Source organism: Streptomyces sp. NPDC004051, assembly GCF_053604275.1.
In genome coordinates this window covers 166,749-210,829 of record NZ_JBSGHG010000008.1, presented here as the reverse complement: position 1 = coordinate 210,829, position 44,081 = coordinate 166,749, and the positions used below count along the sequence as shown (strand labels likewise).

45 protein-coding genes, 1 rRNA gene, 5 pseudogenes and 1 riboswitch (1 of these 52 only partly in view) are annotated in these 44,081 nt (G+C 70.7%); of the genes and pseudogenes, 34 read left to right on the top strand and 17 right to left on the bottom strand.

The genetic code is table 11. The annotated features are described in order from the left end of the window. The 11 genes and pseudogenes from rrf to ACWEQO_RS12450 all read left to right on the top strand — a co-directional run. Positions 1-95 (top strand): 5S ribosomal RNA (rrf, locus tag ACWEQO_RS12500); the annotation flags it as partial. A gap of 109 nt (positions 96-204) precedes the next feature. Beyond that, positions 205-813: a CDP-alcohol phosphatidyltransferase family protein gene (locus ACWEQO_RS12495; RefSeq protein ID WP_452981939.1), complete on the top strand. Its 609-nt coding sequence runs from the start codon at positions 205-207 to the stop codon at positions 811-813. A gap of 115 nt (positions 814-928) precedes the next feature. After that, positions 929-3,424 (top strand): sugar phosphate nucleotidyltransferase, encoded by a 2,496-nt coding sequence (locus ACWEQO_RS12490; protein WP_452981936.1) that lies wholly within the window; start codon positions 929-931, stop codon positions 3,422-3,424. A 133-nt stretch (positions 3,425-3,557) separates the two neighbouring features. Continuing rightward, positions 3,558-4,472 (top strand): DUF881 domain-containing protein, encoded by a 915-nt coding sequence (locus ACWEQO_RS12485; RefSeq protein WP_452981933.1) that lies wholly within the window; start codon positions 3,558-3,560, stop codon positions 4,470-4,472. After that, positions 4,469-4,801 (top strand): small basic family protein, encoded by a 333-nt coding sequence (locus ACWEQO_RS12480; RefSeq protein WP_003988855.1) that lies wholly within the window; start codon positions 4,469-4,471, stop codon positions 4,799-4,801. The genes ACWEQO_RS12485 and ACWEQO_RS12480 overlap by 4 nt, the downstream gene beginning before the upstream one ends. Before the next feature lie 5 nt (positions 4,802-4,806). Then, positions 4,807-5,700: a DUF881 domain-containing protein gene (locus tag ACWEQO_RS12475; RefSeq protein WP_361460410.1), complete on the top strand. Its 894-nt coding sequence runs from the start codon at positions 4,807-4,809 to the stop codon at positions 5,698-5,700. 61 nt (positions 5,701-5,761) lie between these two features. Continuing rightward, entirely contained in the window at positions 5,762-6,685 is a 924-nt protein-coding gene (locus tag ACWEQO_RS12470; protein ID WP_361460412.1) for an FHA domain-containing protein, read from the top strand. Positions 6,686-6,731: 46 nt separating this feature from the next. Then, positions 6,732-7,475 carry a transcriptional regulator FtsR gene (gene ftsR / locus ACWEQO_RS12465; protein WP_361460414.1) on the top strand — a complete coding sequence of 248 codons (744 nt, stop codon included), beginning with the start codon at positions 6,732-6,734 and terminating at the stop codon, positions 7,473-7,475. Between the two features lie 83 nt (positions 7,476-7,558). Beyond that, the gene (locus tag ACWEQO_RS12460; RefSeq protein ID WP_003988851.1) at positions 7,559-8,032 is read left to right on the top strand and encodes a bifunctional nuclease family protein; all 474 of its coding nucleotides are present in this window, start codon (positions 7,559-7,561) and stop codon (positions 8,030-8,032) included. Positions 8,033-8,268: 236 nt separating this feature from the next. Next, positions 8,269-8,955, top strand: coding sequence for a MerR family transcriptional regulator (locus ACWEQO_RS12455; RefSeq protein WP_452981928.1), 687 nt, complete (start codon positions 8,269-8,271; stop codon positions 8,953-8,955). Positions 8,956-9,038: 83 nt separating this feature from the next. Next, positions 9,039-10,596: pseudogene (locus tag ACWEQO_RS12450) on the top strand (DNA polymerase IV). On the opposite strand, the gene ACWEQO_RS12445 reads toward ACWEQO_RS12450, so the two are convergent. Then, on the bottom strand, positions 10,512-10,889 hold the full coding sequence (locus ACWEQO_RS12445; RefSeq protein ID WP_452981925.1) for a PRC-barrel domain-containing protein: 378 nt from the start codon (positions 10,887-10,889) through the stop codon (positions 10,512-10,514). The pseudogene ACWEQO_RS12450 and the gene ACWEQO_RS12445 overlap by 85 nt on opposite strands. Positions 10,890-11,007: 118 nt before the next feature. Continuing rightward, a riboswitch (glycine riboswitch) is annotated at positions 11,008-11,104 on the top strand. 172 nt (positions 11,105-11,276) lie between these two features. On the opposite strand from ACWEQO_RS12445, the gene gcvP reads away from it, so the two are divergent. Continuing rightward, positions 11,277-14,171 carry an aminomethyl-transferring glycine dehydrogenase gene (gene gcvP / locus ACWEQO_RS12440; protein WP_361460418.1) on the top strand — a complete coding sequence of 965 codons (2,895 nt, stop codon included), beginning with the start codon at positions 11,277-11,279 and terminating at the stop codon, positions 14,169-14,171. Between the two features lie 90 nt (positions 14,172-14,261). Here gcvP and ACWEQO_RS12435 read toward each other — a convergent pair whose 3' ends face one another. The 3 genes from ACWEQO_RS12435 to ACWEQO_RS12425 form a co-directional block, all read right to left on the bottom strand. Beyond that, the gene (locus ACWEQO_RS12435) at positions 14,262-14,657 is read right to left on the bottom strand and encodes a TOBE domain-containing protein (protein WP_361460420.1); all 396 of its coding nucleotides are present in this window, start codon (positions 14,655-14,657) and stop codon (positions 14,262-14,264) included. A gap of 59 nt (positions 14,658-14,716) precedes the next feature. Further along, positions 14,717-14,920, bottom strand: a complete 204-nt coding sequence (locus ACWEQO_RS12430; RefSeq protein ID WP_279337146.1) for a DUF5999 family protein — start codon at positions 14,918-14,920, stop codon at positions 14,717-14,719. Between the two features lie 329 nt (positions 14,921-15,249). Continuing rightward, positions 15,250-15,834 (bottom strand): hypothetical protein, encoded by a 585-nt coding sequence (locus ACWEQO_RS12425; protein ID WP_452981920.1) that lies wholly within the window; start codon positions 15,832-15,834, stop codon positions 15,250-15,252. A gap of 554 nt (positions 15,835-16,388) precedes the next feature. Between ACWEQO_RS12425 and ACWEQO_RS12420 the strand changes: the two genes are divergently transcribed. Then, on the top strand, positions 16,389-17,906 hold the full coding sequence (locus ACWEQO_RS12420; RefSeq protein WP_361460425.1) for a glutamate-cysteine ligase family protein: 1,518 nt from the start codon (positions 16,389-16,391) through the stop codon (positions 17,904-17,906). An 89-nt stretch (positions 17,907-17,995) separates the two neighbouring features. After that, complete coding sequence (locus ACWEQO_RS12415; protein ID WP_361460484.1) at positions 17,996-18,796, top strand: CPBP family intramembrane glutamic endopeptidase; 801 nt, start codon at positions 17,996-17,998, stop codon at positions 18,794-18,796. A 68-nt stretch (positions 18,797-18,864) separates the two neighbouring features. Here the strand turns inward: ACWEQO_RS12415 and ACWEQO_RS12410 are convergent, their stop codons facing one another. Beyond that, positions 18,865-19,680, bottom strand: coding sequence for a PhzF family phenazine biosynthesis protein (locus tag ACWEQO_RS12410; protein WP_361460427.1), 816 nt, complete (start codon positions 19,678-19,680; stop codon positions 18,865-18,867). Positions 19,681-19,855: 175 nt separating this feature from the next. On the opposite strand from ACWEQO_RS12410, the gene ACWEQO_RS12405 reads away from it, so the two are divergent. The 3 genes from ACWEQO_RS12405 (at position 19,856) to ACWEQO_RS12395 (ending at position 23,052) form a co-directional block, all read left to right on the top strand. Next, positions 19,856-20,482 (top strand): PadR family transcriptional regulator, encoded by a 627-nt coding sequence (locus ACWEQO_RS12405; RefSeq protein WP_452981916.1) that lies wholly within the window; start codon positions 19,856-19,858, stop codon positions 20,480-20,482. A 357-nt stretch (positions 20,483-20,839) separates the two neighbouring features. After that, positions 20,840-21,853, top strand: coding sequence for an EamA family transporter (locus tag ACWEQO_RS12400; RefSeq protein ID WP_361460430.1), 1,014 nt, complete (start codon positions 20,840-20,842; stop codon positions 21,851-21,853). Between the two features lie 245 nt (positions 21,854-22,098). Beyond that, the gene (locus ACWEQO_RS12395; protein ID WP_452981912.1) at positions 22,099-23,052 is read left to right on the top strand and encodes a DMT family transporter; all 954 of its coding nucleotides are present in this window, start codon (positions 22,099-22,101) and stop codon (positions 23,050-23,052) included. A 49-nt stretch (positions 23,053-23,101) separates the two neighbouring features. On the opposite strand, the gene ACWEQO_RS12390 is transcribed toward ACWEQO_RS12395, so the two are convergent. Beyond that, positions 23,102-23,788, bottom strand: a complete 687-nt coding sequence (locus tag ACWEQO_RS12390) for a pyridoxamine 5'-phosphate oxidase family protein (RefSeq protein ID WP_452981962.1) — start codon at positions 23,786-23,788, stop codon at positions 23,102-23,104. Between the two features lie 35 nt (positions 23,789-23,823). On the opposite strand from ACWEQO_RS12390, the gene ACWEQO_RS12385 reads away from it, so the two are divergent. Then, a complete protein-coding gene (locus tag ACWEQO_RS12385) occupies positions 23,824-25,161 on the top strand; it encodes an aminotransferase class I/II-fold pyridoxal phosphate-dependent enzyme (RefSeq protein ID WP_361460433.1) in 1,338 nt (445 codons plus the stop codon). Between the two features lie 36 nt (positions 25,162-25,197). Here the strand turns inward: ACWEQO_RS12385 and ACWEQO_RS12380 are convergent, their stop codons facing one another. Both ACWEQO_RS12380 and ACWEQO_RS12375 read right to left on the bottom strand, forming a co-directional pair. Then, the gene (locus ACWEQO_RS12380; protein WP_361460435.1) at positions 25,198-25,665 is read right to left on the bottom strand and encodes a pyridoxamine 5'-phosphate oxidase family protein; all 468 of its coding nucleotides are present in this window, start codon (positions 25,663-25,665) and stop codon (positions 25,198-25,200) included. Positions 25,666-25,700: 35 nt separating this feature from the next. Further along, entirely contained in the window at positions 25,701-26,198 is a 498-nt protein-coding gene (locus tag ACWEQO_RS12375; RefSeq protein WP_452981908.1) for a Rieske (2Fe-2S) protein, read from the bottom strand. Positions 26,199-26,458: 260 nt separating this feature from the next. Here ACWEQO_RS12375 and ACWEQO_RS12370 point away from each other — a divergent pair. The 3 genes and pseudogenes from ACWEQO_RS12370 to ACWEQO_RS12360 form a co-directional block, all read left to right on the top strand. Then, positions 26,459-26,569 (top strand): annotated as a pseudogene (locus ACWEQO_RS12370) (HipA family kinase); the annotation flags it as partial. Between the two features lie 416 nt (positions 26,570-26,985). Beyond that, a complete protein-coding gene (locus ACWEQO_RS12365; protein ID WP_361460439.1) occupies positions 26,986-27,147 on the top strand; it encodes a hypothetical protein in 162 nt (53 codons plus the stop codon). Between the two features lie 562 nt (positions 27,148-27,709). Further along, complete coding sequence (locus ACWEQO_RS12360; RefSeq protein ID WP_452981959.1) at positions 27,710-28,480, top strand: hypothetical protein; 771 nt, start codon at positions 27,710-27,712, stop codon at positions 28,478-28,480. A 252-nt stretch (positions 28,481-28,732) separates the two neighbouring features. On the opposite strand, the gene ACWEQO_RS12355 is transcribed toward ACWEQO_RS12360, so the two are convergent. Continuing rightward, positions 28,733-28,975 (bottom strand): hypothetical protein, encoded by a 243-nt coding sequence (locus tag ACWEQO_RS12355; protein ID WP_452981905.1) that lies wholly within the window; start codon positions 28,973-28,975, stop codon positions 28,733-28,735. 146 nt (positions 28,976-29,121) lie between these two features. Here ACWEQO_RS12355 and ACWEQO_RS12350 point away from each other — a divergent pair, with 146 nt between their 5' ends. Together ACWEQO_RS12350 and ACWEQO_RS12345 are read left to right on the top strand one after the other, a co-directional pair. After that, complete coding sequence (locus ACWEQO_RS12350; protein ID WP_452981956.1) at positions 29,122-29,679, top strand: integrase core domain-containing protein; 558 nt, start codon at positions 29,122-29,124, stop codon at positions 29,677-29,679. After that, positions 29,676-30,125, top strand: coding sequence for a hypothetical protein (locus tag ACWEQO_RS12345; RefSeq protein WP_452981966.1), 450 nt, complete (start codon positions 29,676-29,678; stop codon positions 30,123-30,125). Before ACWEQO_RS12350 ends, ACWEQO_RS12345 begins: the two co-directional genes overlap by 4 nt. 10 nt (positions 30,126-30,135) lie before the next feature. Here ACWEQO_RS12345 and ACWEQO_RS12340 read toward each other — a convergent pair. The 3 genes and pseudogenes from ACWEQO_RS12340 to ACWEQO_RS12330 form a co-directional block, all read right to left on the bottom strand. Then, positions 30,136-30,210, bottom strand: a pseudogene (locus ACWEQO_RS12340) (hypothetical protein); the annotation flags it as partial. A gap of 33 nt (positions 30,211-30,243) precedes the next feature. Beyond that, the gene (locus tag ACWEQO_RS12335) at positions 30,244-30,366 is read right to left on the bottom strand and encodes a hypothetical protein (protein ID WP_452981902.1); all 123 of its coding nucleotides are present in this window, start codon (positions 30,364-30,366) and stop codon (positions 30,244-30,246) included. A gap of 273 nt (positions 30,367-30,639) precedes the next feature. Then, positions 30,640-30,975 carry a hypothetical protein gene (locus ACWEQO_RS12330; RefSeq protein ID WP_452981899.1) on the bottom strand — a complete coding sequence of 112 codons (336 nt, stop codon included), beginning with the start codon at positions 30,973-30,975 and terminating at the stop codon, positions 30,640-30,642. Positions 30,976-31,357: 382 nt separating this feature from the next. On the opposite strand from ACWEQO_RS12330, the pseudogene ACWEQO_RS12325 reads away from it, so the two are divergent. From ACWEQO_RS12325 to ACWEQO_RS12310, 4 genes and pseudogenes are all read left to right on the top strand, one after another. Continuing rightward, positions 31,358-31,997, top strand: a pseudogene (locus ACWEQO_RS12325) (transposase family protein); the annotation flags it as partial. A 5-nt stretch (positions 31,998-32,002) separates the two neighbouring features. After that, positions 32,003-32,275: an integrase gene (locus ACWEQO_RS12320; RefSeq protein ID WP_452981896.1), complete on the top strand. Its 273-nt coding sequence runs from the start codon at positions 32,003-32,005 to the stop codon at positions 32,273-32,275. A gap of 79 nt (positions 32,276-32,354) precedes the next feature. Next, positions 32,355-33,119 (top strand): HipA family kinase, encoded by a 765-nt coding sequence (locus tag ACWEQO_RS12315; protein WP_361460453.1) that lies wholly within the window; start codon positions 32,355-32,357, stop codon positions 33,117-33,119. Continuing rightward, positions 33,116-33,499 (top strand): DUF3037 domain-containing protein, encoded by a 384-nt coding sequence (locus ACWEQO_RS12310; protein ID WP_361460454.1) that lies wholly within the window; start codon positions 33,116-33,118, stop codon positions 33,497-33,499. Before ACWEQO_RS12315 ends, ACWEQO_RS12310 begins: the two co-directional genes overlap by 4 nt. Before the next feature lie 36 nt (positions 33,500-33,535). Here ACWEQO_RS12310 and ACWEQO_RS12305 read toward each other — a convergent pair whose 3' ends face one another. After that, complete coding sequence (locus ACWEQO_RS12305) at positions 33,536-34,018, bottom strand: excalibur calcium-binding protein (protein WP_452981891.1); 483 nt, start codon at positions 34,016-34,018, stop codon at positions 33,536-33,538. 528 nt (positions 34,019-34,546) lie between these two features. On the opposite strand from ACWEQO_RS12305, the gene fabG reads away from it, so the two are divergent. From fabG to ACWEQO_RS12280, 5 genes are all read left to right on the top strand, one after another. After that, a complete protein-coding gene (gene fabG / locus ACWEQO_RS12300; RefSeq protein WP_361460457.1) occupies positions 34,547-35,311 on the top strand; it encodes a 3-oxoacyl-ACP reductase FabG in 765 nt (254 codons plus the stop codon). A 12-nt stretch (positions 35,312-35,323) separates the two neighbouring features. Next, positions 35,324-36,082, top strand: coding sequence for an SDR family oxidoreductase (locus ACWEQO_RS12295; RefSeq protein ID WP_361460459.1), 759 nt, complete (start codon positions 35,324-35,326; stop codon positions 36,080-36,082). Positions 36,083-36,360: 278 nt separating this feature from the next. Beyond that, positions 36,361-37,953, top strand: coding sequence for an ABC transporter substrate-binding protein (locus tag ACWEQO_RS12290; RefSeq protein WP_361460461.1), 1,593 nt, complete (start codon positions 36,361-36,363; stop codon positions 37,951-37,953). A gap of 124 nt (positions 37,954-38,077) precedes the next feature. Further along, positions 38,078-38,761 (top strand): uracil-DNA glycosylase, encoded by a 684-nt coding sequence (gene ung, locus ACWEQO_RS12285; protein ID WP_361460462.1) that lies wholly within the window; start codon positions 38,078-38,080, stop codon positions 38,759-38,761. A gap of 107 nt (positions 38,762-38,868) precedes the next feature. Continuing rightward, positions 38,869-39,414, top strand: coding sequence for a hypothetical protein (locus tag ACWEQO_RS12280; RefSeq protein ID WP_452981887.1), 546 nt, complete (start codon positions 38,869-38,871; stop codon positions 39,412-39,414). Positions 39,415-39,465: 51 nt separating this feature from the next. Here ACWEQO_RS12280 and ACWEQO_RS12275 read toward each other — a convergent pair whose 3' ends face one another. The 3 genes from ACWEQO_RS12275 to ACWEQO_RS12265 form a co-directional block, all read right to left on the bottom strand. Next, entirely contained in the window at positions 39,466-39,972 is a 507-nt protein-coding gene (locus ACWEQO_RS12275) for a hypothetical protein (RefSeq protein WP_452981884.1), read from the bottom strand. A gap of 112 nt (positions 39,973-40,084) precedes the next feature. Beyond that, positions 40,085-40,594, bottom strand: a complete 510-nt coding sequence (locus tag ACWEQO_RS12270) for a DinB family protein (RefSeq protein ID WP_361460468.1) — start codon at positions 40,592-40,594, stop codon at positions 40,085-40,087. 44 nt (positions 40,595-40,638) lie between these two features. Next, positions 40,639-41,229, bottom strand: a complete 591-nt coding sequence (locus ACWEQO_RS12265) for a TetR/AcrR family transcriptional regulator (protein ID WP_361460469.1) — start codon at positions 41,227-41,229, stop codon at positions 40,639-40,641. Between the two features lie 129 nt (positions 41,230-41,358). Between ACWEQO_RS12265 and ACWEQO_RS12260 the strand changes: the two genes are divergently transcribed. Continuing rightward, positions 41,359-42,582, top strand: a complete 1,224-nt coding sequence (locus ACWEQO_RS12260) for an FAD-dependent monooxygenase (RefSeq protein WP_361460471.1) — start codon at positions 41,359-41,361, stop codon at positions 42,580-42,582. A 47-nt stretch (positions 42,583-42,629) separates the two neighbouring features. Continuing rightward, positions 42,630-43,538, top strand: a pseudogene (locus ACWEQO_RS12255) (Gfo/Idh/MocA family protein). Here the strand turns inward: ACWEQO_RS12255 and lnt are convergent. Then, positions 43,459-44,081: the 3' end of an apolipoprotein N-acyltransferase gene (gene lnt, locus ACWEQO_RS12250; RefSeq protein ID WP_452981879.1), read on the bottom strand. 955 nt of this gene lie beyond the right edge of the window; 623 of the gene's 1,578 nt are visible here — the last part of the coding sequence; the start codon falls outside the window, past its right edge — the gene reads right to left on this strand; the stop codon is at positions 43,459-43,461. The pseudogene ACWEQO_RS12255 and the gene lnt overlap by 80 nt on opposite strands.

Below are 44,081 nucleotides of genomic sequence, written 5' to 3'. Positions count from 1 at the left end.
AAACGCCCGGTTACATTCCGAACCCGGAAGCTAAGCCCCAGAGCGCCGATGGTACTGCAGGGGGGACCCTGTGGGAGAGTAGGACGCCGCCGAACTTCTTTTAGAGCTCTGGCTCTTGGGCACACAGCCCAAGAGCCAGAGCTTTTTTGCGTTGAGGTAGGGTCAGTGAGCATCATTGGTACGTTTCCCACAGGAGGCCCCCGGGTGGAGGTCCAGGAGACTCGCGTCCAGACGGACCGTGTCCTCACCATCCCGAACATCCTCAGCATGGCGAGGCTTCTCGGCGTCCCTCTCTTCCTATGGTTGATCCTCAGGCCCGAGTTCGGCGGTCCGAAGAGTGACGGCTGGGCGCTTCTGGTGCTCGCGCTGAGCGGTGTCAGTGACTACCTGGACGGCAAACTCGCACGACGGTGGAATCAGATCAGCAGCCTCGGCCGGCTTCTTGATCCCGCGGCCGACCGGCTCTATATCCTGTCGACTCTGCTCGGACTCACCTGGCGCGAGATTCTTCCGCTCTGGTTGACGGTCGTACTACTGGCACGTGAGCTGGTCCTGCTGGTGATGGTGGGTGTCCTCCGGAGGTATGGCTATCCGCCGCCGCAGGTGAACTTCCTCGGTAAGGCAGCCACCTTCAACCTGATGTATGCCTTCCCCTTGCTCCTGCTCAGCGACGGCACCGGTTGGATCTCGTCACTTGCCGCTGTTTTCGGATGGGCGTTCGCCGGATGGGGTACAACGCTGTACTGGTGGGCAGGAGTCCTCTATGTGGTCCAGGTCCGCCGCCTGGTGCGTGCGGACGCCATGGCCGGCTGAGCTCGCTGACTGGCACGCGCAGAGTGGCGCGGTGGCCCGCAGTCGAAACGTGCGGGACAATTTTGGCGGGTGAAGTCGGCTAGACCGTCGTCTCTTAGAGGAGGGCGCTTCCGACATGAAGGCCGTCGTGATGGCCGGGGGTGAAGGCACACGCCTTCGCCCCATGACCTCAAGCATGCCCAAGCCGCTCCTGCCGGTTGCCAATCAGCCGATCATGGAGCACGTTCTGCGGTTGCTCAAAAAGCATGGGCTCAACGAAACCGTTGTGACCGTCCAGTTCCTGGCTTCGCTGGTCAAGAACTATTTCGGTGACGGAGAAGAGCTCGGAATGGAGCTCACCTATGCCAATGAGGAGAAGCCACTCGGTACCGCGGGAAGCGTCAAGAACGCCGAGGAGGCGTTGAAGGACGACACCTTCCTTGTCATCTCCGGCGATGCTCTGACGGATTTCGACCTCACTGAGCTGATCAATTTCCACAGGGAAAAGGGCGCGCTGGTCACGGTCTGTCTGACCCGGGTGCCCAATCCGCTGGAATTCGGTATCACCATCGTGGACGAGCACGGCAAGGTCGAGCGTTTCCTGGAGAAGCCGACCTGGGGACAGGTCTTCTCCGACACGGTGAACACCGGAATCTACGTCATGGAGCCCGAGGTCTTCGACTACGTCGAGCCGGATGTTCCCGTCGACTGGTCCGGTGATGTCTTCCCGCAGCTGATGAAGGAAGGCAAACCGGTCTACGGTTTCATCGCCGAGGGCTACTGGGAAGATGTCGGCACCCATGAGAGCTACGTGAAGGCGCAGGCCGACGTTCTGGAGGGCAAGGTCGACGTCGACATCGACGGTTTCGAGATCTCGCCGGGCGTATGGGTGGCCGAGGGTGCCGAAGTGCATCCTGATGCCGTCTTGCGCGGTCCGCTCTATATCGGTGACTACGCCAAGGTCGAGGCAGGCGCCGAGATCCGTGAGCACACGGTCGTGGGCTCCAACGTCGTCGTGAAGAGCGGGGCTTTCCTGCACAAGACCGTCGTTCACGACAATGTGTACGTCGGCCCGCACAGCAACCTGCGGGGCTGTGTCCTCGGCAGGAACACCGACGTCATGCGTGCGGCGCGGATCGAGGACGGCGCCGTCATCGGCGACGAATGCCTGATCGGCGAGGAATCGATCGTCCAAGGGAATGTGCGGGTATACCCGTTCAAGACGATCGAGGCGGGCGCCTTCGTCAACACCTCGGTCATCTGGGAGTCCAGGGGGCAGGCGCATCTCTTCGGAGCCCGTGGGGTCTCGGGAATCCTGAACGTCGAGATCACTCCGGAACTCGCCGTGCGGCTGGCCGGCGCCTACGCGACGACGCTGAAGAAGGGGGCGACGGTCACCACGGCCCGGGACCACTCCCGTGGCGCCCGTGCCCTGAAGCGTGCGGTCATCTCCGCCTTGCAGGCCAGTGCCATCGACGTGCGGGACCTGGAGAACGTGCCGTTGCCCGTGGCCCGGCAGCAGACCGCGCGGGGCAGCGCGGGCGGCATCATGATCCGTACCACACCTGGCGTGCCCGACTCGGTCGACATCATGTTCTTCGACGGACAGGGTGCCGACCTCTCACAAGGCAGCCAACGTAAACTGGACCGGGTGTTCGCGCGACAGGAGTACCGGCGTGCGTTCCCGGGAGAGATCGGGGATCTGCACTTCCCGGCGAGCGTCTTCGACTCGTACACCGGATCGCTGCTGCGGAACGTCGACATCACAGGAATCGCGGAATCCGGGCTGAAGGTCGTCGTCGACGCGTCGAACGGCAGCGCGGGGCTCGTTCTGCCGAGTCTGCTCGGCAAACTCGGTGTCGACTCGCTGACCATCAACCCCGGCCTGAACGAGTCCAGGCCGACCGAGACGGCCGATATGCGGCGCTCGGGGCTGGTACGGCTCGGAGAGATGGTGGCGTCCTCCGGTGCCGCGTTCGGTGTGAGGTTCGACCCCGTCGGCGAGCGGCTGTCCCTGGTCGATGAGAAGGGGAGGATCATCGAGGACGACCGGGCGCTGCTGGTCCTGCTCGATCTCATCGCGGCCGAGCGGCGCAGCGGCAGGGTCGCGCTTCCCGTGACCACCACCAGGATCGCCGAGCAGGTGGCGGCCTATCACGGCACGCAGGTGGAGTGGACGACCACCTCGCCCGACGACCTGACGCGCGTGGGCGGGGAGGAGGGGACGATCTTCGGCGGTGACGGCAAGGGCGGTTTCATCGTCCCGGAGTTCAGCCGGGTCTATGACGGCACCGCGGCCTTCGTCCGGCTCATCGGTCTGGTGGCGAGGACACAGCTCACCCTCAGCCAGATCGACGCGCGGATCCCGCGCGCGCACGTGATCAAGCGCGATCTGGCGACCCCGTGGGCCGTCAAGGGACTGGTGATGCGGCGGGTCGTCGAGGAGGCCGGTGAACGCTCCGTGGACACCACGGACGGTGTACGCGTGGTGGAGCCCGACGGCCGATGGGTGATGGTGCTGCCCGACCCGGCCGAGGCGGTCACCCACCTGTGGGCGGAGGGACCCGACGACGCCTCGGCCCAGGCCCTGCTCGACGAATGGGCAGCCGTCGTGGACAGCGCGGGACGATAGGCGGAAGGCGGAAGGCGGAAGGCGGAACCAGCGGTACACGTGCGTGCCGGACAAGTCTCCCCAACGGGGCCTGTCCGGCACGCCGGTAGGGGCCGTTCGGAGGTAGTGGCCGCGGCGTGCGACGATGTGCGGCATGCCGCAGCAACCCCCCGTTCGGAGCACACCCCAGCGGCCTCCGCGCCCGGACGCGTCCATGTCGTTGCTCACCAACGTGATGGACCACAGCCTCGACGAGGGATACGCCGAGGCCGCCGCGCGAAAGCAGGCCGACGGCAGCGGCGGCATGCCGAAGACCCTCAGGGCGAAACTGGGGCTCGCCCTCGGTCTGGTGTTCGCCGCCCTGATCGTGACCGTCGGGGCTGCGCAAACCAGGGTGGCGGCCCCCGTCGTCGCCAAGGAGCGCGAAGAACTGATCGACAGGATCGACCGCGAGACCGAGGCGGCGGACAGACTCAAGGACGGCGTCGACGCACTCCGTGACGATGTGGGAGCGCGCCAGCGTGAGGCGCTCAAACACAGCGGGGAGGGCGACCGTACCGAGCTGGTGGGCGTCCTGGCGGGCGCCGTCGCGGTGCACGGCCCCGGAGTGAAGCTCGTGGTGGACGACGCCAAGGACACGAGCGTCGGCGGGGACGGCGACGCGCGGTCGACCTCCGGGTTCTCCGACACCGGGCGGGTCCGCGACCGTGACATGCAACGCGTGGTCAACGGGCTGTGGGAGTCCGGAGCCGAGGCCGTCTCGATCAATGGGCAGCGGCTGACCGCCCTGTCCGCGATCAGGGCTGCGGGAGACGCGATACTGGTCGACAACAGGCCGCTGGTACCGCCGTACACGGTGCTCGCGGTGGGGGACGGCCGACAGCTGAGCAGCCGGTTCCAGAACAGTGCGGACGGGCTGTATCTGCAGGCCCTGGAGGAGAGCTACGACATCCGTACCGAACTTTCGGTGGAGGACGCCCTGCGGCTGCCCGCCGCGCCGAGTGTGATCGTGCGAACCGCACAACCGATAACCGAGACGACATCTGTAACTGAGAAGGGCACATCGTGATCGCCGTACTGGGCCTCGTCGTGGGAGTCGTGGCCGGCCTGCTGGTCCGGCCCGAGGTTCCGGCGGTCGTCGAGCCTTACCTGCCGATCGCCGTCGTGGCGGCGCTCGACGCCGTCTTCGGCGGGCTGCGGGCCATGCTCGACGGCATCTTCGACGACAAGGTCTTCGTGGTGTCGTTCCTGTCGAACGTGGTGGTGGCCGCGCTGATCGTCTTCCTCGGCGACAAGTTGGGCGTGGGAGCCCAGCTGTCCACCGGGGTCGTGGTCGTCCTCGGCATCCGGATCTTCTCCAACGCCGCGGCGATCCGCCGGCACGTGTTCCGGGCGTGAGGCCGATGAGCGATCACGAGCACGACAGGACGGCGCCCGGGCCGACGGCCGGTCCGCACCCGGCGGCCGGTGGCAGCCTCCGCAAGGAGCTGCCCGACGAGGTGCCCGTACCCGCGCCGGCGCCCGCGTCGGCGGTCGAGGACCGGGAGACACCGCCGGAGCCGCCCGGATCCGGCCTGACAGGACGGCAGCGGCTGGTGAAGGGGCTGTGGCCGCCACGGATCACCCGGGCTCAACTCATCGTCGCCCTGTTGCTGTTCGGCCTGGGTTTCGGCCTGGCCGTCCAGGTCGCCTCGAACAGTGAGGGCGACAGTGCCCTGCGCGGCGCTCGCCAGGAAGATCTTGTCCGTATCCTCGATGAACTCGACGACCGCACGGAGCGTCTTGAGGATGAGAAGCAAGGGCTCGAGAAGCAGCGTGACGAGTTGGAGAACAGCTCCGACCAGGCCGAGGAGGCCCGCAGGCAGACAGCCGAGAAGGAACGGCAACTCGGCATCCTGGCGGGCACCGTGGCCGCGCAGGGGCCGGGCATCACGTTGGTCATCGAGGACACGAAGGGGATGGTGAAGGCGAACATGCTGCTCGATGCCGTCCAGGAGCTGCGCGCGGCCGGGGCCGAAGCCATTCAGTTGGACGGCGTGCGGGTCGTGGCGGGCACCTACCTGTCCGATTCCGGCAACGGAGTGAGCGTCGACGGGAACAAGATCACTGCCCCCTATCGTTTCAAGGTCATCGGCAAGCCGCAGGATCTCGAACCGGCGCTCAACATCCCGGGAGGCGTGGTGCAGACCCTCGAGAAGGAACAGGCCACCGCCTCCGTGGAGAGGTCGGCCAAGATCGTCGTGGATGCCTTGCGGCCGGCGAAGCAGCCTGACTACGCTCGGTCGTCCTCCCAGTGAACCGGGGGTGCATGGCGGGTGTCCGGCGAGGGCAAGAGGTTGCGGGGGGTCGGCGCACCGAATGGGTGGTGCGTGGTGGAAACTGTCTGGTGGATACGGACGTTGTGAGGATGTCCGGGTCGGCCAATGTGTTCAGTCAGGGTTCGTCCTGCCCCACGGGCGGGTCTGTTTCGGTCAAGGGGAATCGCCCGTGAAGTTGTTTGGGAAGTTGTTCGGCAAGAGCGCACGAGAAGGCCGCGACAGCGAGACTGCCCGGCATCGCGCACAGCCGGAGGCGGAAGGCTCACGTCCACTGTTCAGGGACCAGGTGGGCGGCCAGGGCGCGCCGTCGGTTGACCCTGCGCAGTCGAGCGGCATAGGTTTCGGGCAACCGTCAACCTCAGGTACGGGTGGAGAGTTCTCCGGCCCGTACGCGTCCCAAGCCCCCGGTGGGCAGGAGGATCCGTCCATGTCGGTCCTGGTATGTGCGAGGTGCGGTAACCGCAACGCGGAGAACAGCCGGTTCTGCTCCAACTGTGGAGCTCCGCTCCGGCCGGGAGTCGCCCCGGAGCGTCCCTCCGAGACGACCTCCACCATCTCCATCTCCGGTCTCGAGGCCTATGACGCGGAGGCCACCGGCCAGACGCAGATGCCGATGCTGTCGCCCGAGGCGCAGGCGGCCGTCGACGCGCTGCCGGTGGGTTCGGCACTCCTGGTCGTGCGCCGCGGGCCGAACTCGGGCAGCCGCTTCCTGCTGGACGGAGACCTGACGACGGCCGGCCGGCACCCGCAGAGCGACATCTTCCTGGACGACGTGACGGTCTCGCGCCGGCACGTGGAGTTCCGCCGCGGCCAGGACGGTTCCTTCACGGTGGCCGACGTGGGCAGTCTGAACGGCACGTACGTCAACCGCGAGCGCATCGACCAGGTCGGGCTGTCGAACGGTGACGAGGTGCAGATCGGCAAGTACCGGCTGGTGTTCTACGCGAGCCAGCGGGGCTACTGACCCTCCCCGGGTTCCGTCCGGGGCACCCTGACCCCAGGGAAGGTCCATGCTTCACACACCGAGCGGCGGTGCCGGGCACGGCACCGCCGCAGCGGAAACCGGACTGATGAGCATCGGCACGGTGCTGAACGCACTGCGTGAGGAATTCCCCGAAGTCACCATCTCCAAGATCCGCTTTCTGGAGTCGGAGGGGCTCATCGAGCCGCAGCGGACCCCCTCGGGGTATCGCAAGTTCAGCGCGGCGGACGTCGAGCGACTCGGTCATGTCCTGAGGATGCAGCGGGACCACTATCTGCCGCTCAAGGTGATCCGTGAGCACTTGGAGGCGATGGAGCGCGGAGAGGCCCTCCCGCTGCCGGTGCTGTCCCGGCAGCGGGAGGGGGAAGCCGCCCCCGAGCCGTCCGCCGATCCCGCCTCCACGGCGGCCCGGATCGGGCGGGCGCAGCTGCTGGCGGCCGCCGGCATCGACCAGGAGCAGCTCGCGGAGTGGGAGTCCTACGGGCTGCTCGCTCCCGTCGAGGACGAGGTGTACGACGCCGAGGCGGTCACCGTCGCCGGTCTCATCATCGAGCTGGGGCGGTTCGGGATCGAGCCGAGACACCTGAGGGCGATGAAGGCCGCCGCGGAGCGGGAGGCCGGGCTGGTGGACCAAGTCGTCGCCCCGCTCAAACGCCACCGAAACCCGCAGACCAGGGCCCATGCGCAGGCGCGTGCGAAGGAGCTCGCCGGTCTCACGGTGAAGCTGCACGCCGCGCTGGTGAGCTCGGCGCTCGGAGTGCGGCTGCCCTGAGGGGCACGGGACGAGCGGCCGGATCGGCCACCTGATCCCGGCCCGACTACCCAAACGTCCCGGGCACGGCCTAGGGTTGCTGTGTGAACGAGCTCGATGTCGTAGGTGTCCGGGTCGAAATGCCCTCGAACCAACCGATCGTGCTGCTGCGTGAAGTGGGAGGCGACCGGTACCTCCCCATCTGGATCGGGCCGGGGGAGGCGACGGCCATCGCCTTCGCCCAGCAGGGCATGGCTCCGGCGCGCCCGCTGACCCACGACCTCTTCAAGGACGTGCTGGAAGCCGTCGGCCAAGAGCTCACGGAAGTGCGCATCACGGATCTGCGCGAGGGGGTCTTCTACGCGGAGCTGGTCTTCGCCAGCGGCGTGGAGGTCAGTGCCCGGCCGTCCGACGCGATAGCTCTGGCACTGCGCACGGGGACGCCGATCTACGGCAGCGACACGGTCCTCGACGACGCGGGGATCGCCATCCCGGACGAGCAGGAGGACGAGGTGGAGAAGTTCCGCGAGTTCCTCGACCAGATCTCGCCGGAGGACTTCGGCTCCAGCAGCCAGTGAGCGGCGGCAGTCGGTGAGCAGCGGTGACCGTCCCGCCGGATTCCCGCTCGGGCCGGTGGTGTGCGAGGGCGTCGCACGACCCGCACAGAAGTGCATTCGGCTAGCCTTTCCCCGCGGTGGGGCACGGGAAACCACTCTTAGGGTGATTATCACTCGGCGTGCCGAGTGTGGCGATCGTTGACGCACCCTTGGTGACTGCCTACCGTCGAGGAGGCAGGTCGAGGACGGAGGTCGGCGTGAGAAGCACCGGCGACGGTACGGCCGGGGGCGCCCCCGGACACGGTCTCGGGGCGAGCGGTCCGTACCCTCACCCAGGCCCTCAGCTCCGCGCCAGCGGGGCGTATGCCCATCACGGCAGTGCGGCCGATCATGCTCCGCAGCGGCCGGCGGCCGTGCCGGGCGGCGGAGGGGCGACGACGTCCATGGTGTCCGAGGAGATCGGCTATCGCGGCCCCACGGCCTGCGCGGCCGCCGGCATCACCTACCGGCAACTGGACTACTGGGCCCGTACGGGACTGGTCGAGCCGAGCGTGCGGCCCGCGCACGGCTCCGGGACGCAGCGGCTGTACAGCTTCCGGGACGTCGTCGTCCTGAAGATCGTCAAGCGGTTCCTGGACACCGGGGTGTCGCTGCAGAACATTCGTACCGCCGTCCAGCATCTGCGGGAGCGGGGCTTCCGTGACCTGGAGCGCATGACGCTGATGAGCGACGGCGCCACGGTCTACGAGTGCGACACGCCGGACGAGGTGCATGCCCTGCTCCAGGGCGGCCAGGGGATTTTCGGGATCGCCGTCGGTGTGGTGTGGCGGGATGTCGAGAGCGCGCTGTCCCAGTTGCACGGGGAGCGCGTCGACACCGGGGAGACGCTGATCGGGCCCAACCCGGCGGACGAGCTGGCGCGGCGGCGGAACCGCGCGGTCTGAGCCGTCGGGCCGGCTGGGCGACCCGTGCCGTTCGGGGCGGTCGGTGGCCGGCACTGTCAGTGGCATAGGGCAGCATCGGGGATGTGAGATCCGCGCCCACCATCCTGCACCTCGACATGGACGCCTTCTACGCCTCGGTGGAGCAGGCGTCCAAGCCGAGCCTGCGGGGGAAAGCCGTGATCGTGGGCGGGCTCGGGCCGCGCGGGGTGGTCGCCACCGCCTCGTACGAGGCCCGGCTCTTCGGCGTGCGTTCCGCGCTGCCCATGGCCCAGGCGCGGCGGCTCGCGCCGAACGCGGCGTACCTCGTGCCGCGCTTCGCGTTCTACCGGTCGATCAGCGACCAGGTGATGGGGCTGCTGCGGGAGCTGTCGCCGCTGGTGGAGCCCTTGAGCCTGGACGAGGCGTTCGTGGACCTGGAGGCCGGCGGGGCGGCCTGGGACGAGCGGTCGGCCCGGCTGGCCGGGGCGAGGCTGCGCGCGGACATACGGGCGGTCACCGGGCTCACCGGGTCCGTCGGGCTCGCCGCCTCCAAGATGCTGGCGAAGATCGCCTCGGAGCAGGCGAAGCCCGACGGACTGGTGCTCATCGAGCCGGGGAGGGAGCGGGCCCTGCTGGCGCCGCTCCCGGTCCGGACGCTGCCGGGGGTGGGGCCCGCCACCGGTGACCACCTGCGCAGGGCCGGGATCCACACGGTCGAAGAGCTCGCCGAGGCCGGGGAGGACGAGCTGGTGCGGTTGCTCGGCAAGGCACACGGACACGCGCTGTACGCCATGGCCCTGGCACGGGACGAACGGCCCGTGGTGGCCGAGCGGGAGACGAAGTCGGTGTCGGTCGAGGACACGTACGACGTGGACATCCACGACCGGGTGCGGGTCGGGACGGAGGTACGGAGGCTCGCCGACCGCTGTGTGAGCAGACTGCGGGGAGCGGGGCTGGCGGGACGGACCATCGTGCTGAAGGTGCGGCGCTACGACTTCTCGACGCTCACCCGGTCCGAGACGCTGCGGGGCCCCACGGACGATCCGGCGGTGGTGCGCGAGGCGGCGGCGCGGTTGTTGGGCTCGGTCGACACGACAGGCGGGGTACGGCTGCTGGGCGTGGGAGTCAGTGGACTCGCGGACTACACCCAGGAGGACCTGTTCGCGCAGGCGGCGGAGGTCCGGGGGGAGGAGTCGCCGGGCGAGGAGGAGCAGTCGGCCGCGCCCAGGGAGGAAGAACAGCGGACGAGCGCGGGGCGGAGCTGGCCGGCCGGGCACGATGTGCGGCACAGCGAGTACGGGCACGGGTGGGTCCAGGGCAGCGGCCTGGGCCGGGTCACGGTCCGGTTCGAGACGCCCGGCTCGGCGGTGGGACGGGTGAAGACCTTCCGCACCGACGACCCGGCCCTGCAACCGGCGGATCCGCTGCCACTGGTGGACCGAAGTCCCGGGGAGGGCGAGAGGCCGCGGGTCGGCGCGGAGACGAGCGACGGCTCGGGAGCGGCCCGGGGGAGCATGGACCCGGGGCACTCGCAGGTGTGAGGGGGCCGTGGGCTTCGTGCTTCCGGCTCCGAGGGCTCAGGCCGGGTGGTCGTCCCGGTCGGCGAGTGTGCCGAAGTCGTGGTCCGGAAGCGGGGGAGGCGCGGAGATGTCCAGACCGTAGTGGTGGTAGAGCTGGAGTTCCTGCTCGGGGGAGAGGTGGCGGCCCACGCCGAAGTCGGGGGCGTCCTTGATCAGGGCGCGTTCGAAGGGAATGTGGAGGCTGCCGTCTATCAGCTCGCTCGGCTCCAGGGGGACGAAGGCGTCCCTGCTGAACAGGCCGGTGCGTATCGCCGCCCACTCGGGTATGCCGGTGGCGTCGTCGAGATAGACCTCGTCGATGGTGCCGATCCGGGTTCCGTTGCGGTCGAACGCTTTACGGCCGATCAGGTTGCGCGGATCGATGTCGGTCTGCACGGGCCCTCCACTGGTCGCAATCCGCAGTCATTCGTCAGCACTACGAAACGGCACAATCGGTCCGGCGGCCACTCGAAGGTACGGGGGTTGCCCTCGCTGGTACGCTGACAGCGGCTGCTGACCCCGTGCGGGAGAGTCCTCCGGACACCATCGGAGGGCGCCGAAGGAGCAAATCCTCCCCGGAAACTCTCAGGCCCACGTACCGCATGGACGAGGTCACTCTGGAAAGCAGGGCGGGTGTCGACGGCTCCCGCTCTCACCGACGGTGAAAGCCGGGCGCCCTGCGGCGGTCCGGTGAAGCTCTCAGGTCGAGATGACAGAGGGGGAGGCCGTCCGGGCACCCGTCATGGTGCCCCTCGAAGGTCGTCAGACCAGGAGGCCTCCACAATGACCGCCCACCGCATTCCCCTCTCCGAGCTCGAACAGGGAACGCCCTTCGAGCAGCGTCACATCGGCCCCGACCACGAGGCCCGCGCCAAAATGCTCGCGCAGGTGGGCTACGGCTCGCTCGACGAGCTGACGGCCGCGGCGGTCCCGGATGTGATCAAGAACGCCGACGCACTCGACCTGCCGGGCGCCCGGACCGAGCCCGAGGTGCTGGCCGAACTCCGGTCGCTGGCCGACCGCAACGAGGTGCTCGGCTCCATGATCGGGCTCGGGTACTACGGGACCTTCACGCCGCCCGTCATCCTGCGCAACGTGATGGAGAACCCCGCCTGGTACACGGCCTACACGCCCTACCAGCCGGAGATCTCGCAGGGACGGCTCGAGGCGCTGCTGAACTTCCAGACCATGGTGGCCGAACTGACCGGCCTGCCGACCTCCGGGGCCTCACTGCTCGACGAGGGCACGGCCGCCGCCGAGGCGATGGCGCTCTCGCGGCGCATGGGCAAGAACAAGAACGGCCTGTTCCTGGTCGACGCGGACGCGCTGCCGCAGACGATCGCCGTGATCGAGACCCGTGCCGAGCCGACCGGCGTCGAGGTTGTCGTCGCCGACCTGAGCGAGGGCATCCCCGCCGAGATCGCCGAGCGCAAGATCAACGGTGTGCTGATCCAGTACCCGGGCGCCTCCGGAGCCGTGCGTGACATCAAGCCGGTGATCGACCGGGCGCACGAGCTGGGCGCGCTGGTCACCGTCGCCGCCGATCTGCTCGCCCTCACGCTGCTGACGTCGCCCGGCGAACTCGGCGCGGACATCGCGGTCGGCACGACCCAGCGCTTCGGTGTGCCCATGGGGTTCGGCGGACCGCACGCCGGATACATGGCCGTGCACGAGAAGATGGCGCGCAGCCTGCCCGGACGGCTCGTCGGCGTCTCCGTCGACGCGGACGGCGACCAGGCCTACCGGCTCGCGCTCCAGACCCGTGAGCAGCACATCCGCCGGGAGAAGGCCACCAGCAACATCTGCACCGCCCAGGTGCTGCTCGCCGTGATGGCAGGCATGTACGCCGTCTACCACGGCCCCGAAGGGCTGCGGACCATCGCGTGGCGCACCCACCGTTACGCGACCGTCCTCGCCGAGGGGCTCCGGGCCGGCGGCGTGGAGATCGTCCACGGCTCCTACTTCGACACGCTGACCGTGCGGGTCCCGGGGCGGGGTGCCGAGATCGTCGCCGCGGCGCGGGACAACGGCGTCAACCTGCTCCTCGTCGACGCCGACCACGTCTCGATCGCCTGCGACGAGACCACCACACGGGCCAGGCTCGCCGCGGTGTGGAGCGCCTTCGGCGTCGAGGCCGGCGTCTCCGACGTCGCGGCCCTGGACGCGGCGGCGCCCGACACCCTGCCGGACGCCCTGCTGCGCACCGACGAATACCTGACGCACCCCGTCTTCCACCAGCACCGATCCGAGACCGCGATGCTGCGCTACCTGCGTCGGCTCGCCGACCGCGACTACGCGCTGGACCGCGGGATGATCCCGCTGGGCTCCTGCACCATGAAGCTCAACGCGACCACGGAGATGGAGCCGATCACCTGGCCCGAGTTCGGGCAGCTGCACCCCTTCGCGCCGGCCGAGCAGGCCGAGGGCTACCTCACGCTCATCCACGAACTGGAGGAGCGTCTCGCCGAGGTCACCGGCTACGACAAGGTGAGCCTCCAGCCCAACGCGGGTTCCCAGGGCGAACTGGCCGGGCTGCTCGCCGTGCGCGGCTACCACCGGGCCAACGGCGACGAGCAGCGCACCGTCTGCCTCATCCCGTCCTCCGCGCACGGCACCAACGCCGCCAGCGCCGTCATGGCGGGGATGAAGGTCGTCGTCGTGAAGACCGCCGAGGACGGCGAGGTCGACATGGCCGACCTGCGGGCGAAGATCGAGCAGTACCGCGACGAACTGTCGGTGCTGATGATCACGTACCCGTCGACGCACGGTGTGTTCGAGGAGCACGTCGCCGAGATCTGCGCGGCGGTGCACGAGGCCGGCGGCCAGGTGTACGTGGACGGCGCGAACCTCAACGCACTGGTCGGGCTGGCCAAGCCCGGACACTTCGGCGGCGACGTCTCGCACCTGAACCTGCACAAGACCTTCTGCATCCCGCACGGTGGCGGCGGCCCCGGCGTGGGCCCGGTCGGGGTGCGGTCGCACCTGGCGCCGTACCTGCCGAACCACCCGCTCCAGCCCGGTGCCGGGCCGGAGACCGGGATCGGGCCGGTCTCGGCCGCCCCGTGGGGCTCCGCGGGCATCCTGCCCATCTCGTGGGCGTACGTCCGGCTCATGGGCGGCGAGGGGCTCAAGCGGGCCACCCAGGTGGCGGTGCTCAGCGCCAACTACATCGCCAAGCGCCTCGAGCCGCACTACCCGGTGCTCTACACCGGCCCCGGCGGGCTGGTCGCGCACGAGTGCATCATCGACCTGCGCCCGCTGACCAAGGCGACCGGCGTGAGCGTGGACGACGTGGCCAAGCGGCTGATCGACTACGGCTTCCACGCGCCGACGATGTCGTTCCCGGTGGCGGGAACGCTGATGATCGAGCCGACCGAGTCCGAGGACCTGGCCGAGCTCGACCGGTTCTGCGAGACGATGATCGCGATTCGCGCGGAGATCGAGAAGGTCGGTTCCGGCGAGTGGCCCGCGGACGACAACCCGCTGCGCAACGCCCCGCACACCGCCGCCGCGCTCGGCACGGAGTGGGAGCACCCGTACAGCCGTGAGGAGGCCGTCTTCCCGACGGGGGTGAGCGCGGCCGACAAGTACTGGCCGCCGGTGCGCCGTGTCGACCAGGCCTTCGGCGACCGCAACCTGGTGTGCTCCTGCCCGCCGCTGGACGCGTACGACGACTGACGCGCAGGACCCGGTCCCCGGGACCGAGGAGTGGAAGGGCTCCGCACCGGCCGCAGAGCCGGAGCGGAGCCCTTCGGTGTACGGGTTCCGTCAGGCGCGGTCGATATGGACGTTTGTCGACTTCACGCGTGCGGTGGCCTCCATGCCGACCTCCAGTCCGAGCTCCTCGACGGCCTCGCGGGTCAGCAGCGAGACCAGGCGGTGCGGGCCCGCCTGGATCTCGACCTGGGCCGCCACGTCGCCGAGTTTGACCGCGGTGACGATGCCGGGGAAGGCGTTGCGGGCCGAGGTGTAGGGCGTGCCCTCCTCGGTGGCGCCGGCCTGCGCGAGGCCGACGGAGAACGCGGCCAGGTCCCGCCCGTCGACGAGCCGCCGTCCGCCTTCGTCGCGATGGGTGGTGAGCCGGCCCGCGTCCGCCCAGCGTCGGGCGGTGTCCGGGCTGACGCCGAGCAGCCGCGCTGCCTGGCCGATCGTGTAGGACTGCATGCCGATCACGATAGGCGGCGAGCGGAACCGGGTGGGCGCAGAGCCGCTCCCGGCGGAGCTCAGGCGGAGGTCATCACCGCGGGACCTCCGGGACGCTGCGGGGCGATGCTCCTGCCGTCGGGCAGGAGCTCACCGGTGTCCTCGAAGAGCACGACACCGTTGCACAGCAGGCTCCAGCCCTGCTCCGGGTGGTGCGCCACGAGACGGGCGGACTCCCGGTCGGCGGATTCGGCTGAGGGGCACGGAGACGGATGCTGGCACATGGGTGGGATCTTTCGCTCTGTGGTGACCTGCGGGTTGGCTGTTGTCTGTGGTGCGCGGCGTGAGACCTCGTTCATGGCCGCCCCCCGTTGTCATAGGTCGGTCGGAAACAAGTGTTGCCCTCCGGGCGGCGATCCGCAGGGATTTCGCGGCACCGCCCCTCACAGGTCGATGACGCGTCACCCGCGCGGACGGTTCACCTCAACTGCACTGTCACTTCGGGTGGTTCCGCATGGCCGGATGAGGCTAGTCCGAGGGTTCGGAGCGCTCGGGGCACACGCGTGTGCCCCGCCGCTGGGATCGGGCGGCGGGGCACGGGAGCGCGCGTCGGTCAGGCGGGTGAGCCGAGCAGGCGGTCGGGCTTCACCCGGTGGGTCAGCACCGGGAGGAGTTCCGCGACCAGGTGCGGGCGGTGGGCCGCGATGCCGGGCGGTGCGGGAGCGAGCGGGACGAGCAGGTCGGTGGCGGCGGGATGGCCGGTGGCGCCGTCCGCGGTGAGGTCGCCGTGCAGCCAGAGGGTCAGCATGTAGAGGCCGGGCACCGACAACAGCCGGGGCTGGTACGGCTGTGCCAGGGACTCGGCCTGACGCAGGGCCAGTTCGGTGGAGGCGAGGTACGGACCCTCGAAGAAGCGGGAGAAGGTCCAGCCGTCGGGGGTCAGTACGGTGTCGGCCGCGGCCACCGCCCGGTCGCCGCAGCGGATCAGGAAGCGCCAGCCGGCCAGTCGCGTCGCGGACACGCCCTCGGGGGTGATCTGGTCCAGGACGTGCACGGGCAGCGGCAGTTCGGGCGAGACCGGTCCCTGGGCACCGAGGAGGGAGGGGGTTCGGGCCTCGCTGACCGCGGTGGGGGAGGAGAGCGCGGTCAGGACGGAACGCAGTGCGGGCGCGGGGGCCGGGGGGACATGCAGGGGCATGGTGGGTCGCCTCTCATTCGAAGGCACGGTGGCACGAGGGCGGGGCGGACGACGCTGTCAGCTCGCGAAGGGTCGGAAGGCAGGGGCCGGGGGCCTGAGCGCGCGAGGTGGGGGTGAGGACTGCCGCACGCCACCTCGAGGGCTGGATCACTCGACCGTGGGCGCCAACCTTCTGCCCTGTCCACGGAGTTTATACGACGCGTGTTCGGGCTGTGTTTCCACTAGCTGTTTTCGACCCGCTGAACAAGGGTACTTCTGGTCGATGAAACGGGGGAATCGTCCCGATTCCGAACCAGGTGCACGGCGATGACCTCGATAAAGGTCCGTGAAGCGGTAGGCCTATTGTCATCGGCGTTTTTCACGAGTCCGTCATCGCGTTGTTGCGTTCCCCGTCGGCCATGCCGCGTGAATGTGCCAGTGGACACATTCGACCAGCGTAGCGGTCCGCAGATCGGTCCGGGGCGTTATCGATCGCATCCACGGGGCATCCTCCCCTGTGGACCGGGACCCCGGCGGCCGATCATCGGACCGCCCAGCCGAGGAAGGACGCTTCGATGGGGGAGAAGGTGGTGGCAGGCGGGTTCGACCTGTCCGATCGCCAGCGCTACCGCGACAAGCTCCGCAGGTGCCTGACGGGCTTGGAACGACTCCTGGCGGAGAAGCGGTTCGACCGCCCCAAGAACCTCGTGGGGCTGGAGATCGAATTGAATCTCACGGGCGCCGACGGCATGCCCAAAATGTTGAACGGACAAGTCCTCGAACGGATCGCGAGCCGGGACTTCCAGACGGAACTCGCCATGTTCAACCTGGAAGTCAACATAGCCCCGCACCGTTTGGACGGGCGGGTATTCGACCGGCTGGCCGAGGAACTGCGCACCTCACTCTCGTACGCCGACCGGAAAGCCGCCGAGGTGGACGCCGGGATCGTGATGATCGGTATTCTGCCGACGCTGGACCGCGACGACCTCGTCTCCTCGAATCTCTCCGAAGTCGACCGCTACACCCTGCTCAACGACCAGATTGTGGCCGCCCGCGGGGAGGACTTCAGCCTTGACATCGACGGGGTGGAACGCCTCAGCTGCACCTCCAAGTCGATCGCGCCCGAGGCCGCCTGCACCTCGGTGCAGCTGCACCTTCAGGTCACTCCGAACCGTTTCGCCGATGTGTGGAACGCGGCTCAGGCGGTCGCCGCCGCCCAGATCGCCGTCGGCGCCAACTCGCCCTTCCTGTTCGGCCGCGAGCTGTGGCGCGAGTCCCGGCCGCCGCTGTTCCAGCAGTCCACCGACACCCGGCCGCCCGAGCTGCAGGCACAGGGCGTACGGCCGCGCACCTGGTTCGGGGAGCGCTGGGTCACCTCGGCGTTCGACCTCTTCGAGGAGAACCTGCGCTACTACCCGGCCCTCCTGCCCATCTGCGACGACGAGGACCCGCTCGAGGTACTGGACAAGGACGGCACCCCCACGCTCGCCGAACTCGTCCTGCACAACGGCACCGTCTACCGTTGGAACCGACCGGTCTACGGCGTCGCCGACGGCGTCCCCCACCTGCGGGTGGAGAACCGGGTCCTGCCCGCCGGGCCCACCGTCGTCGACATCGTCGCCAACGCGGCGTTCTACTACGGCCTGGTCCGCGCCCTCGCGGAGGACAGCCGCCCGGTGTGGACCCGGATGCCCTTCGAGACCGCCGCCGCCAACTTCGACGCCGCCTGCAGGCACGGCATCGAAGCCCGCCTCACCTGGCCCCGGCGCGGGCGCTACGGCGGTACGGCCGAGGTGGACGCGGTCACCCTGGTACGCGACGAACTGCTGCCGCTGGCCGAGGCGGGGCTGGACGCGTGGGGCATCGAACCCGCGGACCGGGACCTGTACCTCGGCGTGATCGAGGAACGCTGCCGGCGTCGGCAGAACGGCGCGAGCTGGCAGGCCGCGACCTTCCACCGGGCCCTGGACGACGGCCTGACCCGGGAGACGGCGCTGGCCGCCACCACCCGGCGCTACCGCGAGCTGATGCTGAAGGGCGATCCGGTCCACACCTGGCCCGTCGGCCTCCCGGACCCGGTGCCCGCGACCTGACACCGGGGCGGGCCCACCAAGGACCGCCCGTCGAGCCGTCGGACGCTGCCCTCATACTGATCGGACGGATCGGTGATGTGGAGGCAGCAGTGCAGGCGGAGGCGGGCCCGCGGGCCGATGAGTATCCTCAGCGGCGGCTCACGCGGACGATGCTCCGCAACGAGACGCTGCTCGTGCTCGCGGTGTCGCTCGGCGCGAGCGGAGTGTCCGCGCTGATCAGTTTCATCGGTTCGGTCACCCGGCCGGGCGGCCTGAAGGACCAGGCCGCCACCCTCAACGCCTCGGCGGCACCGGGCCGTCCCTGGCTCGACCTGGCCTGGCAGCTCTTCGGGATCACCACCGCGCTCGTTCCCGTCGCGCTCGTCGCCCACTTCCTGCTGCGCGAAGGCGCGGGGCTGCGCGTCCTCGGGTTCGACCGCACCCGGCCCTGGTCCGACCTCGGCCGCGGGGCGGCGGTCGCGGCGGTCATCGGCAGCAGCGGCATCGCCTTCTACCTGGCCATGCGCGAGTTCGGCTTCAACCTCACCGTGGTGCCCGAGGCGCTGCCGGAGGTGTGGTGGAAGTTCCCGGTGCTGATCCTCTCGGCACTGCAGAACTCGATCCTCGAGGAGGTCATCGTCCTCGCGTACCTGCTGCGCAGGCTCGAGCAGTTGGGCTGGACGCCGGGCGCCGCGACGGCGGCGAGTTCGGTGCTGCGCGGTTCGTACCACCTCTACCAGGGCATCGGCGGTTTCATCGGCAACATGGTCATGGGCGTGGTGTTCGTGTTCCTCTACCGCCGCTGGGGCCGGGTGGGGCCCCTGGTGGTCGCGCACACACTGCTCGACATCGGTGCGTTCGTGGGGTATGCGCTGCTCGCGGGCAAGGTGGGCTGGCTGCCCACGGCCTGAACGGTCCGGAGAACGGGAAGGGGCGTGCCGGCCGTGCCGGTGCGCCCCTCCGCCGTTCCGGCGCCCGGTCAGGCCAGGAGTTCGCCCTCGATGACCGTCACCGCCCGTCCGCCCAGCAGGGTGCGCTCGCCGCACAGCTCCGTGCGGACGCGGCCGGAGCGGGGTGAGGCCTGGAGGCCGGTGAGACCGGGGCGTCCGAGGCGCTCGGACCAGTAGGGGGCCAGCGCGGTGTGGGCGCTGCCGGTGACGGGGTCCTCGTCGATGCCGACGTTCGGGAAGAAGCAGCGGGAGACGAAGTCGTACTCCCCGGAGGGGTCCGCCGCGCGGGCGGTGGCGATGACGCCGCGCTCGGAGTGGGCGCCGAGGGCCTTGAGATCGGGTCGCAGGGCGTGGACGGTCTGTTCGTCGGCGACCTCGACCAGCAGGTCCTTGACGTTCGGGCCGGTGTCGAAGGCCGTGAGCGGTTCGGTGCCCAGTGCCTCGGCGATCCCCGCGGGGACGTCGAGCCGGGTGAGCGGCGCCGTGGGGAAGTCCAGGGTCACGGAGCCGTCCTCGGCCGGCGTCGCGACGAGGACACCGCTGAGGGTGGCGAACCGGACGGGGCCCTGGTGGGCGCCGGTGGTGTGCAGGACGTGCGCGGTGGCCAGGGTCGCGTGACCGCACATCGCGACCTCGGTGGCGGGGGTGAACCAGCGCAGCGCCCAGTCGGCCGGGCCGCCCTGGGGCAGCGGGTGGGCGAAGGCGGTTTCGGCGTGGTTGACCTCCAGGGCGACGTTCTGGAGCCAGGTGTCGTCCGGGAACGTGTCCGCGTCCAGGAGGAGAACCCCGGCGGGGTTGCCGGAGAAGGGCCGGTCGGTGAAGGCGTCGACGATTCGAATGCGCATGCCCTGACGGTACGGGCTGAGCAAAGCCGCAGGCCAAGGCCGATGCGGGCGCGTTGGACCGCCCGCACGGTTCGCTCCGCCCGGCAACGGGCGGCCGAGGGGTTGTCCGGCGACAGTGAGCGATATATCGTTGAGATATCGCGACAGATCGACGACGGAATGGAGAGTGGTTGCGATGCGTACCCATGGTGGCGAGCACGGCCGGGGCGGCCCGCCCGGTGGCCGGAGCGACTTCGACCGGCCGCGCGCCGCGTTCGGGCCGTTCGGCCCGTCGGGGCCCGGTGGGCGTGGCGGCCCCGGCTTCGGCCCGGGTTTCGGTCACGGCTCCTGGAGCGGCGGCCGAGGACGCGGCGGGCCGAGGGGAAGGGCGCGGCGCGGTGACGTACGGGCCTCGATCCTCGCCCTGCTGAAGGACCGCCCGATGCACGGCTACGAGATGATCCAGGAGATCGCCGAGCGCAGCGGCGGGGCGTGGAAGCCCAGCCCCGGATCGGTGTACCCCAACCTGCAGCTGCTGGAGGACGAAGGGCTGATCACCAGCGAGTCCGAGGGCGGCAAGAAGCTGTTCGCGCTCACCGACACCGGTCGCACGGCGGCCGAGGAGGGCCCCGAGGCGCCGTGGGAAGAGGCCTCGCGCGGGGTCGACTGGGAGGCGCTGGGCGAGATCCGGCAGGCCGGGTTCGGCCTGATGGAGGCCTTCGGGCAGGTCTGGAAGACCGGCAGCAAGGAGCAGCGGGAGAAGGCGCTCACCGTCATCAACGAGGCCCGCAAGAAGCTGTACCTGATCCTCGCCGACGACTGAGGGCGGACGTGCGGCCCTGAGGCGACCTGAGAGAAGCGGCCCGGCTCTCCTTCTCTAGGAGGGCCGGGCCCGGTGCGTCCGCTGGTCGGGGGACAGGGAGACGCTCCCCTCCGGCGCGGCGCCGGCTGCGGCCGACGCCGCGGAGCGCCGGGTGGCGCGGGTCTGCTCGCGGCGATCGTCGTGGACCCGCAGCCCGTGCCGCCCAGGTGCCCGAGCGGGCCGGAGTCGACTCCCGCGCCCTGCTCGCCCGGCTTGGGGCGCGGGCCGGAGACCCGGCTCCCGGAAAACCGGGAGCCGCCGTCCAGTAAGTGAGACAGGAGCCATGGGGATGACGCTCCTGTCGGCGCCTGACATCATGTGCCGGTGTCCACCTCTGTCAGTACCCGGAACACCCGGGGCACCCGTGGGAAAGGCGTGGGGCTCGGCCTCGCGCTGTTGTCCGCGGTGGCCTTCGGCGGCTCCGGTGTCGCCGCCAAGCCGCTGATCGAGGCGGGACTGGACCCGCTGCACGTCGTCTGGCTGCGGGTGACGGGCGCGGCCCTGGTCCTGCTGCCGCTGGCGGTGCGCCACCGGGGGCTGCTGCGCAGCCATCCGGCGCTGCTCGCGGGGTTCGGGCTGTTCGCCGTCGCCGGTGTCCAGGCCTGCTACTTCGCGGCCATCTCCCGCATCCCCGTCGGCGTCGCCCTGCTCGTCGAGTATCTGGCGCCCGCCCTCGTCCTCGGCTGGGTGCGGTTCGTCCAGCGGCGGCCGGTGACCCGGGCGGCGGCGGTCGGTGTGGTCCTGGCGGTGGGCGGACTGGCCTGCGTCGTGGAGGTGTGGTCGGGCCTCGGCTTCGACGTCCTCGGACTGGCGCTCGCGCTCGGCGCCGCCTGCTGTCAGGTCGGGTACTTCGTCCTGTCCGACCAGGGCAGCGACCACGGCGACCGGGCACCGGACCCGCTCGGGGTGATCGCCTACGGCCTGCTCGTCGGCGCCGCCGTGCTCACCCTCGTCGCCCGTCCGTGGTCCATGGACTGGTCGGTGCTGGGCGGCACCGCGAGCATGGACGGCACCCCGGTCGCGGCCTTCGTCCTGCTGGCCTGGATCGTCCTCGTCGCCACGGTCGTCGCGTACGGCACCGGAGTGCTCTCGGTGAGGCGGCTCTCGCCGCAGGTCGCGGGGGTCGTGGCCTGCCTCGAAGCGGTCATCGCCACCGTGCTGGCCTGGGTGCTCCTCGGTGAACACCTGTCGGCGCCGCAGCTCGTGGGCGGTGCGGTGGTGCTGGCGGGCGCGTTCATCGCCCAGTCCTCCGCACCGGCCAGGAACTCCGAAGGGCCGGTGGCGAGCGGAGGGCCCGAAAGGGAGTTGTCCACACCCGGAACTGCCGCCTAAGGTGCTGATCATGCATGCGCGCGCACTCGTTCTTCCGCCTCCCGCCGCCTGAGGCGGGTCCACAGCTCCCTTCGCCCGGCGCGCCGCCGGGCCTTGCGGTGCTGCCCGCAGACGCAGTCCGCGGACCCCGTCGGCCCGGCTCGATCCGGGCCTGATCCGGGGCTCCCCACCCCCCTTCGCGCAGTGCGCACCGCCGTGAGCGGTGCGTACCCGCGCGTACCCGTGCGCACCTGCGGAGAGAACACGTGTCGAACGCCGTATCCGGCCTGCCCGTCGGGCGAGGCCTGCTCTATCTGATCGTCGCCGGTGTCGCCTGGGGCACCGCCGGCGCCGCCGCGTCGCTGGTCTACCGGGCCAGTGACATGGGCCCGGTCGCCCTTTCCTTCTGGCGCTGCGCGACCGGACTCATACTGCTGCTCGGGGCCCGCGCGCTGCTCCCGCGCACCCGGACCGCGCCCGGGCCCCTGGGCCGCAGGGTGTGGCGGGCCGTGGCCACCGGGATCGCGCTCGGCGTGTTCCAGACGGCCTACTTCGCCGCCGTCGCCGCCACCGGGCTGGCCGTGGCCACCGTCGTGACCCTCGGCGCGGGGCCCGTTCTGATGGCGCTCGGCGCACGACTGCTCCTGGCGGAGCGGCTCGGCCGGGGCGGGAACGCCGCCGTCGCCGGGGCGCTCGCCGGGCTCGTCGTCCTCGTCCTCGGCGGCGGGGAGGCGGTCGTGGACCTGTGGGGCGTGCTGCTCGCGCTCCTGTCCGCGGCGGGCTACTCGGCGATGACGCTGCTCACCCGCTGGTGGGGGCGGGACGGCGGGCTGGACGCCTCCGGCACGACGGTCGGGGCGTTCGCCGTCACGAGTGTGCTGCTGTTGCCGTTCGCCGCGGTCGAAGGGCTGGTCCCGCACACGGGCGACCCCGGTCTGCTGCTGTGCCTCGTGGCGTACGTCGCAGCGGTCCCGACCGCTCTCGCCTACGGCCTGTACTTCGCGGGCGCGGCCGTCGTGCGGTCGGCCACCGTGTCCGTGATCATGCTGCTGGAGCCGGTGAGCGCGGCGGTGCTCGCCGTCGCCCTGCTCGGGGAGCGGCTCACCTCGGCCACGCTGGGCGGCACCCTGCTGATGCTGGGCGCGGTCGCGGGGCTCGCGGTGGGCGAGGCCCGGCTCGCGCGGGCCCGCAGGGCGGAGGGCGAGGCGGTACCGGCGTGACGGACGGGGCCCCGGGCCCCGTCCGGCGCGGTAGCGGGGCGGGGCCGGGTCACAGGGCCGCCAGATACTCCGGCAGTTCCGTGCCGGGGGCCAGGGCGGGATCGGGGAGCGGGGTGCCGTAGCCGCGGCTCAGGGGGACGACGCCCGCCCAGTGGGGGAGGGCGAGGTCCTCCGGCTCGTCGTTGACGCCGCCGGTACGGAGCTTGGCGGAGACCTCGGTCAGGTCGAGACGGATCACCGCGGTGGCGGCCAGCTCCTTCTTGTCGGCCGGACGGGAGTCGGCCGCGCGGCCGGGGACGACCTGGTCGACCAGGGCGTCCAGCGACTGCCGCTTCTCCTCGGGGTCGGTCACGTCGTGCGCGAGGCCGTGCACCACCACGGAGCGGTAGTTGATCGAGTGGTGGAAGGCGGAACGGGCCAGCACCAGCCCGTCCACATGGGTGACGGTCAGACAGACCGGGAGGCCGGACCCGGCCCTGCCCGCCGCGCGCAGCGGACGGGAGCCCGTCGAGCCGTGCACGTAGAGCCGCTCGCCGACCCGGGCGTACAGCGTGGGCAGCACCACCGGCGCGCCGTCGCGGACGAAACCGAGGTGGCAGACGTATCCCTCGTCGAGTATCGCGTGCACCAGCTCCCTGTCGTACGCGGCGCGGTGGGGGGAGCGGGTGGGGACGGTGCGCTCGGTGGGCTGGTAGCCGGTGGCGGGTCGCTGCTGCGGCGGCCGGGTCCCCTGCATGGCGTTCTCCATTGCACTAGTGCATAATCTGCTTTGTGCTAGGAGAGTATCGGATCAGTGGGCGGCGCGCAGCGGAGATTTCGGCGAGCATCGAGCGCGCGGTGGGTGAAGGGGATCTCGAGCCGGGCGAACTTCTGCCCCCGATGCGGGAGTTGGCGGAACGGCTCGGGGTGAATCCCAATACCGTCGCGTCCGCGTACCGGACCCTGCGCGAGCGCGGGGTGATCGAGACCGCGGGCCGACGGGGGAGCCGGGTGCGGCCCAAACCGGCCACGACGGCGCGCGACTTCGTCCGGGTCCAGGTCCCGCCGGGCGTGCGGGACCTCTCCGACGGCAACCCGGATCCCGCGCTGCTGCCCCCGCTGGCCGAGGCGTTCGCGGCCGCGGCCGGGCAGGGGGACCGGGAGCCGGTGCTCTACGGGCATGCTCCCGTGGAGCCCGGACTGGTGCGGCACGCACGCGCCTGGCTGGACGCCGACGGTGTTCCCGACGGTCCCGTCGCCGTCGCCTCCGGCGCCCTGGACGCCGTGGAGCGGGTGCTCGCGGCCCACCTCAAGCAGGGGGACGCGGTCGCCGTGGAGGACCCGGGGTGGGGAAGCGTGCTGGACCTGGTCCCGGCCCTCGGGCTGCGGACCGTCCCGGTCGGCGTCGACGACGAGGGACCGCTCCCCGACGACGTACGGCGTGCGCTGACGGGCGGGGCGCGTGCGCTGATCGTGACGGACCGGGCGCAGAACCCGACCGGGGCCGCACTGAGCGCAACGCGCGCCCGTGCCCTGCGGGCGGTGCTCGCGGACCACCCGCAGACGCTGCTGATCGAGGACGACCACGGGCACCACATCGTCGACCTGCCCCTGCACCCCCTCGCCGGCCCCACCCGGAACTGGGCCTTCGTGCGTTCGACGGCCAAGGCGTACGGCCCCGACCTACGGCTCGCGGTACTCACCGGGGACGCGGTCACCCTCGACCGGGTACGCGGGCGGCAGCGGCTCGGGCCGGGCTGGGTCAGCCGCACCCTCCAGCGCGCGGTGCTCCGGCTGTGGGCCGACGGGGTGGTGGACCCGGGCGCGGTGGCGGCGGAGTACGGGCGGCGCCGGGACGCCCTGATCGGGGCGCTGGCCCGGCAGGGGGTCACGGCGCACGGACGCAGCGGTATGAACGTGTGGGTGCCGGTGCCGGACGAGACCGGCACCGTCGCACGCCTGCTGCACGCGGGCTGGGCGGTGGCCCCCGGCGCCCGCTTCCGGATGAGCGCGGCGCCGGGCCTCCGCATCACCGTGTCGACGCTCACGGAGGACGAGATCGGCCCCCTGAGCAGGGCGGTCACCGCGGCGATCGGACCGGACGCGCCGGAGTCCAGGACGTACGTGTAGGATCTCCCGCGCGGACGCCCCTGCGAGCCGGCCCGCCTAGCGAGCGCCCAGCTTGCGGAAGTCCCAGGAGACGACCTTCTCCGGGGTCAGTCGCATCCAGGCGTGCCGGCCGTCGTGCGGCATCTCGTCCAGGCCGAAGTTCTTGCGCGCGAACAGGGTCTCGGGGACGTCGAGTTCGGCGCGGAGTTCGCCGGTGCGCGGTATCTCGCCCACGAACTCGATCCGCCCGGACAGCTCCGCGCCGCGCAGTTCGTCGTACTCCTCGCCGGTGTCGACCACGATCGCCACCCGCTGGTCCCGGCGCAGGTCGGCCCAGCGCTTGGAGCGCACCACGGAGTACAGCCACAGCGAGGTGCCGTCCCAGGCGAACCAGAGCGTGCTCACATGCGGCGCGCCGTCGGCCGACACCGTGGCGACCCGGCAGGTGCGCTGAACGGTGAGGAAGTCGTCCAGTTCGCCCGGCGTCATCATGATCTTCCGGCCCCGGCGCTGCGTGGCGGTCATGCGGTCCCTCTTTTCTCACAGGAACAGGATCAGGCTCACGCGAGCCTGATCGAGTCCCCGCTGACGGTGATCTCCACGGGCGGCAGCGGAGCGGTCGCCGGACCGCCCTGCACACTGCCGTCGGTGATCGAGAAATTGCTGTTGTGGCAAGGGCAGTTGATGACTCCGTCGGCGACGCTCTGCACCGCGCACCCCCGGTGGGTGCAGGTCGCCGAGAACGCCTTGAACTCGCCCGCCGTCGGCTGGGTCACCACCACCTTGCTGTCGGCGAAGACCTTCCCGCCACCCTCGGGGATGTCGGCGACCGCGGCGAGCTCGGCACCGGCCGTGCTCTCGTCGCCGCCCGAACCTCCGCCGCTCGCGTCGTTGCCGTCCTGCGGGCCGCTGGACGTGCCGGGGCCCGCGGACGAGCCGGCGGCGTCCTCGGAGCCGCCGCAGGCGGTCAACGCGGCGGCGAGGCCCGCCGCTCCGGCCGCCGCCACGACGGTACGACGGGCAGGTCCCGATGCGAGCTGATGCGATGCGCTGGTCATGCGGGTGTGTCCCTTCCGGGAGATTGCGTGATCTGGCAGGAGGTACGGTCAGCGGGCCCACGTCGTTCAGGCCGTGCGGAGAGCTTGACCCGCGCCCGGTCGGAGGGGCGTAAGGCACAGCCGTCGTTTCGCTGTCGGCGTGACGCGATGCACCGCCGTACGGAGACGAGCGCCGCCCGCGCCGACCGGAACTCCCCGGAGCACGGGGATCTTGGGACGGTCGCGGATTGCAAGGTCAAGGGATCGCGTAGCCTGGCGAAATGCTGACCGGGGTCACCGCCGCCCGCTACATCACGCCGCTGCGCGAGGGCGGCTCGCTGCCGGGACTGGTCGAGGCCGACGACCTCGGCACGTACGTGGTGAAGTTGTCCACCTAGGGGTGTGGGCCTGCGGCGATGCGGTCAGGAGCGGAGCCGACCTGGGGGGGATGAGTCTTTCAGCGTCTTTCGGCATCATGCCGCGTTACGCAGTCGATCCTCCCCACACGCTCCCCGGCGGCGCGGATTCTCTCCAGGTTCTCCCCAGGGAGTGCCGTTGCCGAAGACCTCGGTGGACTGAGAGTCAGCACTGCCGGGAGAACACTCAGTGCCTGCTGCAGGGAGGACGCTACGCCGGTCAGCCGAGGCGAAAGCGGCTGCTGCGGCCGGGGTCGTGGAGCCATGGCAGTTTCTGGTCGTCACAGAGGACCCGACAGCAAGCTGGGGAGGATGACGCCTCGTAGTCGTCGACTATTCGCCGTGGCGGAACACCCGGACCTGGTGACCAGAAATCGAGCACGGGATGGATCGTGCTGGACAGTCCCGCCTCCACCCCGCACGGCAACTGGCTGGGACCCCTGGGCGTCTGCTCGTTGGTCATCCAGGGCATCGTCGTCGTCATGGCCGGCGTGGCGCTGAGCGGGCCCGCCCCGCTGCGGCCGGGCCACCTCGTCAGGAGGCGAAGTCGGTGACACCCGGCCTTCGGCCCGATGACCCGGGTTCCGGTCCGCCCAAGGAGCCGCCCGCATCGCCATGAACACAGCCGGTTGCGGGCAGCGGGCACGCGTCCGGGGCGCCCGGGCGGGCCCGCCGACCGCGGGTGCCCGGTGACGAGGACCGGGGGCCGACGTCAGGTTTTCGCCTTCATCGAGACGTTCTGCGGGAACGTCACCCCGCGGACGGCACCACGTCACGGGCCCGCCCGCGTGCTCGAGTGCCCCGCCCGTCACCCGGCAGCACAACGGGAATACCGGTTTCGCCTGATGTGTCAACGAACGACCGCTGGGCTGCGGGTGAGCAGGCGCCAGAAAAGTCCCCCGGACAGCGTATCGGGGCATCAAGCCCGCTACAGGAAAACTCATCTGGTTACCCGTCAGCACGCCATGACACGGCACACAGGCATCCCTCTGTAACCCGATTGGAGTCAATCTTCGACCTTCCCTTATGTCTAGATATGGCAGATATGGGAATCGGTCAGTACGTTCATCACGAGTCGGCTGGCCGGCCGATTTACCGAGACAGGAGAAGCGCGTGATGAAGACCCGTCCCACTGTCGTTACCGCGGCCGTCGCGGCCGCCGCGGCCCTGGCCGCCACCGGTATCACCTACGCTTCGGCGTCCGCCAATGAGTCGGCCCAGGCGGCCCCCGCGGTCCAGCAGGCAGCCGCCCCCGTCCCCGCTTCGGCCCCCACGGGCGGCGACTCCGGCAAGGGCAACGAGGGCAAGGACAGCGAAGGCAAGGGCAACGAAGGCAAGGACAGCGAAGGCAAGGGCAACGAAGGCAAGGACAGCGAGGGCAAGGGCAACGAAGGCGGCGACTCCGGCAAGGACAACGAGGGCAAGGACAGCGAAGGCAAGGGCAACGAGGGCAAGGGCAACGAAGGCGGCGACTCCGGCAAGGACAACGAGGGCAAGGGCAACGAAGGCGGCGACTCCGGCAAGGACTACGAAGACAAGGACTACGAAGACCGAGACTTCGAAGACAAGGGCCACGAAGACCGGGGCTTCGAAGGCCGGATCCACATCAACGAGCGTTCCTACTCGGCCCACCCGGGCGACTGCATCACCGTCGTGAGCGGCCTGGGCTCCCGCAGCCTGAACATCCGCAACGACAGCCGGCGGACCGTCGAGGTCTTCCGCGGAGCCACCTGCGACAACGGCGCCCCCATCGCCACCGTCGGACCGCACAGCTCCAGCAACGGCGTGCGCCCCCGCCATGTCGAGGGCGGCGTCTTCGTCAAGCACGGAGTGGTGGGCAGCTTCCGGGTCGTCGGCCACCACTTCGGCGGACACGGCGGACGCTGACCCGACCGCCACCCCGGCACAGCATGAAGACCCCGGCCCGCTGGAATCAGGCCGGGGTCTCCCTCCTGCAGCACCCCACCCCGAACACCCGCTTTCCCGCACCTGCCCGGGCACCCCGTCATGAAATCGGACAACGACGCCCTCCCTGTCAGCCACCCTCCTCCTCGGTCGCAACTGACCTGCACCGATTCATGATCAAGGGACTTTGCAGGCGGCGAGTTCGGTGCCGTCGCCCGGGGTCGTGTGGAAGTGTCATGGGTGGGATGTCGGTCCGTTGCCGATCACCCGGTTTGTGCCGTTGTGCGGTTCGGTCATCTGCTCGGTGCCGATGGCGCCGAGCAGGTCGAGTCGGCCGGCGGTGTCGCTGCCCGGTGCGGCGGTGAGGATCACGATGTGCGGGTCGCCTCCGGGGTCGGTGAGGATGTCACAATCGAGGTCGAGCGGCCCGATCTCGAAAGGGTGGGCGGTTTTGGTGTGCAGGGCGTGACTGCTCACCTCATGGGTGTCCCTGCCCTTGCCGGAAATCTCATCCGCCCTGGTGGGAGCCGGTATGTGAGGTGGACGAGATGCCGGGCGCGGTCGTTCGAGTCGGCGCTCTCGCACGGCTGTCGAGCCTCGCGGCATGATGGCCGGCTGTGCTGATGCGACTGGCCTGTCCGGGCGTGACCGACGCGTTCGCCATGCTGCGCCTGCTCCCGCTGGGCGATCGGGACAAGGACGCCGAGATCCCGGTCCTGGGCGCGACCGCGCACCCGACCGCCGCCTGGGTGGTGCGGGCCGCGAAGAACCTCGTCATGGACCTCGAGGACGCAGGCCTGCGGGTGCGGTTCCTGCTCCGGGACCGGGACGGCAAGTTCCCCGCCCTGTTCGATGCCGTCCTCAAGGACGCGGGGATCGAGGCCGTGGTCAGCGGCGTCCGGATGCCGCGGATGAATGCGCTCATGGAACGGTGGGTACCGGCCTGCCGGTGCGAGCTCCTGGACCGCACCTTGGTCTGGAACCAGCGTCACCTGCTCCGCGTCCTGTGCGAGTGCGCACACTTCTACCACGGGCACCGGCCCCGCCAGGGCATCGGGCATGCCCGTCCGTTGTACCCGTTGCCCGCGCCGGTCGCCGATACGGTCAGGATGGCCCGCCTGGAGGTACGACGGCGCGACCGCCGCGGCGGCATCCTCCACGAGTACGAGCAGGCGGCATGACCTGCACGGACGAAATTTTCGGCAAGCGCAACGTCGTCGGTGGCGACCATGCCGGGAACGGAGTCCTCGAACGAGTGGTCCGCGCGCAGCACCGCGAGATCGAGCACCGGGTCGAGCCGAGCCACAGTGCTCTGGACGGCCGACCCCTCGCCGGAGTCGAGCTGATCAAGCGCCACCGCCGCACCCACCACGTCCGCGCCCAGGTTCCTGAGCACATGCGAAGCTGTCACGAACACCGCTGGTGCGACCTGGAAGCACGTGCCCTGCGGCTCGCCGCCAAGAGCGAGCACCCGGCCGAGAAAGCCCGGTGCCTGCCCCTGTTCGGTCGGCATGAGGTCACCCGTCAAACGGCGCTGGAGCCTCAGAAGGCGGGGCAGTACGTGAATCCGGCGTGTACGAGAGCCGGACACGGAGGGCGGCGTCGGCCGAGGCTGCCGCGACAATGACGTTGCCGTCGGTCGCGAACTTGAGAGCGAAATCCACCTCGAGCTGGTCCGGACGCACGCTCCGCTCAGCGAGCCGACCCACCATGTCGACGGTGGTCGACGCCACCTCCACGAACGTCTACTGCGCTCTCTCGTAGGCGTCGACGACCTTCTCCCGCGTCCTGTCGAAGCCGGCCCCCGTTTCCTCGGAGCCTGCCACCGCCGTCGTCTTGACCAAGACCTCGACATCTCCGATGCGCATCGGAGCCAGACGACCGGCCACCTCCTCACCTCCCTGCTGTTCGCACAGCAGCCAGTGCGAACGGAATCAGATGAAGTTGGAGTACAAAGACCAGTGCAATCGGCATAGACGCGCTGCGCGACTCGCCCACAGCGCGCGGCCGATTCATCAACCGACTCCGGAAACACACGAGTCAGCACACCGCTTGCGACCCGATGCCACGACCGCTTGCTCGCCGTCAGTGCGGAGCCTTCCCGAGAGCCTGGGACGCCGGTCGTGACAGCGGTGGATCGGTTACTTCTCGTCGAAGACGGGGTCCTCCGGTGTGTGGGTGAGCCGTACGGTATTGCCGTTGGTGACCTCGACGACGGTGTCGAATCCCGTCCACTGCCCAGTGGAGAGGATGAACAGCCTGTCCTCCCGTTGCGCCAGGTAGACGCGGAAGCCGGCCAACGAGGGGTCGCCGTCGTTGAGCTGAAGGTAGCCCGCCAGTCGGCGGAACAGCTTGGGCAGCAGCACCGCGGTGTCGGTCAGGGCGGTCATCCCCTCCACCTTCGCCCCGTTCTGGGTCTGGTCCTTGGGCCACAGGCCCAGGTCGCTCTGCCGGGCCTGCCGGGCGGCCGCGGTCATCTCCTCGCGCAGGTCGACGAAGAGCCGGCGGCAGAAGGTGGGGTAGGCCAGACCCGCGGTGAGCTGGTGATGATTGGCCGTCAGGCGCAGCTGCTCCGGGGTGACGTTGATGAACGTGCCGCTGCTGCCCGGGGCGTCGGGGCCGCGGCCGGCGCACGATGGTGCGGGTGCCGGCCGGAGAGCCGGTCAGGTCGACCAGGCCGGTCAGCTCGGCGACTTCGGCCCCGGCATGCAGTGAGCTTCTTCCCACCTGCCGCCCAGGTTGTTCAGTCGGGCTGACAGACAGGTGAAGCCCCTGGTAGATGGGTTCTCGACCAAGAAATCCGTCTCCACCAGAGGCTTCGTGTGCTTGTCCACCCTTTCTCAAGCTCTCGGCTTCACTGACGGCCACCCGTATGCCCAGCTCGCGGCCGGGTTCGGCATCGGAACCACGACCGCATACCGGTACATCACCGAGACCGCCGAGCTCCTGGGCCGCCCTCGCCCCGAGCCTTGCGGAGGCGGCCCGGACGACAACGACCAAGGCGTTCGTGCTGTTGGACGGGAACCTGCTGCCGATCGACCGGACTGCGACGGACCGGCCCTTCTCCTCCGGAAAGCACAAGAAGCACGGGATGAACGTGCAGATCCTGGCCGACCCTCCCCCCAGCCTTCGGCCGGGAGGCGCCCCCAGGCCGACTGCTGTGGGCCTCACCGGCTCTGCCCGGTGCCGTCCACGACATCCGGGCCGCCCGTGAGCACAGCATCGTCCGCACTCTTGCGGACGTCGGCATCAAGTGCTGGGCCGACAAGGGGTACCGGGGTGCCGGAGGCACGATCCGTGTCCCGTGCTGGGGTCGCTGGGAGACCCTTTCCAGGGGCCAGAAAGCCGTCAACCGGGCTCACGCAAAGATCCGAGCCCTGGTCGAACAGGCCGTGGCCACCCTCAAGTCCTGGCGGCTCCTCCGCAGACTGCGGTGCTCGACCACCCGCATCACGAGCCTCGCCCAGCCGTCCTCCGCCTGCATCCGGCCAGCTCAGACCGAGAATGGAAAACCCTCAGTGGCAGTGGGAGGCGGCGACGAAGGACGGCTTCCACGTACTGCGTCACACCTATGCCTCGATCATGCTGGAGGCGGGGGAGTCCATGGTGGCGTGGGCGCGATGGCTCGGGCACTCCTCGTCGGCCATCACTCTCGGTTACCATGCTCACTTCATGCCGGAGGCCGGGAGCAAGGAGTGCACCGTGATCGACGGACTGCTCGGGGAGCAGGGAGATCAGTGCGCCGGCCGGAACTCCCCGGATTCTCCCCAGGGCTGATCGTGGCCGACTCCCCGGAACACGGGGATCTTGGGGAGGTCATGGATTGCAAGGTCAAGGGATCGCGTAGCCTGGCGAAATGCTGACCGAGGTCACCGCCACCCGCTACATCACGCCCCTGCGCGAGGGCGGCTCGCTGCCGGGACTGGTCGAGGCCGACGACCTCGGCACCTACGTCCTCAAATTCACCGGTGCGGCTCAGGGGCGCAAGACCCTGGTCGCGGAGGTCGTCTGCGGGGAACTCGCCCGCCGGCTGGGGTTCCGGGTGCCGCGCCTGGTGACGGTCGAACTCGACCCGGTGCTGGGGCTGGGCGAGCCAGACGAACAGGTCCAGGAACTCCTCAAGTCCAGCGGGGGCACCAATCTGGGCATGGAGTTCCTCTCCGGCGCGCTCGGCTTCGACCCGCTCGCCTTCGAGGTGAGCCCCGAGGAGGCCGGGCGGGTCGTCTGGTTCGACGCGCTGGTGAACAACGTCGACCGGTCCTGGCGCAACCCCAACCTGCTGCGCCGGCACGGCGAGCTCTGGCTGATCGACCACGGCGCCACCATGATCTGGCACCACAACTGGCCCGGCGTCGAAGCGTCCGCCGCCCGCCCCTACGACGCCTCCGACCACGCCCTGAAGACGTTCGCGCCGGATGTGGCCGCCGCGGCGGCGGACCTCGCGCCCCACGTCACCGAGGAGCTGCTCGGCGAGGTCACCGCGCGGATTCCCGACATATGGCTGGTGGACGAGCCGGGATTCGACACCCCGGACGAGCTCCGGCGGGCCTACGCACGGCCCCTGCTCGCCCGCGCGGCCACCGTCCACCAGCGCGTCCACGGCCTGGGGGAGGACAAGTGAGCGGCCTGCACGTCTTCGAGTACGCGCTGCTGCGGGTCGTACCGCGCGTCGAGCGCGGTGAGTGCGTCAACGCGGGAGTGCTCGTGTACTGCCGTCACGAGGCGTTCGTCGGGGCACGCACCCATCTCGACGAGTCCCGGCTGCTGGCCCTCGACCCGCACGTGGACCTGGCCGGCGTACGGGCCGCGCTGCGTGCCGTCGAGGGGGTGTGCGCCGGTGGGGAGGCGGCGGGCCAGGCCGCCGGGGACGACGCCGGGCGGCGCTTTCGCTGGCTGGTCGCGCCCCGCTCCACCGTCGTCCAGCCCGGACCCGTGCACACCGGGCTCACCGCCGATCCGGCGGCCGAGGTGGAGCGGCTGCTCGACCTGCTCGTGCGCTGAACCGGAGTCCCCTCGCGGCAGGCGCCTGCCCGGGGGTCAGCGCCGGCGGCGCCTCACCGCGTAGCCGGCCGCGGCGGCGGCACCCGCCGCGAACGCCAGGCCGATCCCGATGTCCCAGTCGCTCGGCCCGGTCTCCGAGGAGCCGCCCAGCCCGCCCTCCACACCCCGCGTGGGCGTGACCGGGGCGGGTGCGGTGGGAACCGGAGGCGCCACCGCGGGAGCCGTGGGCGTCACGAGCGTGGTGGGGGCCGCGGTGGTGGGCACGGGCCGGGGAGAGCTGGTGGAGGAGGTGGCGGGGTCGCCCCGGTGGGGAAGCGCCTCGCAGGCGATGTCGTCGTCCGGGCCCTGTTCCTCGTCGAGTCCGTTGAGATCGCTCCGGTCCAGGTTGAACAGGGCCTGTGCCTCCTCCTGGTAGGTGAAGTCCCGGCAGTTCAGATCCTGTGCGTGAGCGGCGGGGGCCGACGGCACGGTCGCGGCGAGCGCGATCAGTATGCCGAGAGCACCGGTGCGACGGCACATGGAGCGCCTCCTTTCCGGCCGAGAGCGGCTGCTCCGGCCGTGAGTGGCTCGCGCTTCGACGCTAGGGCCTGTCCGGCGGATCAACCCGCAGACGCGGGGGGCCGGCCCGCTCGTCCGCGGCGTCGCCGTCACTCACCGGCGCCCCGCGCCGGCGTCCTCCTCCGCCGTGCGGCCGGACGCGCCAGCCCCCGCTCACCTGCGCCGATGGGGGTCGCGGGTTTCCTGCGGTCCGATCCGCCGGGCAGGCCCCGGGGACGCCCCGCACCGGGGCGCGCAGCCATAGGCCGTTCGGGTGGCGCGGGCGGGGCCGCGGGGCCGGTCCGGGCGGGGCCGACGGGGGTGGGACGGAGCCGACCGGTGAGCGGTGCGCCCGGAGGTGGCGGCCCGGGGAATGGATCACACAGCAGGGTGTGCCGTTGACACCGGGTGCCGGGGCTTCTAGCGTCACGTCTGCTGAAGGTACTAAGCGGTCGCTCACTGACGGGGCGGGCCGCAGGAGCCGCATCCCAAGGGCGAGGAGAAGCAGCAATGTCCACCATTGAGCAGCAGCGGGTCGCGGTCGTCACCGGTGCCGCACGCGGTATCGGCGCCGCCACCGCCGTACGGCTGGCCGCCGAGGGCCACGCGGTCGCCGTGATCGACCTCGACGAGGGCGCGTGCAAGGACACCGTCGAGAAGATCACCGCCGCCGGTGGCAAGGCTCTCGCGGTCGGCTGCGACGTCTCGGACGAGGCGCAGGTCGAGGCCGCCGTCGCGCGCATCGCCGAGGAACTCGGCGCGCCGACCGTCCTGGTCAACAACGCGGGTGTGCTCCGCGACAACCTGCTGTTCAAGATGAGCGTCGCCGACTGGGACACCGTCATGAACGTGCACCTGCGCGGCGCCTTCCTGATGTCGAAGGCCTGCCAGAAGCACATGGTCGACGCCGGGTTCGGACGGATCGTCAACCTGTCCTCCTCCTCCGCGCTCGGCAACCGGGGCCAGGTCAACTACTCCGCCGCCAAGGCGGGTCTGCAGGGATTCACCAAGACCCTCGCCAAGGAGCTCGGCAAGTTCGGCATCACCGCCAACGCCGTCGCCCCCGGCTTCATCGCCACCGAGATGACCAAGGCCACCGCCGACCGCGTCGGCATGGGCTTCGACGACTTCAAGGCCGCCGCCGCCACCCAGATCCCGGTCGCCCGCGTCGGCGAGCCGGAGGACATCGCCAACGCCATCGCCTTCTTCACCGGCGAGGCCGCCGGATTCGTCTCCGGCCAGGTGCTGTACGTGGCCGGCGGGCCGCTCGACTAGGGAAGACGGGACATGACTTCAGTGGAACTCTCGGGCAAGGTCGCCCTGGTCACCGGTGCCAGCCGCGGCATCGGTCACGGCGTCGCCGAGGCGCTGGTCGCACGCGGCGACCGCGTCTGCATCACCGGCCGCAACGAGGAGGCCCTCAAGGAGGCCGTCGAGCAGCTGGGCGCCGACCGGGTCATCGGGGTGGCCGGCAAGGCGCACGACGAGGCGCACCAGGCCGTGGCCGTCGAGCGGACGATGGAGGCCTTCGGCCGGATCGACTACCTCGTCAACAACGCCGGCACCAACCCGGTGTTCGGGCCGATCGCCGACCTCGACCTGAACGTGGCGCGCAAGGTCTTCGAGACCAACGTGATCTCGGCGCTCGGCTTCGCCCAGCGCACCTGGCACGCCTGGCAGAAGGAGAACGGCGGGGCGATCGTCAACATCGCCTCCGTGGCGGGCATCGCGCCCTCGCCCTTCATCGCCGCCTACGGTGTCAGCAAGGCGGCGCTGATCAACCTGACCGCGCAGCTGGCCCACGAGTTCGCGCCCAAGGTACGGGTCAACGCGATCGCCCCGGCCGTGGTGAAGACCAAGTTCGCCCAGGCGCTGTACGAGGGCAGGGAGGAGGAGGCCGCCGCCTCCTACCCGCTGGGCCGGCTCGGCGTGCCCTCCGACATCGGCGGCGCCGCCGCGTTCCTCACCTCGGACCAGGCGGACTGGGTCACCGGCCAGACGCTGGTGGTCGACGGCGGCATCTTCCTGAACGCCGGCGTGGGCTGAGACCGCTTCGGCCCGGTCGCCGGAGTGATCCGCCGGGCGGCCCGGGGCTGGATCGGCGAGACTGAGCCACAAGGGCTCCGGTACGGGCGTTCGTTGACGAAACGGCGCCCGTACCGGCTTTTTCGGAGACGAGTGGACCGATGACAACGTAGTCAACACAGAGTGACAACATCGTCTACAACGAGTTGATCTCAACAAGCGTACGGGGGAGGGCCACAGAGCGGAATACCGCGGTATCGTCTGCCGACTCTTGGGACGGCAGATCGAGGAGTGTGCGCGTGTTCAAGCGGAATCGATGCCTGCGAGGGGTGGCGGTCATCGCGTCCATCGCGTCGATATCGTCCTTGGCCGGATGCGGTGTGCTGGCGTCCGAGACCCCGGACGATCAAGGGCCGATCGTCATGGGCACCACCAGCCCGCCCAGCACGCTGGACCCGGCGGCCTCCTGGGACAGTTCCTGGGAACTGTTCCGCAACATCTACCAGACGCTGCTGAGCTACCCGGTCGGCGCGAGCGCGCCCCAGCCGGACGCCGCCGAGAGCTGTGAGTTCTCCGACGACTCCCACCAGGTGTTCCGCTGCGAACTGCGGAAGGACCTGAAGTTCTCCGACGGCAGCGCCCTCGACGCCAAGGCGGTCAAGCACTCCATCGACCGGATCCGCAAGATCAACGTCAACGGGGGCCCGGCCGGCCTGCTGGGCAGCCTCGAGCGGGTGCAGGCGCCGAGCGACCGTGAAGTGGTCTTCCACCTCAACAAGCCCGACGCGACGTTCCCGTTCGTGCTCGCCACACCGGCCATGTCGCTCGTCGCCCCGGACGCCTACCCGGCCGACGCCCTGCGCGAGGAGTCCGGCATCGTCGGCTCGGGGCCGTACACCCTCCAGTCGTACGAGGAGGGCAAGGAGGCCCGACTCGTCCGCAACGACCGCTACGAGGGCTTCGCCGACCGCAAGAACAGCGCCGTGACGGTCCGTTATTTCCAGGACTCGGTCTCCATGGTCAAGTCGCTGCGCGAGGGGCAGATCGACCTGACCTACCGCGGTCTCGCCGCGGACGACGTCGTCGAACTCCAGGGCCAAGCCTCCAAGAAGGAGGAGCTCCAGCTGGTGGAGGGCACCGGGAACAGCATCAACTACCTGGTGTTCAACCCGAAGGACCCGTGGGCCGGCAAGAAGCCGGTGCGCCGGGCGATCGCCCAGATCATCGACCGCGCGGCGATCGCGCACATGATCTACAAGGACACCGTCGACCCGCTGTACTCGATGGTCCCCAAGGGGCTCACCGGCCACACCACCGGATTCTTCGACAGCTACGGCGATCCCGATGTCGACAAGGCGAAAAAGATCCTCACCGAGGCGGGCATCGACGAGCCGGTGCCGCTCACCTTCTGGTACACCACGGACCGCTACGGTTCCGAGACCAAGCTGGAGTTCAAGGAGCTGGAGCGCCAGCTGGAGGCCTCCGGGCTGTTCCAGATCACCCTCAAGAGCCGGCCCTGGAAGACGTACGTCGAGGGCTACCAGAAGGGCGAGTATCCGGTGTTCGGGCGCGGCTGGTCCCCCGACTTCCCGGACGCCGACAACTTCATCGCCCCGTTCATCGGCAAGCAGAACGCGCTCGGCACACCCTACGAGGCGAATGAGATCAACGACGTGCTGCTGCCGCGCTCCCGCCGGGAGAGCGACCGGGGCAACGTCGTGAAGGACTTCGAGGCGGCCCAGCAGATCCTCCTGGACGACGCCCGGCTGCTGCCCCTGTGGCAGGGCCGGCAGTACGTGGCGGCGAGCCGCGACATCTCGGGAGCCGAGCGGGCGCTGGATCCGTCGACGATCATGATGATGTGGCAGCTCTCCCGCAAGACCAGCTGGTAGGGGCCGTCGGCGGCCCCCGCGGAGCCGGCCCAGGGGCGGCCCGGGGCCGGTCGGGACGGCAATTGTCAGTGGTCACCTGTAGGTTTCGAGGCCTGGAAGTGACCACGACCGTGAGGACGTTGACGTGACCGACATCGCCATGCTGCCCGAGTCCTGGCGCGGGGTTCTGGGTGACGAACTGCAGCAGCCCTACTTCGAGCAGCTGACCGAGTTCGTCGAGGAGGAGCGGGCGAAGGGTCCCGTCCACCCGCCCCGCGAGGAGGTCTTCGCGGCACTGGAGGCGACGCCGTACGACAAGGTGAAGGTCCTGATCCTCGGTCAGGACCCCTACCACGGCGAAGGCCAGGGACACGGCCTGTGCTTCTCGGTACGGCCCGGAGTGCGGATCCCGCCGTCGCTGCGGAACATCTACAAGGAGATGCACGCCGAGCTGGGCACGCCCGTCCCGGACAACGGCTATCTGATGCCGTGGGCCGAGCAGGGCGTGCTGCTGCTCAACGCGGTGCTCACGGTGCGTGGCGGCGAAGCCAACTCGCACAAGGGGCGGGGCTGGGAGCGGTTCACCGACGCGGTCATCCGCGCGGTGGCCGAGCGGCCCGATCCGGCGGTCTTCGTGCTGTGGGGCAACTACGCGCAGAAGAAGCTGCCGCTGATCGACGAGAACCGGCACGTGGTGGTCAAGGGGGCGCACCCCTCGCCGCTGTCGGCGAAGAAGTTCTTCGGGTCCCGTCCGTTCACGCAGATCAACGAGGCGGTGGCCGCGCAGGGCCACGAACCGATCGACTGGACCATCCCGAACCTGGGCTGACCCCCTTCGGGGCGCGGGGTGCCACGGGGCGTCGCGGAGCGGCTCGAGCCGGATCGTCGCCGCCTGCCGTAGCGTCGGCGGGACAGCCGGCGAGCGGTGCGGAGGACATGGTGGCAAAGCGGCAGGGGCAGGCGGCGCCGGACGCGGTGCTGACGCGGATCGGGCAGGGCGTGATGCTGCACCACGCGGGGGACCGGGCGGAGGCCCGGGACCGTTTCCTCGTTCTGTGGGCGGAGCTCGGTGAGCACGGCGACCCCCTGCACCGCTGCACACTGGCCCACTACCTGGCCGACACCCAGGACGACCCCGGGGACGAACTGGCCTGGGACCTGAGGGCGTTGGCGGCGGCGGAAGAGGCCGCCGACGCCCGCCCCACCGGGTACGAGGGCATCCCCGCCCTGCGGGCCCTCTACCCGTCCCTGCACCTGAACCTCGCCGCCGACTACGCCCGTCTCGCCCGCCCCGACGCCGCCCGCACCCACCTCAGCCGGGCCCGCGGAGCAGCCCGCACCCTGGCCGCCGACCCTTACGGCGACAAGGTCCGGGCCGCCATCCGGAACATGGAACTTCTCCTGGACGAGGCGGACGAGGCGGGTGCGCCGGACGAGGAGGGGGAGGCCGGGGGGTGGGGACCGCCGAGGGGGCACCCTTAGGGCGCCCGGAGGTCCGGTGCCCGTCGGCCGCAGGCGGTGGCGACGAGCAGGTCAACGCCCGTAGGCCTGCTCACAGATGGCCGACTGCGGGCTGTCCGCCTGCCAACGGCCGTACTTCCTGCCCAGCGCGCAGACGTCCGCCTGCTCCCGCATGTCGCGGCGCGCCTTCTCCGAGGCTTCGGAGACACGGGGGGCGGGCCTTCTGGGAGGCGCGGTCCTCTCGGTGGCCGGGCGGGCGGGAACGGCCCGCCGGTCGCGGACGTCGGACGGCGCGGTCCGCTTCGGTGCGGGTGTGGACGCGGACGCGCCGGGGGTGGCGCGGTGCGAGGGGGACGTGGGCGGCTTCGTGGGCCGGGACGGGGCGATCATCTCCAGGGCCTCGCGGGCCGGCGCCTGAACGACCTGTGACCGGGCCTTGCCGTCCAGGTGTGGCACCGTCGGGTGGGACACGCCTGCCGGCGGGCCGGCCACAGGGGGACGCTGGACCGTCACACAGCCCGCGAGAGCCGTGACCGTCACGGTCACCAGAAGCGTTGCAGTGGTCGTCTTTCGATGCACTCGCGTCACTTTGCTGGCTTTGACCGTCCGGGGGACGGTGGACTGGCGGAGGATCCCCCGCACGGGTGATCTCCGGCCCCTTTAGAGGGGCACGGGCGTGCCGGGGGTGACGTCAGTCGCCGGTGGTGCCGTCGAGCCGCTCGCGGATCAGATCGGCGTGCCCGTTGTGGCGGGCGTACTCCTCGATCATGTGGATGTGGATCCAGCGCAGGTTGAACTGCTTGCCGCTGTGGTGCCTGCCCTTGGCCAGGTCGTCCAGTGAGACGTCGGCCGCGTTGCGTCGGGCGATGTCGATCTCGGTCTGCCAGGTGGTGTGGGCCTCCTGCCAGGTGTCCGCCTCGGTGGGGTGGAAATCGCCGTCCGGGTCGGCCTCGGTGCAGTAGATCGGGCCGGGGTCGTCCGCCGCGAGTATCTTGCGGTACCAGTGGCGCTCCACCTCCGCCATGTGCCGCACCAGACCCATCAGGGACAGCTCGGACGGCGACGCCGAGGCGGTGCGCAGCTGCTCGTCGGTCAGGCCCTCGCACTTGAGGGCGAGGGTCTGGCGGTGGTACTCGAGCCAGTCCTCCAGCATGGGGCGTTCGTCGGCGGTGGTGGCGGGCTCACGGCGCTCGGTCGTCATGGGGGCATCCTTTCCGGCGGGCGACGCCCCACGCCACACGTTTTTCAGCCGGAGAGCATCCCGCGCAGCAGTTCCCGCAGGTCCGCCCGTACCTCGTCCAGGGCCGGCACGCGAGCGCTGAAGGACCCGGCCACGCAGGAGAACATCAGCCCGTCGGCCCAGGCGATCAGCGACAGCGCGTGCCGCTCGGGGGAGGGGGAGCCGAGCCCGACGACCAAGGCGGTGAGCTGGTCGCGGAACCGGGCGCCGGCTGCGTCGAAGTGGGCTCGCAGCTCGGGGCGGCGAGTCGCCTCCAGGGCCAGTTCGTAGCGGGCGAGGGTCAGTTCGCGATGGCGCGTCAGGGCGCGGTGGGTGGCCAGTGCCATCGCGTCCAGCAGCGAGTCGGTCCCGGCCCGCGGGTCCGGCATCTCGTGCAGTGCGAGGACGCGTGCCTCCCGCTCGGCGAGCCGCCGTACCGCCAGCTCCAGCAGCGCCTGCCGGGTGCGCGCCACGTTCGAGGTGGAGCCCTGGGGGAGCCCGGCCGCCCGGTCGACCGCACGGTGGGTGAGACCGCGCATCCCGCGCTCGGCGAGCAGGGCGAGAGCGGCGTCGGCGACGAGGTCGGCGCGGGAGGGGCCTGCGGTGCGTACGGACATGAGGGCCAAACTACCCGCGGCACTACAGCCGTAGTACAGTCGGTCCATGGGATGACTACAGATGTAGTCACCGGAGTCTCGAGGCCGACCGGCCGACGGGCCGAAGGTCGGCGGAACCGAGGAGGAGCCGTGGCACAGGTGCTGGAGAAAGCCGTGGTGATCGGCGGTGGGATCGGCGGCCTGACCGCGGCGGCCGCCCTGCACCGGCGCGGGGTGGAGGTGACGGTGCTGGAACGGGCCCGCTCCCTCGAACCGGCCGGCGCGGCCATCTCCCTCGCCCCCAACGCGCTGCGCGGGCTGGACGTCATCGGACTCGGCGACGGCGTCCGGGCGCTGGCCGCCTGGCAGGGCGACGGGGGACTGCGCGCACCCGGCGGGCGCTGGCTCTCCCGGGCCGGCGCGGCGGCCGCCGCCGAGCGCTTCGGCGGACCCCTCGTCCTGCTCCACCGCGCCACCCTCATCGACCGGCTGGCCGGGCTGCTCCCACCGGACGCCGTCCGCACGGCCACCGCCGCGCACCTCATCGATCCGGGAGACCCCGGCGACCCCGCCCGGCCCGCCCGTGTGCGCACCCCCGACGGAGAGCTGGAGGCAGACCTGGTGGTGGCCGCCGACGGCGTCCACTCCGCCACACGCCACCTGCTCTTCCCGGAGCATCCCGGGGCCGTGTACGCCGGCTTCACCACCTGGCGGACGGTGATCCCGCTGCCCGGCGTGCGGTTCGCCTCCCACGAGACCTGGGGCCGGGGCCGCCTGTGGGGCACCCATCCGCTCAAGGACGGCCGCGTCTACGCGTACGCCGCGGCCCTGGCTCCCGCCGGGCAGCACGCCCTCGACGACGAGCGCGCCGAACTGCTGCGCCGCTACGGCGACTGGCACGACCCGATCCCCGCCGTACTGGCCGCCGTCCGCCCCGAGGACGTGCTGCGGCACGACGTCCACCACATCGCGGAGCCGCTGCCCGCCTACCACCACGGCCGGGTCGCCCTCGTCGGCGACGCCGCGCACGCCATGCCCCCCACCCTCGGCCAGGGCGGCAACCAGGCCGTCGAGGACGCGGTCACCCTCGCTCACCACATACGTGACCTGCCCGCCTACAGCGCCGCCCGGCTGCCCCGCACCACCGCCATCGCCCGCCGGGCGGTACGGGCGGCCCGCCTGAGCATGATGACCGGCCGCGCCGGGATCGCCGTACGCGACACCGCGATCGCCGCACTGTCGAAGGCCGGACCGGCGCTGCTCCTGCGGAGCTTCGACGACATCGCCACCTGGCGGCCCCCGGCGGCGGACGCCGTATCCTTCCCGGCAGACGACAGAGCCCGCGCCGCGGACGACGACCGAGACCGACCCTGAGACCGGGACCGGACCCGCGACGGACAACCGCTGGAGGAGAACACCCCGTGAAGGTCGGCTGCATCGGACTCGGCGACATCGCGCAGAAGGCCTACCTCCCGGTGCTCGCCACCCGGCCCGGCGTGGAGCTGCACCTGCAGACCCGCACGCCCGCGACCCTCACCCGGGTCGCCGACGGCCTCCACCTCCCGCGCGGATAGCGGCACGCCGACCTCGACGCCCTGCTCGCCCAGGATCTCGACGCCGCCTTCGTGCACGCCCCGACCCAGGCCCACCCGGAGATCGTGACCCGGTTGCTCGAGGCCGGCGTACCGACCTACGTCGACAAGCCACTCGCCTACGAACTCGCCGACTCCGCAAGGCTGGTGGCCCTCGCAGAGAGGCGGAGCACCAGTCTCGCCGTCGGCTTCAACCGGCGCTTCGCCCCGGGCTACGCGCAGTGCGCCGACCACCCGCGCGAGCTGATCCTGCTGCAGAAGAACCGGACCGGGTTGCCGGAGGAGCCGCGCACGATGATCCTCGACGACTTCATCCACGTCGTCGACACCCTGCGCTTCCTCGTGCCCGGGCCGGTCGAGGACGTGACCGTGCGGGCCCGCACCGAGGACGGACTGCTGCACCACGTGGTGCTCCAGCTCGCCGGGGACGGATTCACCGCGCTCGGCGTGATGAACCGGCTCAGCGGCTCGGCCGAGGAGATCCTCGAGGTCTCCGGCCAGGACAGCAAGCGGCAGGTGGTCAACCTCGCCGAGGTGATCGACCACAAGGGCCTGCCGACCGTCCGACGGCGCGGGGACTGGGTGCCGGTGGCCCGGCAGCGCGGCATCGAACAGGCGGTGCTCGCCTTCCTCGACGCGGTGGGCGAGGGCAGGACGCTCAGTGCCCGGGACGCGTTGGCGACCCATGAGCTGTGCGAGCGTGTGGTGCGTGCGGTGCGGGAGCGGGCCGCCGCCTGAGCCGCAGGGTCCGTACGCCCTCGGCCGTCCCCCACACGGCCAGTACCAGCAGCGCCGCCTGCGGTGGCCAGTCGCCGAAGCGGACATAGGGCGTGGTGCCGTGGCCGAGCGGGACGTCGTACACCTGCGCCGTGCTCGCGTCCGTGCCGAGCCGCGGGCCCACGCGCTCGCCGTCCGGGCCGTGGACGGCGGACACCCCGGTCAGCGTCGCGTGCACCATCGGGCGGCCGGTCTCGGCGGCACGCAGCGCGGCGAGCGAGGCGTGCTGCCAGGGTGCCCAGCTCTGCTGGAAGGTCGACGTCGACGACTGGGCGATCAGCACGTCGGCGCCGTCCCCGGCCAGATGCCGGCTCATGTCCGGGAACGCGGACTCGAAGCAGACCATGGGGCCGATCCGCAGCCCGCTCCCCGTCTTCATCAGCACCTGCTCCGAACCGCGCCTGCGGTCCTCGCCCGCGGCCTTGCCGACGGAGGTGGCCCAGCCCAGCAGGGAACGGGCCGGGATGTACTCCCCGAACGGAACCAACCGCATCTTGTCGTACC

What these genes read in the sequence shown, in the direction of transcription:
- ACWEQO_RS12490 (WP_452981936.1), top strand. Translation starts at nt 929, where the DNA reads ATGAAGGCCGTCGTGATGGCCGGGGGTGAAGGCACACGCCTTCGCCCC.
- ACWEQO_RS12485 (WP_452981933.1), top strand. Translation starts at nt 3,558, where the DNA reads ATGCCGCAGCAACCCCCCGTTCGGAGCACACCCCAGCGGCCTCCGCGC.
- ACWEQO_RS12475 (WP_361460410.1), top strand. Translation starts at nt 4,807, where the DNA reads ATGAGCGATCACGAGCACGACAGGACGGCGCCCGGGCCGACGGCCGGT.
- ACWEQO_RS12470 (WP_361460412.1), top strand. Translation starts at nt 5,762, where the DNA reads ATGGGTGGTGCGTGGTGGAAACTGTCTGGTGGATACGGACGTTGTGAG.
- ftsR (WP_361460414.1), top strand. Translation starts at nt 6,732, where the DNA reads ATGCTTCACACACCGAGCGGCGGTGCCGGGCACGGCACCGCCGCAGCG.
- gcvP (WP_361460418.1), top strand. Translation starts at nt 11,277, where the DNA reads ATGACCGCCCACCGCATTCCCCTCTCCGAGCTCGAACAGGGAACGCCC.
- ACWEQO_RS12435 (WP_361460420.1), bottom strand. Translation starts at nt 14,657, where the DNA reads ATGCAGTCCTACACGATCGGCCAGGCAGCGCGGCTGCTCGGCGTCAGC.
- ACWEQO_RS12430 (WP_279337146.1), bottom strand. Translation starts at nt 14,920, where the DNA reads ATGTGCCAGCATCCGTCTCCGTGCCCCTCAGCCGAATCCGCCGACCGG.
- ACWEQO_RS12425 (WP_452981920.1), bottom strand. Translation starts at nt 15,834, where the DNA reads ATGCCCCTGCATGTCCCCCCGGCCCCCGCGCCCGCACTGCGTTCCGTC.
- ACWEQO_RS12420 (WP_361460425.1), top strand. Translation starts at nt 16,389, where the DNA reads ATGGGGGAGAAGGTGGTGGCAGGCGGGTTCGACCTGTCCGATCGCCAG.
- ACWEQO_RS12410 (WP_361460427.1), bottom strand. Translation starts at nt 19,680, where the DNA reads ATGCGCATTCGAATCGTCGACGCCTTCACCGACCGGCCCTTCTCCGGC.
- ACWEQO_RS12405 (WP_452981916.1), top strand. Translation starts at nt 19,856, where the DNA reads ATGCGTACCCATGGTGGCGAGCACGGCCGGGGCGGCCCGCCCGGTGGC.
- ACWEQO_RS12390 (WP_452981962.1), bottom strand. Translation starts at nt 23,788, where the DNA reads ATGCAGGGGACCCGGCCGCCGCAGCAGCGACCCGCCACCGGCTACCAG.
- ACWEQO_RS12380 (WP_361460435.1), bottom strand. Translation starts at nt 25,665, where the DNA reads ATGACCGCCACGCAGCGCCGGGGCCGGAAGATCATGATGACGCCGGGC.
- ACWEQO_RS12375 (WP_452981908.1), bottom strand. Translation starts at nt 26,198, where the DNA reads ATGACCAGCGCATCGCATCAGCTCGCATCGGGACCTGCCCGTCGTACC.
- ACWEQO_RS12360 (WP_452981959.1), top strand. Translation starts at nt 27,710, where the DNA reads ATGAAGACCCGTCCCACTGTCGTTACCGCGGCCGTCGCGGCCGCCGCG.
- ACWEQO_RS12350 (WP_452981956.1), top strand. Translation starts at nt 29,122, where the DNA reads ATGCGACTGGCCTGTCCGGGCGTGACCGACGCGTTCGCCATGCTGCGC.
- ACWEQO_RS12345 (WP_452981966.1), top strand. Translation starts at nt 29,676, where the DNA reads ATGACCTGCACGGACGAAATTTTCGGCAAGCGCAACGTCGTCGGTGGC.
- ACWEQO_RS12335 (WP_452981902.1), bottom strand. Translation starts at nt 30,366, where the DNA reads ATGCGCATCGGAGATGTCGAGGTCTTGGTCAAGACGACGGCGGTGGCA.
- ACWEQO_RS12330 (WP_452981899.1), bottom strand. Translation starts at nt 30,975, where the DNA reads ATGACCGCGGCCGCCCGGCAGGCCCGGCAGAGCGACCTGGGCCTGTGG.
- ACWEQO_RS12320 (WP_452981896.1), top strand. Translation starts at nt 32,003, where the DNA reads ATGGAAAACCCTCAGTGGCAGTGGGAGGCGGCGACGAAGGACGGCTTC.
- ACWEQO_RS12315 (WP_361460453.1), top strand. Translation starts at nt 32,355, where the DNA reads ATGCTGACCGAGGTCACCGCCACCCGCTACATCACGCCCCTGCGCGAG.
- ACWEQO_RS12305 (WP_452981891.1), bottom strand. Translation starts at nt 34,018, where the DNA reads ATGTGCCGTCGCACCGGTGCTCTCGGCATACTGATCGCGCTCGCCGCG.
- fabG (WP_361460457.1), top strand. Translation starts at nt 34,547, where the DNA reads ATGTCCACCATTGAGCAGCAGCGGGTCGCGGTCGTCACCGGTGCCGCA.
- ACWEQO_RS12295 (WP_361460459.1), top strand. Translation starts at nt 35,324, where the DNA reads ATGACTTCAGTGGAACTCTCGGGCAAGGTCGCCCTGGTCACCGGTGCC.
- ACWEQO_RS12280 (WP_452981887.1), top strand. Translation starts at nt 38,869, where the DNA reads ATGGTGGCAAAGCGGCAGGGGCAGGCGGCGCCGGACGCGGTGCTGACG.
- ACWEQO_RS12270 (WP_361460468.1), bottom strand. Translation starts at nt 40,594, where the DNA reads ATGACGACCGAGCGCCGTGAGCCCGCCACCACCGCCGACGAACGCCCC.
- ACWEQO_RS12265 (WP_361460469.1), bottom strand. Translation starts at nt 41,229, where the DNA reads ATGTCCGTACGCACCGCAGGCCCCTCCCGCGCCGACCTCGTCGCCGAC.